This window comes from Pimelobacter sp. 30-1 (genome assembly GCF_018831735.1).
Classification (GTDB): domain Bacteria; phylum Actinomycetota; class Actinomycetes; order Propionibacteriales; family Nocardioidaceae; genus Nocardioides.
The window spans coordinates 840,838-895,442 of record NZ_NHTS01000003.1; the positions used below are offsets into that span (position 1 = coordinate 840,838).

Below are 54,605 nucleotides of genomic sequence, written 5' to 3' on the forward strand. Positions count from 1 at the left end.
GCCGAAGGCGCGGAACGGTCCGCCGTGCACGGCGAGGACGACCGGGAACGGACCGTCGCCCTCGGGACGCAGCACCCACCCGTGCACCGGGTAGCCGTCGGCGGCCGTGCCGCTCACCTCGTGCATCCGCGAGAGCGGTCCGGCGGCGGCGAGCGGTGCGCCGAACGACGTGAGACGGCGCGAGCCGTCGGGCGTGACGGCGTGGAGCTCGCCGGCCTCGGTGTCGCTCGCGACGGCGGCCACGACCAGCCCGTCGCGGACGTCGTACCCGAGGACGTGGGTGGGTCCGGCGACCACGTCGGCGACGGCGCCGTCCGGCGCCACCTGCACCAGGTCGACGGCCCCGCGCCTCCCGACCAGCGCCAGCACGCCCGTGCCGGTCACGGTGAGCGGCTGCGGGACCAGGTCCGTCGTGTCCGGGTCGGTCAGGCGGGTCGCCGGCGCCGGCTCGGCCCCGCCCAGCGCGGTGACCCAGAGCGAGGTCGGGTTGAAGTACGTCTCGTTGAGCTCCCCGCCGGTCTCGGTGCCGAGGAAGTAGACCTGGTCGCCGTCCGCGCTGAAGGCGGGATGGCTCGCGCGCAGGTCGGTCCGCGTCACCACGGTCGTCCGGCGCTCGCCCAGGTCCCGCACGAAGACGTCGCGCGCCGGCACCGTGTCACGGTCGGCGTGCCGAGCCGCGACGAACGCCAGCCGCGTGCCGTCCGGGCTCCACGCGGGGCCGTCGTGGTCGGCGGCCTCGGTGGTGTGCTGGGTGACCGCGCCGTCGGCGACGGCGACGGTGAAGACCTGCTTCGGACGGTCGAGCACGTAGCCGATGCCGTCCTCGCGGTAGCGCAGTCCGGTGATCCGGCGCGGCGGCTCGGAGGATGCCGTCTGCGCGATCGGCGCGACGTAGCGGCCCGGCTCGGGCACGCGCGCGACGTACGCGATCGCCGTCGAGTCCGGCGACCACTGCGGCGAGGAGACGCCGAGGGGATGGCTGGTGAGCACGCGGGGCGTGCCGCCGTCGTGCGGGAGGAGGTGGAGCTGGGGTCCCGAGCCCGGCACCGAGCGCGTGAACGCGAGCCAGCGGCCGTCGGGCGACCAGCGCGGCTCGCGATCGAGCTCGCCGGAGGTGATCCGGGAGGGCTCCGCGCCGTCGACAGGCACCCGCCACAGGTCCGCGAGGTAGCGGTCCGTCGCCAGGTCGGCCCGCTCGACCGAGACCACCGCGCAGTGCCCGTCCGGGGACAGGGTCGGCGAGCCGAGCACCTGGATCAACCCGAGGTCGGCTGCCTTCATCGTGCGACTCCCTTGCTTGCCATGTTGATAAACATGTTAGCGCAAGGGAGTCGGCGCCTCCCCGAGGTCCCAGAACAGTCCGGCCATGATGCCGAGCGCCTCCTTGGCCAGGCTCGCCAGCAGGTGCTCGTCGGGCGCGTGCTGCGAGCACCCCGGGTAGGAGTGCGGGACCCAGATCGTCGGGATGCCGAGGACGTCGGCGAAGCAGTCGTTGGGGAAGGTACCGCCGAGGTTCGGGAGGATCGTCGGCACCTTCCCGGTCGTCCGCTCCACCGACGCCCCCGCCCACCCGACCCACGGGTCGTCGTGGTCCAGGCGGGTCGCGGCGGTGATCTCGGGATCGACCTCGACCACCACCTGCTCGAACCCGTGCGCGTCGAGGTGCGCTCGGACCGTCGTACCGACCGCGGTGTGGTCGGTGCCCACGACGAACCGCAGCTGGCACCGCGCCGAGGCCGTGCCGGGGATGGCGTTCTGGGGCCCGGTCGCCGCGCCCGCCGACAGCCCCAGCACCTCGAGCGTGTTCCAGCCGTAGAGCTGCTCGGCAGCGCTCAGGCCGGGCTCGCCCCACTCCTCGATGGGCGGCGCCGAGGGCCCGCCGTCGATCTCGATCGTGCTCAGGATCGCCCGGACCGGGTCCGGGATCGCCGGCGGACGCAGTCCCTCCACGAGGATCCGGCCCCGCGCGTCGACCATCGTGGCGAGCGCGTTCGCCAGCAGGACCGCGGGATTGGAGAGCAGCCCGCCCCAGTTGCCCGAGTGGTAGCCGCGCGGACGCAGCGCCGCCCGCAGCGTGAACGACACCTCGCCGCGGGTGCCGAGCACGAGCGTCGGGCTGGTCTCCGCGACCCGGGTCCCGTCCGAGGCGATGAGCACGTCGGCGGCGAGCTCGTCGCCGGCCAGCGCCGTGCAGACCTCGCGCAGACCGGGCGAGCCGATCTCCTCCCCCATGTCCATCAGCACCGTGACGTTGAACCCCAGCCGTCCCTCCCGCACGCGCAGCACCTGCTCCAGCGCGGCGAGGTTGATCGCGTGCTGGCCCTTGTTGTCGCACGAGCCGCGGCCGTACCAGCGGTCGCCGTCCACCACGAGCCCCCAGGGCGACCACGGCGCGGTCCACCGCTCGGCGTCGCCCAGGACGACGTCGCCGTGGCCGTAGACGAGCACTGTGCGCAGCGCGGGGTCCTCGACCCGCCGCGCCACCAGGTACGGCGGCCGCTCCGCCACCGGGTTGTCCACGAGGCGCCACGTGAACCCGCAGCGCTCCAGGCCCGGCACGATCTCCTCGCGCAGGTAGTCGCGGTGCACGTCGCCGCGCTCGCCGGACTCGCTCTCGGTCGGGTAGGCGACCTTGCGCTCCAGCTCGCGCAGCAGCGCGCCCGACTCCAGGTGGTCCTCCGCGAGCTCGATCGCCCGCGCACGGGTCAGGGCACTCTCCACCCGTCCAGCCAAGCGCAGCCACGGTCGCGTGACCATCGCCGATTCCCGAAGCCCCCGTTGCCGATCCGAGAACTACTGTGTGCGCGTGCACCTCCTCAGCGACTCGCTCCGCTACTTCGTCGAGGTGGCGCGCACCGGTTCGATCGCGGAGGCCTCGGAGAGCCTGCACATCGCGGCCTCGGCGATCAGCCGGCACATCGCCCGGCTGGAGCAGGAGACCGGCACCCGGCTGTTCGACCGGCACCCCCGCGGGATGGTCCCGACCGAGGCCGGCCGGCTGCTGGCCGACCACGCCCGCCGCACGCTGCTCGAGGAGAGCGACCTGCTGGAGCGGATCCGCGACCTGCACGAGTCCGGCCGCGCCTTGATCACGGTGGCGTGCACCGAGGGCTTCGTCGAGGACTTCGTCCCGGCCGAGATCGCGCGCTTCCGCGAGCACTTCCCCGCCGCCCGCGTGCAGCTCACCGTGACCGACCCGGCCGCCGCCACCGAGGCCGTCGCGACCGGCACGGCGGACGTCGCCCTGACCTTCAGCCTGGCGCCGGCGTCCGGGGTCCACGTCGCGTTCTCGTCGGCCGAGCCGATCGTCGCCCTGGTCCCCGACGGCCACCCCCTCGGCGACCTCGACAGCATCTCGCTGGCCGACCTCCAGCAGCACCCGCTCGCCCTGATGGACGGGGGCAGCACCCTGCGCGAGCTCGTCGACATCTGCTGCGCCGCGGAGGGACTGCACCTGGAGCCCGTGCTGACCAGCAACTCGTCGGCCGCCCTCAACGCCCTGGCCCGGCGTACGGGAGCGGTGACGCTGACCGGGCTCCTCAGCGCGCGGCACCTGGTCGGGGACGGCTTCCGCACCGTCTCCCTGAGCAATCCCGAGCTGCGCCGCCGGACCCTGCAGGTGCAGACGATGGCGCGGCGTACCCTCCCACCGGCGGTCGACGCCTTCGTGCGCCAGGTCGTCGCCTCGCTCGGGACCTAGGCGGAGGACCGGGCCGCCCCGGGCGCTGACGCTCGAGGAGCCGGGTCGCGGTCGTCGATGGCCTGGCGGACCTCGCTGACGGCGGAGCGGACGGTGGTGCCGTAGGCGTCGTCGGGCAGGGCGGAGGTGTGCTGCTCGGCGCGGTCGATGTGCTCGGCCGCCGCCTCGAACGCGCCCAGGCGGCGGAGGTTGTCGGCGATGTTGAGGTACAGGCTCGGGTAGAACCCGGCCACGCGGAGGCCGGCGTGGTGCTGCTGGGCCCGTTCGTCGGTGAGCGCATCGGCTGCGTCGAGGGCGCGGACGTCCCACATGAGCGCCGATGCGGGATCGTCGTGGAGGTCCGCCAGGTAGTGAGCGAGCGTGCAGCGGTGGAACGGGTCGCCCGTGACCCCGATCTGTCGCCAGAGGGCGAGCAGCGCGCGCCGGGCCGGTTCGGGGTCGCCCTCGCGTCCGAGGAGGACGGCGTCGCCGATCGCCTCCATCGTCGGATCGGGCGTCGCGGCAGGGTCGGTCATGAGGGATCGGGCCGGCAGGGCATGACGAGCGCGGTGAGATCGCCGTCGTCCGCCGACCGGACCGTGGCGGGCAGGTCAGGACCGCGAAGATCGACCATCACGTCGGTGCCGAGCGCCTGGCTCAACGCGGGGTACAGCGTGGCCAGCTCGAACCAGACCGTCAGGTCGGGACCGGTCGCGGTGCCGTGCAGCGCCATGGCGGTCCCGGAGAGCAGGAGACTCGGCCGGCCGTCCGCGATCCGCAGTCCGATGGTCGCCGGCGCTTGCCCCAGCACCGCGAGGACCTGCTGCGCCTGGACGGTCACGCGATGGGTCACGGCGGGAAGGGACCCGATCAGGAGCCTGTGGTCAGGGAAGACCTCCGTCAGCACGCGGCACCGGGCCACGGCACCGTCAGCCGTGCGGAGAGCCAGCGTCCGTTCGCCCGCCTCCAAGGTCACGGTGGGACGTCGCCGGAGCCACGAGACGGCGCTCTGGAGGTCGTCCCCGGCCAGCGTTCCTGCCCACGAGACGGTCGACGGCCGGCTGGGCACCAGCGTCCGGGTGGCGAGGCGGTAGCGATCGGTCGCGGTCAGGGAGATCGCATCAGGACCTGCCTCCAGGTGGACGCCGGCCAGCACCGGGACCTCGGGGTCGCGCGTCGTGGTGGCCAGGACCTGATCGACGGCCGCCGCGAGGACCGGACCCGGCAGGGCGCACAGCGTGAGGGAGGCATCCTCACCGAGAGACGCCTTGAGCGTTGCCGCGGTCTGCTGGATCTCCTTGGCCTCCGCGGTGACCTGGCCTACCTGCTCGTCGATGAGCCGGGCAGCCTCCGCGGCACCAGCGGTGAAGAACCGGCCGATCGTGGACAGCGGCATCCCCATCTCGCGCAGCTGACGCAGCTGCGAGGCACGCACCAGCTGCGACTCGCCGTAGAACCGGTATCCCGTCACTGGGTCGACCTGCTCGGGACGCAGCAGGCCGGCGTCGTCGTAGAACCGCAACGCGCTCGCCGTCAGCCCGGCGAGCTTGGCGAACGCGCCGATCGACATCAACTCCGGGTCAGCCATCCCCACATCGTCCGGCCTCGACCAACTCGAAGGTCAAGCCGGCGGCGGCCGTCGACGACGTCTCGCCCCGCAACGGCGAGGACCCTAAGGTCACCCTCATGCTCATCGTCGTGTCGGGAACCCATGCGAGCGGCAAGAGCTCGCTGATCGGCGACTTCTCCGCCGCGCACCCGGACGTCGAGGTCTGGCCCGACCCGATCGAGGAGCTCGGCGAGTACCCCACCGATCCCGGTGCGGGCGTCTTCTTCCAGCAACTCCAGGTCGCGGCGGCACGCCTGCTCGCACCGGTCGACCACCCGGTGATCGCCGAGCGCGGCCCCCTCGACTTCCTGGCCTACCTCGAGGCCGCCGACCGGCTCGGCCGCCCCGTACCGTCGTCCGACCACCTCCGCCGGGGCGCCGAGCTCTGCGCCGCGGCGATGCGCCACGCCGACCTGCTGGTGCTGCTCCCCCTCGACCCGACCTCGCCGATCGACGTACCACCGGACGAGGACCCCGAGCTGCGCGAGGTCATGGACGAGGTCCTGCTCGAGCTGTCCGACGACACCGACCTGACCGGCGGCACGGAGGTCGTCGAGCTGACCGGGGAGGCCGCCGCCCGCCTCGCCGCACTGGAGCGCCTGACCGTCGCGTAGCCGACGACCGATGCCCACGATGCGAGCGCAAGCGCCGGCAGGCACCCGACCAGGTCGGCGCCAGCGCGCGCCGTCAGCACCGGTACGACGAACGGTGACCGCCGTGCGGTCGAGCGCCGAGTGCCCTTCGCGGTAGTGCGGCGCGAGCGGTGGCGCAGGGAGCCGCCCTCGACCGCCGTTCAGGCCTGCCCGTCGCTGATGGTCATCGAGACGACCTCGCCGCCGGCCACGTCGAACGCGAACCGGCTGGGACCGTTCGCATGGTTGCTGCGCCAGTCACCGATCACGACGACCTGTCCGGTGTCGGTCGTCGCCACCGACCAGATGGACAGCGTTCCGTGGGCACCGATCAGCTCCTTGCTGCTCCACCCGTCGATCGCCGTACGACCGCGGAACACACGACCCCAGTCGTCCACGAAGCCGTCCTCGGCGAAGCAGGCGAGGAACGCGTCCTCGTCATGCGCGTTCACCGCGTCGATCAGCGTGGCGACGGGCTCGGGCAGCTGCATGGTCATGGGTTCCTCCTGGTCCCGGAACATCCTCACCACTCCGACCCGCCAACATGCGCGCGATGACGGCCCTTCGGCCGATTGCCCTCCGTTCAGGGGTCAACGGGTGCCCGGCACGCCGTCCGGGACAACCAGGACGCCTGCCTCTGCCGCCCGGGTCGCCCGGCCGTGCATCGTCGGCCCCGACCAGGACGACGGCAGAAGAGGACGAGAAGCATGCAGGCACGACGGACGGCGGCGGCAGCCGCACTCACGGTGCTCGGCGCATCACTGGCGACGGTCGGGACGCACCCGGACGCGATCGCCGCCGCGGCCGCGGCCGCGCCACGGGCGGACCTCGTCGTCCCCGCGGTCGGCACCCCGCCGGCGAAGGTGCGCCCGGGCGGCCGCTTCGACCTCAGCACCACCGTGGCCAACAAGGGGCGCGCCGCGGCCAAGCCGAGCACGCTGCGCTTCTACCTCTCCCAGGACCGGAGCCGCAGCCGCAGCGACCTGGCTGCCGGCGGCAACGTCGCGGTGAAGAAGCTCAAGCCGCGCAAGAAGCAGACCATCAGCGGCCGGGTCGCCGTCCCCTTCGGAGCGGCCGACGGGAAGTACTGGGTGCTCGCCTGCGCCGACGCGACCAACCGGGTCAAGGAGTCCAACGAATCCAACAACTGCCAGGCCTCGAGGACGCAGGTCACCGTCGGCGCGGACCTCCACGCCGTCCTCACCGGCGACCTCACGTTCAGCGACACGGGCCAGCGCACCGACCCGGCGACCGGCCGGACCGAGACCTGGACGCACACGGCGACCGCCGAGATCTCGATGCGGATCGACGGCCCGCGCCAGAACCCGACGTTCGCCAGCACCCACAGCACCTACGCGCGGACGGGCTCGGTCGTGGGCCGCGAGGTGACGCCCTCGTGCGTCTACGACCGCGAGCGCAAGGAGGCCGGCAGCGGAACGCTGCGCTACACCGGCGACCGCTTCACCGACGACATCTTCGGTCACTTCACGCGCATCGACCTGAGCGGCGTACGGATCGGGCTGTTCATGCGCGCCGCCTGGACCGACACCAGCAAGCAGACCGGCCAGGGTCAGTTCCCCTGCGAGAACACGTCGCGGACCACCACCGGCACCGGGCTCGACGTGAGCGACATCGAGCTCAAGGAGGTCGCGCGAGACAGCCGCACGTCCACCTACCGCGTGGTGGGCTGGGTGGCCGAGCAGGGCACTCCGTCGGACTGGGACAAGGTCGAGGGGACGCTCACGCTGACCCTGCGCTGATCCGGCCGGGCCGGCATCGGCGACATCCCGTAGGGGCGCCTCCGCACGGAGGTGCCCCTACTGCCGTCAGACCAGCAGCGTCATCGGACGCTCGAGCGCCTCGACGAGCCGGGCCATCCACCGAGCGGCGAGAGCGCCGTCGATCGCCCTGTGGTCGACGGACAGCACCAGGCGCAGAACCGTGCGGATCTCGATCCGCTGGTCGTCGCCGGCCCTCTCCACGACGGCCTCAGGGCGCGCCGCGCCGACCGCGAGGATCGCGGAGTGCGGCGGGTTGATGATCGCGGAGAACTCCTCGACGCCGTACATGCCGAGGTTGGTCACCGTGATCGACCCGCCCTCGAGGTCGCGCTGCTGCAGCCGGCCCGCGTTGGCCTGCTCGACGTAGTCACCGACGCGACGCGCCAAGCTCGACAGGGACAGCTGGTCCACACCGCGCACCACCGGCGTCACCAGTCCTCGCTCGGACGCGACCGCCACGGCCACGTCGACGGACTCGTGCCGCACCATGCCTTCGTCGGACCACACGACGTTGGCCTCCGGAACCGCGCGATGGGTGACGGCGACGGCGCGGAGCACGAGGTCGTTGACCGACACCCGCACCTGCGAGTGCTCGTTGATCTGTGCCCGCAGCGCCAGGAGCTCGTCGACGCGGACGCTCCGGGTGACGTAGAAGTGGGGGATCTCCTGCTTCGCCCGCGTGAGCCGCTGGGCGATCGACCGGCGCAGGCGCGTGTGGGGCTCGAGCGAGGTCCCGGCGGCGACCTCGACCACATCGGCGGTGTCCGCGACCGCGGTCGCCGGCTCCGCCGTTGCCGCGACGGCACCTGCCGGAACCGCGTCGCGCTGGGCGATGAGGCGCTCGACGTCACGCTTGCGCACGCGCCCACGTGGCCCCGTCCCGGTCACGTCCGCGATGTCGAGACCGGCCTCCTGCAGGAGGCGTCGCGCCAGCGGGCTCGAGAAGCGGCGTACCGCGGGGGCGGCGGTCACCGGGTCCGAGGCGACGGAAGGGACAGGACCAGGATCGGGCACAGGGTCCGCGCTCAGGTTCGGCGGAGCCACGCCCACCTCGGCGAGCAGCGCATCCAGCTCCCTGCCGACATCGCTGCTGTCCCCGACCAGCATCAGCGGGGCGCCGACGCCGATCGTCTCGCCGACGGTCGCGAGCAGACCCACCACGACACCGTCGAACTCGGCCTCGACCTCGACCACCGCCTTGTCGGTCTCGGCCACCGCGATGACGTCACCACGGCTCACCTCGGCCCCGGCGGCGACACTCCACTCCGCCAGCTGCACCTCGGTCGCGCCAGCCGCCACCTCGGGCACCGACATCAACTGCACCATCTCGAACCCTCGTCTCCTCGTCGTGCCTTGGCTCGTCAGCCCGCTGCAATGTCGTTCAGGGCCGCGACCACCTCGTCGGTCCGCGCGATCGCCGCCCGCTCGAGCACCTTGCTGATGCTCGGCGAGGCCTCGGACCCGTGCACGCGGTGGACCGGTGCGTCGAGCCAGTCGAAGAGGCGGCGCTGGATCTCGTCCGCGAGCCATCCGCCGTAGGACGTCCCCGCGGCGCCCTGCTCGACGATCAGCACCTGGTTCGTCTTGCGCACGCTGGCCTCGATGGTGTCCCAGTCCAGAGAGGCGCGGTCGAGCCAGCGCAGGTCGATCAGGTCCGCCGAGATCCGGTCACCGACGACGTCCAGCGCATCGAGGCAGTGCCCCACCATGCTGAGGTAGCTGATGATCGTGAGGTCGTCGCCCGTGCGCCGCACGGCCGCCTTGCCCACCGGGAGGCGGTAGTCGAGGTCGTCGACCGGCCCCTGCCCGGAGGATGGGTAGAGGTCGACGTGCTCGAGGACGACGACCGGGTCGTCGCAAGCCAACGCTGTGTTCATCAGGCCGACGTAGTCGAAGGGGTTGGACGGTGCGACGATCCGCAGCCCGGGAGCCGTGGCGAGCACGCCCGCGGGATCCATCGAGTGCTGGGAGCCGTAGCCGGTGCCCGCCGCGAGCTTGCTGCGCAGCACGAACGGCACGGCCGCTTCGCCACCGAACATGTGACGCGCCTTGGCGACCTGGTTGAAGAGCTGGTCGGCGGCCACCCACATGAAGTCGGCGTACATGAACTCCACCACCGGGCGGACCCGGCCGTCGAGAGCCATGCCGCCGGCCAGACCGGCGAAGGCGTTCTCGCTGATGGGCGTGCCCAGCACGCGGTCCGGGAAGGCCGCCAGCGGAGCGCGTGTCGCGCCGTTGGTGCCTCCCTTGAGGCCGTCGACGTCCTCACCCATCACGACGACGGACGGGTCCATCTCCATCCGGCGCGCCATGACCTCACTGACGACGTCGATGAATCGGCGCTCGGCGAGCTCGCCGGAGAACGTCTCCTGCTCCTCGTACCGCGAGCCGGCCAGCTCACTCAGGTCGCCGCGGATCCCGACGTCGACGAACCCCGGGTCAGGCCACGCGCCGGCGATGATCCGCCGCTGTCCGGGCTTTCCGTCCGGGTCGGCCTCGAGGAACTGCTCACCGAGCTCGCGCAGGACGCCTTCGACCTCGTCGACCTGGGCGTCGAGCTCCTCCTGGGTCGCCAGCTCGCGTCGCAGGACCTCGCTCCGCAGCTGGGCGATCGGGTCGCGCTCGCGCCACACGGCTTCCTCCGCCTTGTCGCGGTAACCGAACGCGGAACCCGGGAAGGGGCCGTTCTGGTGGAAGTAGCGGTAGACCTCGGCCTCGATGATCGTCGGACCGTTGCCCGCACGCATGTGTTCCAGCGCCTCGGTCATCGCCACGTGCACGGCGAGGGGGTCCATTCCATCCACACGCCACGACGGGATGTTGAATCCGAGCCCGCGGGCGGACAGCCGAGGTTCGGCTGTCGCGGCATCGACGTGCGTGGAGACGGCGTAGAGGTTGTTCTCGATGAAGAAGCAGACGGGCAGCTTCCATGCCGCCGCGAGGTTGAAGGTCTCCAGGACCGAGCCGATGTTGACCGCGCCGTCACCGAAGTAGGTCACGCTCACCGCGTCAGTGCCGGCATTGCGCATCGCCCAGGCGAAGCCCGCCGCCTGGGGCACGCCGCCGCCGACGATGGCGTTGGTGCCCATCGCCCCGGCCTCGCGCCACTGCAGGTGCATCGAACCGCCGCGACCACGGCAGTAGCCGTCCGCGAGCCCACAGATCTCCGCCAGGGTGCGGCGCAGCACCTCCCGGACCTCACCGGTGACGCGCGGCACTCCGGTGCCGCCCGCGGGGAGCACGTGTCCGAAGGCCTTGGCCAGGAACTGGTGATGGCCCCGGTGCGAGCCGTTGATCATGTCGTCCGTGCGCAGCGGGAGGATCGAGCCGATCGCGCCGCCCTCCTGGCCGATGCTGGAGTGCGCGGGTCCGTGCACGAGGCCCTGGCCGGCGAGCTCCAGGACGTACTCCTCGAAGGTTCGCACCCACTGCATCCGACCGAGGAGGTCGAGGAGCACCTGCGGCTCGGCGGTGTCACGGTCTCGCCGGCCGAGCGTCACCTCGACCCACGGCGAGACCGGCTTGAGATTGACGTGCTTCGGCATCCGCTGGTTCTCCTCATCGCGAGTGGTCGAATGGATACATTAGAAGAGATCGATCTGCCTGTCTAGCGCACAAAGAATGCCTCCGCGCTCGCCATACCTCGCACTCAATGGATACATTGGATTCATGAATCCTCCTCCTGTGCTGACCGGGGTCCGACGCGCTGACCACGTCGGGCTGACCGTTCCGGACCTCGATCAGGCGCATGCCTTCCTCGTCGACGTGCTCGGAGCCACCTACCGCTACGCCCTCCCCCGGCGCGAGGGCAGCGGCGACTGGATGCGCACGCACCTGGGCGTCGACGCGACGGCTGCCATCGCGGAGATCCGCTTCTTCGAGCTCGGGGGGCTGATCCTCGAGGTGTTCGCCTGGGAGGCACCGGAGCAACGACGTACGCCGCCGCGCAACAGCGACGTCGGCGGGCACCACCTCGCGCTGTACGTCGACGACCTCGATCTCGCGGTCGACCAGCTGCGGGCTGCCGGGATCGAGGTCATGGGCGCACCGACGGCGAGCACGGGCGCCCACCTCGGGCAGCGGTGGGTCTACGTGCGAGCCCCGTGGGGTCTGCAGCTCGAGCTGGTCTCGTACCCGACCGGACGGGCGGTCGACGTCGAGCCCGCGCGCTACCGCGCCGACCTCGACCGACCGTAGGGTCACCTTCCGTGAGCACGCCCAGCCCGGTCGCCAGTCAACGCATCGCCGACGTCCTGGCCGAGCGGATCCTCGACGGCACGCTCGCCCCCGGGAGCCGGATCAAGCAGGACGAGCTCGCCGATGAGCTCGCGACGAGCCGGATCCCGGTGCGCGAGGCGCTGCGCATCCTCGAGACGCGCGGTCTGGTCACGCTTCGCGCCAACAGCGGCGCCTGGGTGATGTCGCTGAGCCTCGCCGACCTCGAGATGTCCTACGAGATCCGCGAGCGCATCGAGCCGTTGCTCCTGGCCGACAGCATCCCCCGGCTCACCGACCTGCACGTCGATCGCATGCGCTCCCTCCAGGAGGAGATCGCGGCGAACGACGACGTGGAGCGGTTCCTGGTCCTCGACCGCGCGTTCCACGAGACGTCGTACGCGGGCAGCGAGGCCACCCAGCTGGCCGGCATGGTGCGCGGGCTGTGGGACACCACGCAGCCCTACCGACGTGCGTTCGTCCGGCGCGCCGGAGCCCAGGAGTCGTGGGTGATCGCGGCCGAGCACGACCTGCTGCTCGACGCGGTCTCCCGGCGCGACGTCGACATCGCCACCCGGATGCTGACCGTCCACATCCGCCGCACCCGGTTGGCGCTGCTCGACCACCCCGAGGTGATCGAGCAGGGCCAGGCACCGACGACCGCGGGGTGAGCGAGGTCAGGACGTCGTCACGGCCGCCATCAGGCGCGGAAGGTGGTGCTGCCCGGGCTTCTCGGTGCCCGCCTCGATCTCCCGGGCGATCTCGCTCAGGACCGCGTTGGCCGGTGCGCGCTTGCCCTTCGCGGCCCGCTCCCGCACCACGAGGCCGTTGATCTCCTCGACCTCGCTGCGGCGGCCCTTGATCCAGTCCTGGTGGACCGTGGTGAGCGTGGTCGGGATCGCGTAGTGCTGGTAGACCGCGTCGATCAGCGCGTTGACGTACGCCTCAGCCCCGTCCTCGACGCCTCCGGTCAGCCCGAACATCGGCAGAGCGCGGTGACCCAGATCGATCGCCGCCTCGAGCGCCTCGACGCCCGCCTGCACCATGAAGGCACGCATGCCCGGCAGGTCGGCGGCCTCGACCATGGGGAGGTCGACCACACCCGCACTGACCAGCTCGGTCGCGTTGACGACCAGCTTCATCCACTTGGCGGACAGGATGTCGTCGACGACCTCCACGTTTCCGGCCGAGCGGAGGATCGCGGCGACCTCCTCGGCACGGTCCTGGGGACCACCGTCGAGCGCACCGAGGGCGAACCAGGCCGTCTCCTTCGGGGTGTCCCGGTTGACCACGCCGGGCTCGAACATGTTGGAGGCCATCTCGATGACGGCGCCCAGCGTCCGCTCGACCCCGACGATCGAGGCGATCTCGTCGGCCACCATGCCGTTCTGCAGTCCCACCACGAGGCCGTCCGGCGCCAGGCGCGGCTTGATCAGCTCCGTGGCCCAGCGCGCGTCGTACGCCTTGACGAGCATGAAGACGAGATCGAAGCTCTCCCGCATCTCTGCGACCTCGCACAGGTGGTGCGCCCGCACCTCGGTGACGGTGCGCTCGCCCTGGCACACGACGGTGAGCCCCTGCGCGCGGATTGCCTCGACATGTGCCGGCCACTGCTCGATGTAGGTCACGTCGTACCCGGCACGGACGAGGTCGGCCCCGATTCCCGCCCCGTTGGCCCCGGTGCCGAGGACGGCGATTCGTTCGATGGTCATCAGTTCTCCTCCAGCTCGGTGATGGTCCGGCGCTCCGGCGCCGGGAGTTCGGGGTGGCGGGTGACCTCGGCGATCGCCGCCCAGTCGAGGCTCTCCGCCCCCGGTCGCTCCAGCGCCGCGGCGAAGACGCCCTGGAGCGCGGGCAGCGACGGCAGCACCACGCCGCCGTCCTCGGCGACCTCGGCAGCCAGCCGGAGGTCCTTGGCTCCCAGAGGAACCGTGAACCCGGCCGGCCGGTAGGCGCGCTCGGCGATCAGCTGCCCGTACGTGCGGTGCACCACGCCGCCGAACAGCGTCGCGCCCAGCAGCTCGGCGAACAGGTCCGGCGCCACCTCGTGCGCCTCCACGAGCGCGATCGACTCCGCGAGCGCCTGGAGTGCATGGATGATCTGCAGGTTGACCGCGATCTTCACGACGTTGGCGACCTCGGGCCGCTCCGAGATCGGCCAGACCCGGGCACCGATCGTCTCGAGCAGTGGTCGAGCCCTCTCCAGCGCCTCGTTCCTGCCGCCGACGAGGATGTTCAGCCCTCCGGACGCAGCGACGGCCGGCCGGCCGAGTACGGGCGCCGCCAGGTAGTCCATGCCCGCGTCGGCGCAGCGCCGGCCCAGCTCCCGGCTGGCGCGCGGGCTCAAGGACGCCATGGAGACGTGCAGCCGGCCCGCTGGACCGTCGAGCGCGGCCGGCGAGAGGACCGCCTGGGCCGCCTCGTCGTCGGCGAGCATCGAGAAGGACACCGGTGCCTGGAGGGCAAGCGCGGCGTCGGCCGCGAGCTCCGCCCCCTGCTCGGCCAGCCGCACGCCCGCCGCGGGGCTGCGGTTCCACACCCGCACCCGGTGCCGCGCCGCGACGAGTCGCCCGGCCATGGCCGAACCCATCGACCCCAGCCCGAGAAACCCGACCGTTCCCGGGTCGTGGACGCTGCTCACGCCGGCGGACTTCCCCAGGGCGTGTTGCGGTGCGACTGCGAGTCCCGCAGCGTGCCGAGCTCGCCGCCGACGGTGTAGTACTTGCGCCCGGCGACGATGAGGTCCTCCGCCGGGAACTTCGTGATGACCTGGCACCCGTCGCGGGTGACGACCACCTCCTCCTCGATCCGCGCGGCCCCGATGCCGTCGGCGGAGGGCCAGTAGGTCTCCAGGGCGAACACCATGCCCTCCTCGAGCACCTCGGGGTGGTCGAGCGACACGAGGCGGGAGAAGATCGGCTTCTCCCAGATCGAGAGGCCGACGCCGTGCCCGTACTGCAGGGCGAACGCCGCCTCCTCGTCCGGGAACCCGAACTCCTGCGCCTTGGGCCAGACGCTCACGATGTCCGCCGTCGTCGCTCCAGGGCGCACGAGCGCGATGGCCCGGTCCATGTACTCCCGAGCGCGGGTGTAGGCATCGCGCTGCGCCCGGCTCGCCGAACCGACCGCGAAGGTCCGGTAGTAGCAGGTTCGGTAGCCGTTGAAGCTGTGCAGGATGTCGAAGAACGCCGGATCGCCGGGCCGGATGAGGCGGTCGGAGAAGACGTGGGGGTGCGGCGAGCACCGCTCGCCCGAGATCGCGTTGACGCCCTCGACGTACTCCGAGCCGAGGTCGTAGAGGGTCTTGGCGACCAGGCCGACACACTCGTTCTCCCGCACTCCCGGGCGCAGGAAGCGGTAGAGCTCCTCGTACGCGGCGTCGACCATCGACGCCGCGTGCGTGAGGAGCCCGATCTCGTCGTCGGTCTTGATCCGACGGGCCTCCAAGAAGATCTGCTGGCCGTCGACGACGTCGATGCCCTGCTGCTGGAGGGCGAACAGGATCGGCAGCTCGATCACGTCGACCCCGAGCGGCTGGTCCGCGACGCCGAACTTCTCGAGCTCGCGCTTGATCTTGCGGGCGACGTCCTCGGCCACGCCCGCGTCGGGCGTGAACGCCCCACGCAGCGTGGAGATGCCGGCGCGGGCACCGGACTCCAGACGCGGCCGGACCGCGCCGTGGTGAGGGGCGTGCGGGTCGGCGTCAGCCTCCGCCGTCGTCGTGTTCAACCACGGGTTGTACAACGCGTGGTGCTTGGCCGCGGATCCGAAGTCCCACGCGATCGGGTCGGTCTCCCTGGTCAGGAGGGAGAACCTGATCAGCTTGTCCATCGCCCACGTCCCGATGTGGGTCGCCGTCATGTAGCGGATGTTGGAGAAGTCGAAGGCGAGGATCGCGCCGCAGTCGGACTTCTCCAGCTGGGCCTTCAACCGAGCGAGCCGCTCGGTCCGCAGGCGGTCGAAGTCGATCCGGGCCTCCCAGTCGACGGCGTTGCTGCCGGTGGTGGCGGTGTTCGACATGAGTTCCTCCTCGGCCGGTCCGGCCTGTGGGTTGGGTGGGGTGGGTGGCGCGTCAGCGCGCGGCGAGCGCGACGGAGAACGGCATGGGCAGCTGGGCAGCCGTCCGCGACGCCGTCATCCGCGTGAGCCACCGCGCCTGGACGGCCTGGTGCAGCGGGTGCGTGAGGTACTCGCGGAGTCCGTCCTCGTCGCGGACAGCCGCTGCGACGACGAAGTCCGCGGTGCTCGGCGTGATGCCGAGGTTCGGTCCGCAGGAGTACTGCACGATCGCGTCGAGCTGGTCCGCCATCAGGTGGAGGTCGGCGCTCGCGCCGGCGATGTCCTCCGCCGTGACGTCGTCCGCCCAGGTGAAGAGTGCGAGGTGGAGGATCATGACTGCCCGCTCCGCATCCTCGCCCGGCGAGCCAGCATCGGCAGGACCGCCGCCACGATCACGAAGATCCCCTGGATCCAGTACTGCCAGGCGATGCTCCACGAGAGGAAGGCGAGCGCATTGGTGATGACCTGGAGCAGGAGCGCCGCCGCGGCGACGCTGACCGCGGACCCCGAGCCACCGAAGATGCTGACGCCGGCGATCACGATCACCGTGACCGACGCCAGGGTCAGTGCCTGACCGCTGTTCGCATCCCCGATGCCCGTCTGGGCGAACAGGGCGATACCTGCGCCTGCGCTCAAGGCACCGGACATCGCCATCGCGATCACCCGGGTGCGCAGGACGGGGACACCCATGCGGTTCGCCTTGACCGCGTCGGCGCCCACCGCCCGCAGCCCACGGCCGAGCGCGGTGTGCTGCAGGACCTGCGCCATGCCCGCAGTGACGAGCAGGCCGAGCACGAGCAGGACCGGGACGGTGGCGATCGTCGCCCCCAGAAGGTTGAGCACGTCCAGTCCGGCCGCACCACCGGGTTGGGGCCGCAGCACCTGCGCAAGACCCAGCACGGCAACCGACGAGACCAGCGTCGCGATGACCGCCGGCACCTGGAGGCGCGTGACGAGCAGACCGTTGACGGTACCGACGGCCGCGCCGGCGGCGATGGCCAGGACTGCGCCGATCGCCAGGGCACCCGCGCCACCGTCCGCGTGGAAGGAGACCACCACGCCTGAGAGCGCGACGACCGATCCGACGCTGAGGTCGATGCCGCCGGTGATGACGACGACCAGCTGCGCGAGGCCGACCAGCATCAGGACGGCGGAGGCGAGCAACAGCTGGCTGAGGTTGAGCGGTTGCAGGAAGGCGGCGTCCCGACTCGCGGTGGCGAGGGCGACGAGCCCGGTCAGGGCCAGCAGTGCCACCGGTTGGATCATCGCGCCGCGCCGGCGGCGCCGACCCGGCGCCTGGCCCCGCGCCGGCGCGCCCTGCGTGGCGACCGCCTCCTCGGCGGCCTCGGAGGTCGCATGATCGGCGAGCAGGGCGCCGCCGATGATGGCGCGTTCGGTGATCTCACCGGCCCGGAGGTCCGCCGCGACAGCTCCCCGGGAGAGGACGAGGACGCGATCGCACAGGCCTTCCAGCTCGACCGCGTCCGTCGACAGCACGACCACCGCGACGCCGGAGCTGGCCAGCTCACGCAGGCAGCTGTAGATCTCCACCCGCGCCCCGGCGTCGACACCCTGGGTCGGGTCCTCCACCAGCAGGACGCGTGGGTTCGCCAGCCTGGCTCGGGCCAGCAGCACCTTCTGCTGGCTGCCACCCGACAGCGAGACGACGGTGCTCTCGAGTGTCGCCGTCTTGACGGCGAAGTCGTCGATGGCCTCCCGGGTGAGCTCGTACTCGCGCGCACGACGGGTCCAGCCCACGGGCATCGCGTCGCCGAGCGCGGACGCCACCACGTTCTCCCGGATCGAGAGGTTGCCGAACATGGCGGTGCCCAGCCGATCACCGGGAAGCAGGACGACCCCCGACGCCGTGGCGGCGCGGTGGCTGCGGATCGACACCTCTGCGCCGTTCACCCGCACCACTCCCTGGACCGTGCCGCTGCCGCCGAGAGCGTGGAGCAGCTCTCGCTGCCCGTTTCCCTCGACACCGGCCAGCCCGAGGATCTGGCCGCGCGGCACCTCGAACGAGACGTCTCGGAAGCCGGGACCGGCGAGGCCCTGGACGGCGAGCACCGGGGTCCCGGGATCGGCGCTCGCCTTGTCCGGGAACGTGGTCTCGAGCGATCGCCCGATGATCATGGTGACGATCTCGTCGGCGGTGAACTCGGAGACGTCACCCCGGCCGACCACCCGGCCGTCCCGCAGCACCGTCAGGTCCTGCGCGATCGACATGACCTCCGGGATCCGGTGCGTGATGTAGGCGATCGCCGTCCCACGCCCCTGGAGCTCGGCGACCTTGTCGAACAGCCACGAGGTCTCCTCGGCACCCAGTGCCTCGGTCGGTTCGTCGAGGACCAGCACCTGCGGATCGCAGGCCAGGGCGGCCGCGATCTCGATCAGGTGGGCCTCTCGTTGGCTGAGGTCACCGACGACGGCCCCCGGGTCGATCGGGAGCCCGAGATCCGTGAAGAGACCGGCCAGCCACGCAGTCGCGTTGCCCCGGGCCGGCTTCTTGTCGGCGGGGAGCAGGGTGAGCACGGCATCGACGACCGTGAGCGTCGGAGCGAGGGCAGGGGTCTGGTACACGATGGCCAGGCCCTGGGCGCGCGCCTGCCCCGGCTGCAGGCGACGGTGCGTCTGACCGGCGAGGTCGATGGTTCCCTGGTCGGGAACCACCGAGCCGGCCGCGATGCCCACGAGGGTCGACTTGCCGGCGCCGTTCTCACCGAGGATGGCGTGCACGCGCCCCGGCAGCAGCTCGAGGCTGACGCCGTCGAGCGCGCGCACACCCGGATAGCTCTTGCCGATGCCGTCGAGGCGCAGGGCCGCCGACTGGTCGGTCGTCATGGCGGTCGTGGTCGTCGTCGTGGTCATCGGGCGATCACTTGAAGAGCGCGTCGAACTCGTCCGCGGTCAGCAGCGAGGACGGGGAGGCGTCGGAAGGCGCTCCGGACAAGCAGGCGTCCGTGGGGGCCACGCTGCCGTCGGTCGCGCCCGTGGAGTCCTCGAAGAGCGAGAGCTGGTAGATCGACGGCTCCGCGTCGTCCCGCTCGGCGAGCGCGCCGAGCGCCTTGCGCAGGGCGACACGTCCCACCCAGGTGCGGCTCGAGACGGTCGCGAGCTCGTAGCCGGGGTTCTTGGCCTTGAGGCCGGCGTACCCACAGCTGAGCGCGTTGTCGTCGGTGCTGGCGACCGGGGGGAGCTTCTTGCCGGCACTCTCGTAGGCCCGGATCACGCCGCCGGCCGCGGTGCCGTAGTCGACGATCACCGCATCGATGTCGTCGTAGCGCGAGAGCAGACCGGACATCGCCTGCTGCGCGACGGCCGGGTCCCAGTTGGTCACGACGGGCTCGTCGTTGAGGAGCTTGACCTGGGGGTTCGCCGCCAGGACCTCCTTGATGCCGGTGAGCTCCTGCGCCGTGACGCTCGCTCCAGCCGGCCCACCGAGGAAGACGACATTCCCGCCGTCATCGCCGAGGTTGTCCACCACCCACTGCGCCCAGACCTTGCCGCTGTTCGCCGGCTGCCAGTCGGTGTAGTCCAGGTAGTCCGCGCCCGGGCTGCCCGTCGGGTCCGATGCGAACGCCACGACCGTCGACCCGGACTTGGTGGCGCTGCGCAGCGCGGGGAGGTGTGCCTCTCCGGGGCCGGCGTCGGGGATGACCAGGATGATGTCGGTGCCCTTGGCCGCCATGCTGACGATCGCCTGGTTGGTCGCCTGCACGTCACCGCGACCAGCGGCGTAGTCGACCGAGGTGATCGCGTCACACTTGGCGGCCTCGCTCTCGATCTCGGCCTTGACCGTCTTCGACCAGGAGTTGGTCCCGAAGCCGTCGACGATCCCGACGCTCAGGTCCTTCCCGCCGCAGACGTCGGCGATGTCGGTGAACTCGTCGGTGGTCCCGACCTTGCCCACGGAGATGTCGGCCTTGCTCGTGGACGAGCCCGAGGACGAGGTGTCGTTCACCGAGGAGCAGGCACTGAGTCCCAGGACGGTGACCGCCGAGGCCGCGAGGAACGCTCGCGAGACGCGTCGGTCGGAGATGGTGAGGTGCATGACGCTTCCTTTGGTTGGGGCTCGGACACCGCGTCCGGGCAGGGCTGATCGCGGCGGCCGCCGGGCGGCGCCGTTGAAGGTGGAGGAGCTTTCGGGGAAGGCCGGCGCGGGAGCGCCTCGCCTCAGGTCCGGACGGGCTCGCCCCGTCTCGGCCGGAACAGCGCGATCAGACGGGCGGGAGACTGGCCCAGGCGGAGCTGGAGCACGATGCCCACACCGATGATCAGAGCCGTGACGACGTTCTGGACCGCGGTCAGCGAGGTGAACGTCTGGACGAGCTGGGCGAGCTGGGCGAGGAACACCGCCCCCAGGGCGGTTCCGACCAGGCTTCCGCGGCCACCGGTCAGCGCGGTGCCACCCAGGACGACCGCAGCGATCGACGGCAGGAGGTAGCTGTCGCCGGCCGTCAGGGTCGGCGAGCGCAGCAGCCCGGCGAGCATGACGCCCGCGGCGCCTGCCGCCAGCGCGGAGAACCAATAGGCCGCGACGCCGTACCCGAGACTGAGAAGACCGAGGACGTCGGCAGCACGCCGGCTCTCGCCGACCAGCTCGAACCGCCGCCCGGTACGGCTCAGCTTGAGCAGCACCTGCGCCGCGATCACCACCGCTGCGGCGATCCAGACCAGGACCGGGACACCGAGGAAGCGCCCCAGGGCGAAGTCGCTGAGTCGCGGGTCGGCCTGCGCCCCGAAGCCGCCCGAGACGACCTGGACGACGCCGATCAGCAGTGCGTTGGTCGCGATGGTGACCACCAGCGGCGGGAGCCTGAAGGCGGTCACGACCACTCCGCTCAGGAGCCCGAACAGCGAGGTTCCGAGGATCGCGACCACGACCGCGACCGGGAGTCCCCAGGACTGGTCGTTGCCGAACTTGGCGACGATGAGTGCGCCGAGCGTGACCGCGCCGGGCACCGAGAGATCGAGACCGCCCTGTTGGATGACCAGGGTCTGCCCCACCGCCACCAGAGTGGTGATCGCCGCGAACGGCAGCATCGAGTAGAGCGCGGTGCTGCTGATGCTTCCGGAAGCGACGAGGGGGCTGATCGCCAGGAGCACGGCCAGGGCGAGGAAGGCGCGGGTCGCGGGCCAGGCGAGCACCTGGCTCAGGCGCGCCACGTTGTCGGGGATCCGGGGCCGTGGCGCCGCAACCGGTACGGCGGACGACGGTGCGGTGGTCATCCGAGCTCCGGGTGCCAACCACCACCGAGGGATGCCTCGGGGTAGGCGCTGACGACGTGGTCCCGGGTGCGCTCGGCGAGCGCACGGACGGCGGCGACGTCGACGCCGACCAGGCGTCCGTCCTCCTTCACCCGGCGCCCGTCCACCCAGACGTCCTGGACCAGTCCGGGGTGGGCGTTGTAGACGACCGCACCGATCGGGTTGTTCATCGGCAGCATCGCCAGCGAGTCGCCGCGGAGCGCGACGATGTCGGCCGCCTTCCCGACCTCGATCGAGCCGGTGCGATCACCCAGACCGGCGGCGACGGCGCCGTCGCGGGTGGCGAACATCAGCACCTCGCTGCAGGTCAGGCCGATCCGCTCGATGACCTCGCCGGTCTCGACCGCCGGCGCGTTGTCGAGCGCACGCTGGACACCGATCGCCGAGCGCATGGTCCCGAACATGTCGCCGCCGTTGCTGCTGCACACGTCGATCGAGAAGCTCGGGCGCACCCCCGCCCGGATCAGGCGGCCCGTCGCCGGGAAGCCGTGTCCCATCTGCATCTCGACGTCAGGCGCGACCGAGGCCTTGCCTCCCGAGTCCGCGATCATGGCGAGCTCGTCGTCGCCGAGCGTGCAGCAGTGGACGTAGGTGGTCCGGTCGGACAGCAAGCCGTCGCGCTGCATCGCGCGGATCGGCCCCGACTTGCCCCAGTAGCCGTCGCCGACGTGCACCGTGACATCGAGGTCGAGCTCCTTCGCGAGCCCGAAGTCGTGCAGGTTGACCTCGGGCGTCGTGAACTGCGGCCCCCGGAGGGCCAGCGCCATCGTGACCAGGTCGCTCTCCGAGGTGAAGTGCTGGTTGCGCACACGGCGCGCGTCGTCCGGGTGCGGGACAGCGGACGGCAGTGGCGCTCCCCACTGCTGCGCGCCGCCGCCGTGGGCGAAGACCGCACGGAGCCCTGCGTCGCGCAGGGCCTGGATCGCCGCGTCGGCGTGCTCCGGGGTGAACAGGTTGTGGGACCAGTCGACGAGGGTCGTGATCCCCGAGTCGAGGGCCTCGAGCGCACCGAGGTAGTTGCCCGCGTAGGTGTCCTCGGCGCGGTAGTGGCGGCTCATCCCGGTGTGGAGGCCAGCCAGGTACTCGGTCAGGGACCAGTCCGAGGCGATGTTCCGGACGACGGACTGCCAGGTGTGACGGTGGGTGTCCACGAACCCGGGGAGCACCACCCGCCCGGCCAGGTCGACGACCTGCGCATCGCCGGCGGCGAGGTCGCGACCGATCGCCGTGATCCGTCCGTTCTCGACCAGGACATCGGTCCCGGTCAGCAGCTCACCCGCCACGCGCGAAGTGATCACGTCGCCCCCACGGAGGAGTGTGCGCACGCTCGTCATCCTCGAACCAGCCCTTCTGTCGTCGTGGCCTGCATCACGTCGGAACTGTATGTCCAGTCACACTGAACGTCAAGTGACGATTACGGGATGTTTATTCTGAGTGAACTTCTCCGCCGGAAGAGCCTGACCGCGGATGGACAGGAGTTCAGTGAACGGCACTGAACACCTACACTGAACAGGTCGCGGCACCCGGCCCAGCGACACCTGAGCACCAGGAGACGATCTCGGATGACGTCCGCGAACGGAGGCGCCGACACCCCGTCGGCCGACCTGCTGGGAAGCCGGGTCCGTGCCGCGCGCACCGCACGCGGCATGTCCTTGCGCGATCTCGCTCGGCGCGTCGGCGTCTCGCCGAGCTTCGTCTCCCAGCTGGAGAACAACAAGGTCAACGCGAGCGTCGGCACGCTCTACAAGCTCGTCAACGCGCTGGAGGTCTCCCTCGACGATCTGATGAGCCCGCTCCCCGACCCCTCGCCGGACCCCGGGCCCGCCCGGGTCGACCGAGCCCCCCGCACCAGTGTCGCGGACCTCGACGCCCTTCCGCCGATGGCCTGGGATCCCGAGGAGCCGGTCTGGCCCCGGGTGCAGCGCAACGTTCAGCGCGGCACGTCGCGCGCGCAGATCCGCTTCCCCGGCGTCACCTGGGAACGGCTCACCCGCGAGGCCGATCCGTTCGTCGACTTCCTCCACGTCACCTACGACGAGGGCAGCGCCAGCTGCCCGGAGGACGACATGATGCGGCACGGGGGCCGGGAATACGGGTTCGTGCTCGAGGGCCGCCTCGACGTCCAGGTCGGCTTCGAGACCCACACCCTCGAGCCCGGCGACTCCATCACCTTCGACGCGATGACACCGCACCGCCTCTCGAACCCCCACGAGAGCGTCTGTCGCGCCATCTGGTTCGTCGTCGCTCGGCGCAACGACGAGCGCTCGGCCGCCCTCGACGAGCCCTCCCCGCAGGTCACCCACCTCCCGGCCCTCCAGGACTGATCAGGCGTCCGCGGCACGCGCCGCGGACCGGCGCCGGCCCGCCTAGACTCGGCGCACCATGAGCACCTCGCCGACCCTCCGCCGCGGCGATCTCCTGCTGGCGGCGACGGTCTGGCTGCTCGGCGTCGCCACGCTGCTGGGCCACCCCGCCACGGCGCAAGACCGGTGGGTGGCGGTGGGGTTCGGGCTGGCGTGCAGCCTGCCGCTCACCGCCCGCCACCGGTACGCCGTACCGGCCGTGGTCGCGATCGGCCTGCTCGGCCTGGCCGGTCAGCTGGCGTCGATCCGCGAGCTGCTGGACGGGCCGTTCCTGCTGGCGTTCGCGGCGGCCGTCGGCACGGTCGGGGCGCGGGACCGGCCGTGGCGGGGCGCGGCCTGGTGCCTGGTCGCGGGTGCGCCCGCCTTCGCCGCGGCGGCGGCGTCGGGGACGGAGCAGCGCTCCGGCGACGTGGTCGCCACCGTCGGCTGGCTCGCCCTCGCGTACGCCGTCGGCCGGGCCGTCGGCTTCCGCCGGTCCCTGCTGCAGGCGCGGGCCGACGCCGCCCGCGCCGAGCAGCGCCAGGCGCTGGAGCGCCGGGTCGCCGACGAGCGGACGGCGATCGCCCGGGACCTGCACGACGTGATCGCGCAGTCGATCGAGGCGGTGTCCCTGCAGGCCACCGTCGGCCTGCACCTCTACGACAGCCGGCCGGACGCGGCCCGGGAGGCGCTGGAGCAGATCCGGACCGCGAGCGTCGGCACGTCCCGCGAGATCCGCGAGCTGCTGGGCCTGCTGCGCAGCACCGACGGCGAACCCACCCGGGTGGTCGGCCTCGACGACCTCGCGGCGCTCGTGGACGGCAGCGGGGTCGACGGGCCGCCGGCGACCCTCGTGGTCAGCGGCGAACCCGGCGACCACGACCCGCTGGCCGGGCTTACCCTCTTCCGCGTGACCCAGGAGGCGCTGACCAACGCACGCCGGCACGCCCGCGCCGACCACGTGCGCGTCGAGCTCGACTGGCAGCCGGAGCAGCTGACGCTCACCGTCACCGACGACGGCGCGGGGCCGCCGGTCGGCGGTCCGGTCGAGGGGTACGGCCTGCGGGGCATGCGCGAGCGGCTCGCGCTGGTCGGCGGCACCCTGGCCGTGGGCACCGGTCCCGAGGGCGGCCTCCGGCTGACCGCGAGCGTCCCCCGGGAGGACCGCGCATGATCACCGTGCTGATCGTCGACGACCACCAGCTGGCCCGGTCCGGGCTGCGCTCGTTGATCGAGGCCGAGCCCGGCCTCGCGGTCGCCGGGGAGGCCGGGGACGGGCCGGCCGCCGTACGGCTGGCGCGCGAGGTGCGGCCGGACGTCGTCCTGATGGACCTCAAGATGCCCGGCGGCGACGGCCTGGAGGCGACCAAGGCGATCGCCGGCGACCCCGCGCTGGCCGCGACCAGGATCATCGTGCTGACCAGCTACGACAGCGACCACTCGGTGCTCGCCGCCCTCCGGTACGGCGCCAGCGGCTACCTGCTCAAGGACTTCGAGGCGCCCGCCCTGCTCCAGGGCATCCGGACCGTCGCCGCCGGCGAGGCGCTGCTGGCGCCCACCATCGCCCGCCGGATCGCCGAGACCTGGACGCCGCCCGCCGTCCCCGCCCGGCCGGACCCGGCGCTGGCCGAGCTGACCGAGCGGGAGCGGGAGATCCTGGTCAAGGTCGCCGAGGGCCGCAGCAACGCCGAGCTCGCCGCCGACCTGCACATCACCCTCGCCACCGCGAAGACGCACGTCAGCCGGATCCTGACCAAGCTCGGCGCGCGGGACCGGGTGCAGCTGGTGATCATCGGCTACCAGTCCGGCCTGGTCGGCCCCGGCTGACCCGACCCGGACCCTGCTCAGTGAGCCGGGTCCTCCGCGCCGGTGTAGCCGGTCAGCGGCTCGCCGGCCAGGAAGCCCAGGATCGCCCGCAGGTACGCCGGACCGGCCTCCCCGGTGATGCCGTGCCCCGCGCCCGGGATGTAGACCATCGTCGCCCCGGCCAGCGTGTCCCGGTACTCGCGGGTGTCGATCCACGGCACGTAGTCGCACTCCGCGCGCAGCACCAGCGCCGGCGTCTGGACCTTGCGGAGCACCGGCCGCGGGTCGGCGATGGTCTCGAAGTCCGCATTGGTGAGCTGGTTCGTGTAGAAGCCCTGCGGGTTCTGGTGCACCTCCCCCTCGCCCGGCGGCCCACCCGGGCAGCCCCCGAGGTCGCGGCCGGTCACGGCGATCTCGTGCAGCCGGGCATCGGACTCGGCATCGCCGATGAGCCGGTGCGCCGCCTGAGGGTTGGTGCCCAGCAGGAGCGCCTGCAGGAGGAAGCGCGGAGCCGAGGTCAGCTCGTCGTACCGCTTCTTCTGGGCGCCGGTCAGCTTGCCCCAGGGCGAGACATCCGTGTCCGGATGGGCGTCCGGCCAGATCTCGCCGGGCGAGGTGAACGCCACCTTCGCCACCCGGTCGGGGTGCGCCGCCAGGTACTGCGCGGCCAGGGACCCGCCCCAGGACTGGCCGATCAGGATCACCTGGTCGGCGCCGACCTTCTCCCGCACCGCTTCGAGGTCGGCGACGTTGCGGGCCACCGTGTAGCCGGTGACGTCGTCCAGCCGCGTCGAGCGGCCCGCCCCGATCTGGTCGTAGCCGTAGACGTCGTAGCCGGCCGCGTTGAGCTCGGCCGTGCCGAACGGCAGGCCCTCGCCGGGGGTGCCCGGCCCGCCGTGCAGGAAGATCACCGGTGTCGGCTTGCGCTCGGCCGTCGTGGCCGGGCTGGCGACGTACGCGAGGCGGGTGCCGTCGTCCAGGCTCCAGAACCGGACGCCGGCCGGGACCGGTCCGCCGGTCATCTCGGGGAACGGCCGCAGGAACAGGAAGCCGAAGGCCACGCCGACCAGCGCCGTCCAGGCGACCCCGCCGACCAGCGCGGTCCGCCAGCCGCGGCGGCTGGCGCCGAGCGCCAGCCCACCGCGCACCACCAGCACGGTGACCCCGAGCAGGGTCACCGCACCGGCAGCGAGGAAGACCACCGGCAGCGGTACCGCCGCGGCCGCCAGCAGGATCGCGAGGCCGCCGGCCACCAGGGCGACGACCGCACCGAGCACGATCACGAGGACCGCGCCGGCACGGCGCAGCAGGGACGAGGTCGAGGGGTTCACGTCGAACGACGCTAGATGCCCGGCGGGCCGCGGTCGTCAGCCTGCGGGGCGGTCCTGCGTACATCCCGAGATGTACGGGACGCCCCTGCTCACCACCAGATCATCGGGGTGTCGTCGAGCAGCTCGACGCCGGAGTCGGTGACCAGGCCGGTCCGCTCGAACGTCGCCATGCCGACGCCGGCGTGGCGCAGGAAGATCTCGACGGTGACGGCCATGCCGACCTCGTAGGTGTCCACCAGGCCGGCGTACGAGCCGTGGGCGGGGATCGCCGGCGGGAGGTAGAAGTCCTTGCCGACACCGTGGCCGTACAGCTCCCAGTAGTCGCCCTCGGCCTCGTTGCCGGCCGCCGCCATCAGCTCGTCGCCCAGCAGGCCGACGTCCGCGCTGCTGACGCCGGGCCGGATCGCGTCGAGGAGGCGCTCCACCACGTCGTTGCCCGCCTCGAGGAGCGTGCGCTGGGCGGACGTGGGCTGGTTGCCCACGACGAGGGTGCGGCCCGGGTCAAGCCAGTAGCCGCCGTAGATCGGGCCGTAGACCCAACCCCGGGCGAGGTCACCGAGCGCCGGCGTCTCGTCCGAGTAGCCGTACATCGAGGAGCTCCAGAACACCCGCTCGGAGCGGGATCCGTGGGCCACGCCGATCCGCTGGAAACCCCCGCCCCCACGGACGATCGCGGCCGCCGCGGCGGCCGCGGCCTCCCGCTCGGACTGACCCGCGAGCAGGCCGCTCATGAGGGCGGTCAGCGCGCTGCTGGCGACCCGTCCGGCCTCGCGCATGACCTCGTGCTCGGCGGGCGACTTGATGCGGTGCGCGCGGTAGATGAGGTGGTCGTCGTGCTCGAAGGTGACGCCGGGCGCCGCCGCCGCGAGCTCGCGCCCGAAGAGGACCGGCAGGAAGTCGTCGGCGTTGTGGAGCACGGTCCCCTCGACGCCGAGGCGGGCCAGCTCGGCGCCCACCCCGCCCGGGAGGTTGTCGTGGGAGTGGATCGCGAGGGGCGCGATCTCGGCCTCGTCGATGAGCTCCACGGGCTCGGCGATGTGCAGCGTCGGCTCGTTGCGGTCGTGGAAGATCAGCGCGGCGAAGCCACGGCCGATCCCGGGCCACGTCGCGACCGACGGCTCCTGGCCCGAGGCGAGCGAGGCGTAGTTGCACAGCCAGTGCAGGTCGCCGGCGCGGTCGTAGCCGCCCGCTGAGCGCTGCCACACCACGGCGGTGCGGGCGCCCGAGGCCTCGATGCTGTCGTACAGCCGGTTCCAGCGGCCGTGGTACTCGTCCTTGTCGAAGAGCATGTGCTTCCTTCTCTAGCGGTGGAGGTCGGTGTGACGGTGCGCCGGCTCGCCGCCGACGTAGGTCGCCAGCACCGGGCAGGTGAGGAGCGCGCTCGGCGCGAGCTCCAGGGGGTCGTCGGCGAAGACGGTGAGGTCGGCCCGGGCTCCCGGCGCCAGGACGCCGAGCTCGGCGGACAGGCCGTCCGCGGCGGCCGCGTGCGTGGTGTAGCCCTCGAGCACCATCCGGGCGGTCAGGCGCTGCTCGGGGCCGACCGGCGCGGCGTCCGGAAGCTCGGCGGGACGGCGCTCCTGCGCGTCCGCCATGACCTGGCGCGGGTCGTAGTGGGCGATCGGCCAGTCGGAGCCGAGAGCGACGACCGCCCCGAGGTCGCGGAGGTCGCGGGTGCGCCACGCCTGGCGGGCCTGGTGCTCGGGCAGCCGTGCCGACCAGTTGTCGGAGCCGTCGGCGGTGACGTAGCGGGTGCAGTGGGTCGGCTGCATGCACGCCGCCGCACCGACCTCGGCGAAGCGCGGTAGCAGGTGGTCGGGGGCCGTCTCGATGTGCTCGATCCGGTGCACCAGCGTGGAGCCCGCGGGCCGCAGGCCGCCGATCACGTCGAGGGCGCGGCCGACCGCGGCGTCCCCGATGGCGTGGGTCGCGGTGGCGACGCCGTGGCGGTCGAAGAAGGCCAGCGCCGCGGCGTACCGGTCACGGTCGGGCCACAGGCTGACGTCCGACTGCCCCCACCGGTCCGGGCGCGAGAGCCAGGCGGTGCCGTGGTCGATGGTGCCGTCGAGGAAGATCTTGACCCCGCGGACCGCCCACCGCTCGCCCGATCGCTGCTGCAGGGCGAGCAGCTCGCGCCAGCCGTCCTCGTCGAGCTCCGGGCCGCACCACGGCGACAGCAGCAACCGCAGCGGCAGCGGGCCGCGCGCCTCGGCCGCCTCGAGGACCGCCAGCGCGTCCCCCTCGAGGTCCAGGGCGTGCACCGTCGTCAGCCCGGTCGCGGCCATGGCGGCGAGCAGGTCGTGCAGTCGCGCGGCCTCGTCGTGCACGCTCGGCTGGGGGATCGCCTCGTCGAGGTGGGCGAGCCCGGCCGGCTCCCGCACGACCCCGGTCAGCCCCTGGGCGTCGCGCCCGACGAGACCCGGACCGAGGACGTCGACGAGGTCGGCGGTCGCCGCGAGCTCGAGCGCGCGGGTGCTCGCGACCACCGCATGTCCGTCGAAGAACCGCACGATCGCGGGCCGGTCGCCGACGATCGCGTCGAGCCAGGCGCGGTGCGGGCCGGGGGCGGGCCAGGCGTCCGGCTTCAGGCCCCACGCCTGAACCCACGCGCCCGGTGCGGTGGCCTCCGCAGCGGCGGCGAGGCCGGCCTGCAGCTCCGCGGGCGACGAGGCGCCCGACAGGTCGTGCCCGGCCGTCATCCGCAGGCCCAGGATCGGGTGGCTGTGCGCATCCACGAGCCCCGGGGTGATCACCCCGGAACCGTGGTCGGTCACCACCGTGTCCGGACCGATCCACCCGCGCGCCTCGGCCCGGGACCCGACCGCCGTGATCCGGTCGCCCCGGATCGCGACCGCCTCAACCACCTCGTACGACGGACCGTCGGCCGTCATCGGGTGGACCCGGCGCGCGAGGACGACCTGGTCGGCGTACCTCATGGGGCGTCGCTCGCCGCGACGAGATCGGCGCGCACGGCGAGCTCCTCGAAGGCGCGACCGATCCGCTCCGCGTCGCCGGTGACCCAGTAGTCCAGGCACAGGCCGAGCAGGCCGCCGTGCAGGAGCGTCGCCTCCGTCAGGGCGCGCTCGGCGGGCACACCCCCGCGGCGGAGCCGCTCAACGAACAGGTCGATCCAGCCCACCCAGAACTGCGCGCCACCGCCGCGATCGGTCCTCTCCGGCTCGGTCGGCTGCCGCTCGAGCACCTGCCACTCCACGGAGATGCCGAGCAGCGTCGCCGCCCGCGGCTCGTCCAGCGTCCACGCCCAGAACGCGCGCATCGCGGCGCCGACGCCCGCCTCGATGTGCTCCTCGGCGACCGCCCGCATCTGGCGCTCGGCCTCGGAGACGACGGCAGCGACGAGCTCGTCGCGCGTACCGAACTGGTAGACGAGCACCGGCCCGCTGACCCCGCAGAACTCCGCCGCGCTCCGGATCCGGAGATCGCTGAGGCGATGGTCCTCGAGGTAGTCGATGATCTGCTGCAGGAGCTGGGGGCGCCGGGTGGGGTCCTCGGGTCGGGCCACGTCGTCGTCCTCTCTTCGGTGGGGTGGGTCGGTCGATCAGGTCGATGAGATCGATCAGGCAGGGACGTCAGGATCCTGGCCGACGCGCCGCAGGGCGTCGGGACGGAGCCGCGCGACGACGGCCACGCCGACGACGGTCACCACCACGAACCCGGCCAGCACCGTCAGGATGGTGGCGTTCTGCTCGGGTCCGCTCGCGGAGAGCAGCTCGAACTGGGTGAGCAGCTCGTAGCCGGCGACCGCGAGCAGGCCGATGGCGACGACCGCGCACACGATGCCCCGCACCCGGCCCGGGACGTCCGCCCGGCGGCCGAGGAACACCACCACGGCCACGCAGGTCAGCACCTGGAGCAGCAGGATCAGGACGACCGCGAGCGAGAGCAGCCAGACCGACATCTCGAAGTACGGGTCCCAGTCGAGCAGCGCCGCGATCGCCACGCCGACGAGCGAGACGACCGTCGCGAACGCTCCGGCCACCCACGGCGCACCGGTACGACGGCCGACGATCGCGAGTCGGCGCGGCAGGACGCCGTCCCGGGCCAGGGCGTGGAGGTAGCGGTTGCCGGCGTTGTGGAACGCGAGCTGCGCCGCGAGCAGGCTCGTGATGATCAGCCACTGCATGGTCGTCGCGGCCCAGCCGCCGACGTACTGGTCGGCGGCGACGAAGAACAGGTCGGCGCCGTGCTGCTCGGCCGCGCCCTGCACCTGATCGGTGCCGAAGGCCTGGACGATCGCCCAGGTCACGAGGATGTAGAACACCGCCATCGACCCGACGGCCAGCGCACCGGCCCGGCGGATGGTGCGGTCGGGGTCGCGCGCCTCGGAGCGGTACAGCGCGATGCCCTCGATGCCGAGGAAGCCGACGAACGTCAGGGCCAGTGCCGCGCCCATCCCGGGCGCGGTCGCCCGGTCGAGCCCGAAGGCATCGAGGCTGAGCCCGTTCGCGCCGCCGTCCAGCAGGACCGCGACCACGACGACCAGGATGATGGCCGTCTCCAGGATCAGCAGCACGCCCAGGAAGCGCGCGCCGAGGTCGATCCCGGCGGCGGCGATCGCGAAGACGGTCACGGTGGCGACCACCGCCACCACCGGCCACGGCACGCTCCCGTTCAGGAGGTCGTCGACGTGCGGCACCAGGTAGGTCGCGATCGCGCCGAGCGCGCCGACCAGCGCCAGGTTGTAGGCCACCACCGCGAACACCGCCGCGACGGTGCCGGTCGCCCGCCCCAGCCCCGCGCTCACGTAGGCGTAGAAGGCGCCGGAGCTCTTCACGTACGGCGTCATCGAGGTGAACGCGCCCAGGAAGGCCGCGAGCGCGAGCCCTCCGAGCACGAAGCTGGCGGCCGCGCCGGGCCCGCCGATGAGCAGGGCGAGCGGGCCGTACCCGGCCAGGTACCCCAGGGGAGCCGCCGCGGACACGATCAGGAACGCCACCGAGAACGTCCCCAACGCACCGCGCTTCAACGTCGTCGTACTGCTACTTCCGGTCCCCGAGTCCCGTTCCACCGCCACACCAGCCATTGCGGACCTCCGCTGCGAGTTAACTGAACAGGCGTTAAATTAACTCCTGAACCGTCGTCCGCGCTACCCCCGATTTCGGAGGTAGGGGAAGGATGACCCGACGAGAGGGGGAGGCCATGACCTCACCGACCCTGGTGCGCGACGCACGACCCGACGACGAAGCCGGGTTGGGCGTGCTGCTCGACGCCTACCGCCAGTTCTACGCGTGCGCGCCCGACGTGCCCCGGGCGCGCGCCTTCATCGCCGAGCGGCTGGACCGGCAGGACTCGGTGATCCTGGTCGCCGAGCGGGACGGCGACCTGGCCGGCTTCACCCAGCTCTACCCGACCCTCTGCACGGTCGAGGCCGCGCCCATCTACGTGCTCTACGACCTCTTCGTGGACCCCGGCAGCCGGGCGCACGGCGTCGGGCGGGCGCTGCTGCGCGCCGCGGCCGAGCGCGGGCGCCGGGACGGCGTCGTACGGATGGACCTGTCGACGGCGACGACCAACACCACCGCCCAGGCGCTCTACGCCTCAGAGGGCTGGCAGCGCGACGACGAGTTCCACCACTACTCGCTCACGCTGGCGTAGCGCACCCTCAGCCGGGACCCTCGCCGGCCGCGACGTGCTGCGCGAGGTACTGCTGGACGCCGATCCGGCTGATCGCGTCGAGCTGGCTCTCGAACCAGTCGGCGTGCTTCTCCTCGTCGCGGACCATCTCCTCGAACACCGCGGCCGTGCCGTGGTCCCCGAGCGCGTGGCACTCCTCGGCACCGGCGTTGAACTGGGCGACGGCGGCGCGCTCGCTGGCCAGCGCGAGCGTGAGCATCTCCTCGGCCGTCTCGCCGACCTGGATGGCGTGGAGCCGCTGGACGTTGGGGTGCCCGTCGAACATGAGGATGCGGTTGATCAGGTCGTCGGTATCGCGCATCTCGTCGATGGAGAGGTCATAGAACACCTTCCCGAGCTTGGACAGCCCCCAGTTGTCGAGCATCCGGGCATGCAGGAAGTACGTGTTGGTGACCGTCAGCTCGAAGGTCAGGGCCTCGTTGAGGAGATCGACGACGCGGGGATCGACAGGCTGCATGGCGTACCTCCGGCAGTGGGTTCGGTCCTGCCGCCGATGCTGGCACACACCCCCGGGAGTGAGGCCAGGCTCAGAACGCGATCAGCTGGCCGCGCCGTCGGCCTGGAGGTGCGCGCACGCGAGCTCGTGGTGGCGCTGCACCAGCGCCTTGACCGAGAAGATGCACGACCCGCAGTCCTGCGCCGCCCCGGTCGAGCGGCACACCGCACCGACCGTCCGGGCGCCGTCGGCCAGGGCAGCGTCGACGTCACGGTCCGTGACGACGCGGCACTGGCAGACGATCATGGAGCATAGGTTAGCCGAACCTAAGTCGATCGGCGATCCGCGGCTCCGCCACCAGCGCGCGCGAAGGGGCCACACCCGACGGGTGCGGCCCCTTCAGCGGTTTCTCCGGTGGGGTGGAGTCCTTGTCGCCTCAGCGTCCGTGCTGGACCCGGGCGCCGGTGTTCGGCGTACCGGGCAGGTTCTTCCGGGGCTGCTTCAGCTTGGGCGTCTTGACCTTCGCCTTGGACGGCAGGGACTCGACCGGGTTGCCGGCCGGCGTGGTGCCGGTGGCCTTGGCGACGTTGACGACCTTGCCGAGGACCAGGTCACGCTTGTGGACCGTGTAGGTGGCCTTGCAGGTGACGCTCGCACCCGGGGCGAGACCGGTCGACGGGAGCTTCGGGCACTTCGGGGTCAGGCTGCCCTTGCCGGTGAACTTCTGCTCGGCGATGGCGATCGTCTTCAGCGAGATGTTGCCGGTGTTGGTGACCTTGAAGGTGTACTTGATCTTCTGGCCGAGGCGGGCGACCTTCTTCGGCGTGCCCTTCTTGACCAGCTTGACGCCCGGCGCCGCCGGCGCGACGGTGGCCGCCGCGGAGTTGTTCGCCGGGTTGGCCCGGTCGGTGATGCTCACGGTGTTGAGCACCGGCGCGTTGCCGCTGAGGACCTGGCTGTAGACGAGGGTCAGGGTCTCGTTGTTGTCGAGGCCGCGGACGTCCTCGCCTACCGGACGCGAGCAGTCGAGGACGCCGTCGGCGGGGATCGCCGCGCCGATCGCGGTGTCACAGGTGAACGGCGCGCCGCTGCCGCTGGCCACGACGGACACGAGGGTGCCGCCGGCCGCCTTGGCGTCGGTAACGGTGACCGTGTCGTCGATGCCCATCAGGTCGGGACCGTGGTTGGTGACCTTGATGGTGTACGTGACCGGCGTGCCGGACTCGAACACCTCGGCCGCGGCCGTCTTGGTGACCGACAGGTCGTAGTCGCACGGCTCCCAGGCGATCTCGCCGGTGCCGTTGCGGCTCGGGGTGTTCTCCGCGAGCGAGCCACCGGTGGGCTGGTCGATGTAGACCGCGCCCTGGGCGTTGGCGAAGAAGCTGGAGCCACCGCCGCCACCGCCGCCGATGATCAGGCCGTTGGCGCCGTTCACGTCGCCGATGGTGGTCGCGCCACCGCCGCCGCCGTAGTAGCCGGCGCCACCGCCACCACCCTGGTCGGCACCGTTCGGGCCGCCACCGTTGCCGCCGTTGCGACCGACTCCGGGCGCACCGTTGTTGGCGGTGTCGGTCGCGTGGACCCCGCCGGCTCCGGGCGCGGTGGTGCCACCGCCGCCACCGGCACCCGGCGCGCCGGGCGTGTTGGCGACCGCGTCGTTGCCCGCGGCGCCTTCCTGGCCGGCCCAGGCGCCGGCACCCTCGATCACGCCGGCGTGACCGCCGCCGCCCGCGTCGGGGTTGTGACCACCACCGGAGCCACCACCGCCGCCGGCGAGCGCGATCGTCGTACCGTTGAGGACGAAGCTGGTGTAGCCACCGCCGCCACCACCGGTGTGACCACCGGGGCCGCCGTTGCCGCCGGCGTCATCGCCGGACGCACCGCCGACGCCGCCGCCGGAACCGCCGCGGCCGACCACGCCGGTCAGCACGTCGGTCGGGGCGAGCGGGATGCGGAACTGCACCCGGGCACCCTGGCCGCCGCCGACCTGCAGCGGGTCGTCGTCGGGCGCGTCCGGGTCGTCGTTGCCGCCGGAGACCGCGGTGCCGCCGTTGCCACCCTCGAGGGTGACCACGGCGGCGCAGGAGCCCGGCGCGGGGGACATCTCGAAGGCGCCGAGGCCCAGCACGGTCGGGGCGGGGTCGGCTGCGGGGTCGGCGTGGGAGGCCGGCGCGGTGCCGAGGATGCCGAGGGCGGAGGTCGCCGTGGCGAGCGCCGCGAGACCGGCAAGCCGGGCACGAGGGGAACGGGGGGTCGAAGCAAACATGTGCCAAACCCTCTCGGTCGCCTGACCCGATCGGGCGAACTTGAGCGTGACCGGGCCCGAATGACACCCGAGAAGGGGTCAGGAACTCCTGCTCGGTGCCCCGGCTCGGGGGTCGAGACCCCGCTCCCGATCCGCAGTAGTCTCGGCGCCATGCCCCCGCGCAGCGCCGAGTCCACGCGCCGCCGGCTGTTGGAGGCCGGGGTCGAGGCGCTCCAGGAGATCGATGCGGCCGCGCTCGTCGGGGCGATCGGCACCCGCGAGATCGCCCAGCGGGCGGGGGTCAGCCCGGCGACCCTCTTCCACCACTTCGGGTCGGTGGAGCAGTACGCCGCCGCACTGATCGACCGGATCTACGGCGTCGACGAGAAGTCCGCCGAGGAGGTCGCCGCCCGCACCGCGGCGACGTACGACCCGGCGACGAAGTCCGTCGCGACCGCCGACTACTACGCCCACGACTTCGCGCGGCTGCTCGACGACGCCGAGCACCGGCTCCGCGTCGGGCTCTGTGCCTTCGGGGGCGAGCAGGCGACGTCCGCCTACACCGCTCACGTCCGCACCCACGACGCCGTGGTCGTCGCGGCCATCACCGACTTCCTCGGCCGCTGGCAGCGGGAGATGTGCCCGCCCTTCTCGGTCGCCGAGTACGTCGGCGCCTACACCGGTCTGCTGAACGACGCGGTGTTCCGCAAGGCCGCCGACCCGACCTCATCCGTCGAGGGCTCCTTCGTGAAGCAAGCGTCCGCGATCTCGATGGCGATGGTGCGGGTGCCCGGCGACCCCCGCGACCTGGACGACCGGATGGCGGAGCTGCGGCTCGTCCGCCCGGCACCGCCCCAGGCCGGCCGCCGCGCCGAGCAGACCCGGGAGCTGGCGATGCACGCGGTGCGCGAGCAGCTCAAGCACACGTCGTACGACGAGCTGTCCGTCGCCACGATCGCCCGGCGGGCCCACCTGAGCCCGGCCACCGTCTACGCGCACTTCAAGGGCAAGGCCTCGATGGTGGTGGCGACGCTGCTCGCCGACGGCGCGGCGGCCGAGGCGCCCGCGTCGCTCGACGAGGTGGCGGACTTCCTGGCGGACCACCTCCCCTACCTCAAGCCCTACCTCGGGTCGCTCGCGACGTCCGAGCCGACGGCCGACGACCCGTTGCTCGCGGCGGTGACCGCGTGCGTCCGCGGCCACGCCGAGGACGCCGAAGGGCTGGCGCGCACGACGCTGCTGGTGCTGGTCTCGCGTCTGGTGTCGCACCCGGGCGAGGGAGCCGCGGGTGCCCTGCGGCACCTCCAGCAGGTCGGCGCGCTCGACCGTGGCGACCGCGGGGTCAGCGGACCCAGATCCGGTAGCGCTTGACGGCGGGCGTCCCTTCGGCGCCGGTGACGGTCAGGGTGAAGGCGAAGACGCCGGGCTTCTTCGGCCGGCCCGTGATGACGTACGACCGCCCGGACCTGCTCGGCCTGCCCTTCAGCCCGCGGGGCAGCTTGCCCTGGCGCGACCACCGGTAGGTGGTGCCGCCCGACGCGACGACCCGCTGCCGGTACCACCTGCCCACGTTGGCCGTCGACACCCAGGCGCTGCCGAGGACGATCTTCGGGGGCGTGACCGGCGGCGGGGTGGGCGGCACGACCGGCGCCGGCGCACCCAGCGCGATCGCGGCGAGCGTCAGCTGGTCGTTGGTGGCCAGCAGCGCGGGATGCACCGAACCCGGCGTGGCGCTCGGGTCGGCTGCTGCCGCACCCGAGCGCCCGGACGGGCTCGCCGGGAGCGGGAGCAGCCCGTCGAGGGCGTCCAGGACGGACGGGTCGAGGATCTCCGTGACGAGCCGGCTCGGGTCGGTGCCGGTCTCCCCGGCACCCGTCTTGGCCAGCTGGGTCCGGATCGCGTCCGTCAGGTCCTTGGAGCCGGTCAGTGCGCCGGGGAGGCCGGTGAGGTCGCGTGCGCGCAGGGCTCGGCTGGCGCCCAGCTGCAGGTAGCTGCTGAGCATCGCGTTCGCTCCGTCGAGGCGGACGAGGGCGTCGTGGAGCGGCCCGGAGGTCGTGTTCCCGGCGGTCTGCGAACCGCGCAGGAGCCCGCGGTAGAGGTCGCCCTGCAGCGTGACGAGGTTGTCGTCGATGGCGCCGCGGGCGGCCAGGGCTCCCTGGTCGAGGTTCGACCTGGTGGCTGCGAGCTTCGGATCCAGTCCGGCGATGGCCTGGTCCAGGGCGTCGCCGGCGTTGATGGTGCCGTGGTGAGCCTGGTAGTCGACGACCCCCGACGTGGCGGTGGTCGCGTCGCCCCAGCCGTTGCGCACGGCGGCGGTGGTGGCGAGGGCGGTGTACATCGACGCCCTCCGCGCGTCCGTGTGCAGTCTCAACCTCCCGTCCGGCTGCTCGATGAAGTCGGCGGTGTCCGAGTACTGCTGGACGGCGCCGGGAATCGCCGAGTAGCCGCCCCGGGGTAGGGCCACGGTCGTGTTGTACGCGCCCCCGACCGCTGCGGTCGCGGCCCCCCGGCGTACGACGCTCTGGACGTAGATCGGCGCGGTGGGGGCGTCCTTGGGTGAGAACGTCCACACGAACGCGATGTCGTCGTAGCGGTACTCCGCCTTCAGGTAACGGCCGGTCTGGAGGTTGAAGTCGCTCTTGAGCCAGTAGCTGTTGGAGCAGTTCGCGGGGCGCGCGATGGTCACGTTCAGCGCGATCCAGCCGTCGGTGTCGTCGTCGGCGCCGTACTGGCACGCGTCGACCTGGACCTTCTTGGCAGTGGTCCTGTAGCAGACGCTCAACGTGCCCAGCCCCATCCGGTGGGCCCACTGGAAGACCTGCGGCACACCGTGAGCGTTGGGGGTGAGCGTCGTCGGGCGGTCCATCGCGCCGAGCGTGCCGGCCGACTCACCAGCAGCGGCTCCGCACTGCGCGACCTTGTCGCGACCGGGCAGCGTGGACCACAGGGCGGAGAGGTCGGACTGGTCGCTCGAGCTGTTCACGAACGGGTCGAAGGTGGAGCTGCCGCTGGTCGTCAGTGGCGAGCTCGGGGTGGGCCTGCCTGCGCCGTCGAAGCCGGGGACGGTGCCGGTCAGCTGGCTGGTGGCCTCGGCGACCAACGCGTCGACGGGGGCGGTCTCCTCGGTCTGCGGCCGGCACGGCGGTGACGTCGCCGGGGTCACGGCGGCACTCGTGCGCTCGCAGACGAGGCGGTTCAGCAACGTGCTGCGTGTCCCGTCGGTGGTGTCCGGCGTCGCGATCGCCGCGGTCAGGTCCGCGAGCGGCGTGCCCTGCTGCTGGATGTCGCTGAGCCAGCGACGGTACCCGGCGGTGACGTAGCGCGGGTTCTCCAGCATCAGCTGTGCGTAGGCCCGGGACGCGAGGACGAAGTCGTCCATGTTGGCGAGCTGGGGCGCGTCTCCGGTGAGCCCGGAGAGCCGAGCGTTGCGCCACCCCCGCTTCGCCGGCACCTGGTCGAGGAAGTGGACGTTGCTCGCGATCCCGGTGCTCAGCTGGTTGGCGTCGTTCTGGAGGTCGAACGACGGGCGGTCGGTGTTCAGCTCCGGACTGTGCCGGGCCGTCACCGTGACGAACGTGTGCAGGTAGGCCGCCGCGCTGTTGAACTCGTTGAGGGGGAGCTTGCTGCCGTTGCGCTCCTCGTAGCCCAGCGCCGAGTTGATGGTCTGCCGCAGCGCGGAGTTGGTGCCGTTGCGCAGCGCTTCCAGGATGTTGTTCTGCACCGCGTCCAGGGATCCCTGCAGCCGGCTGAGGCCGTCGTACAGCTGGCCGATCTGGACGCGCGCCTGCTCGATGTCGATCACGGCGCGGTCGAGCTTCTGGGAGATGTCGTCCAGCTGGGCGGAGACGCGCGCGAGGGACTCGAACACCTGGGTGAACTGGCCGGTGACGTAGTTCTGGAAGTCGGCCATCTGCTGGGAGATGTTGTCCAGCTGGGTCATCACGAGGTCGTCGCCGGACGGCCCGAAGACGCCCGCCCACTCGAGCACCGCCGGCAGCAGCGTCATCACCACGCCGAGCGCATTGCCCGACAGCGCGGCGCGGCCGATGTCTCCCTTGGCGAAGTCGTTGAACGTCATCGCGAGCAGGGTCACCTGGATGGCGGTGGCACCGACCTGGTCGACGATGTCCTTGGCCGCGCTCGTGCTCCCGGTGAGGAAGCCCGTCTGCAGCACGAGGGTGGTCTGGCTCTGGCGCGCGTCCTCGACAGCCTGCTCGGAGACGGCCTCGTCCACCGGGGTCGTCCCGGTGCTGGCCGCGGCGACCTCGACGGTGGTGCGGAGGGAATCGCCCAGCTCGGCCATGGTGGCGCCGATGGTGTTCGGGGCGGGGTTGCTCGGCGTACCGGCGACGACGACACCGGTGGTGCTCAGGTTGCCGGCCTGGTCGCGTCGCGCCGCCCACGCCTGGACGTCCGGGTTGTCCACCAGCATCGGGGCCGTCGACAGGAGCGCGGCGGTGGTCGCCGAGATCGAGGCTCCCGTGACGCTCCCCCAGACCAGGTCCCTGGCCGAGGCGAACCGCGGGGACCTGTCGGCCAGCGTGGCGCTGTCGCGCAGGACCGCCGCCGGCGCGAAGGTCGTGGACGCCAGGAGGCGCGACTCCGTGTCCCCGTTGGTGCCCAGAGCGTTCTCGGCGTGGGTGCCCGCGGTGACGGTGGCGACCTGCTCCGCCGTCAGCCTGACCAGCTCGGTGGTGGCCCGCTGGAGGGTGGCCGCGAGCGGACCCCGGTCGGCCGTGGCCGCGCTCTGGAAGAGCACCATCGTCCGGGTGATCCGGGAGTCGAACGCCGGCCCCGTGACGGACCCGGCCGCCGCGACGAGCCCCCGGACGGCGTCAGCCGCGGCCGCAGGATCAGCCTGCGGGTCCAAGGCGTACACGTGCTGCAGCACCCGCTCGGCCAGGAGGTCCGCGGTGCTGCTCGGGTCGGAGAGCCGGGCGGCGTCCGCCGCCACGAACAGGTGGCGCCGGAACTCGGCCGCACTCACCGAGATGCGCACATCGGCGATCTGGCTGACCAACGGCGTCGGCGGGGTCTGGGCGTGGGCCGCCGGCACGGCCACGAACGGGAGCCCGACGAGGGAGGCCGCGACACCGAGGACGAGGGTCCGCAGCGCGACGGCAGCAAGGGTGAGGCGAGGACCGGTCGGTCGAGGCTGGGACATCAGGACTCCACGAGGACGCACGACGGTCCGCGGGGTGCGGACCGCCCTCATGGTGGGGCCGCCGACGGGTCGCTGGTGAGGGAAAGGGCGAGTGCCGTCGAACGGTGTAACCGCTCCACCTGACGAGCACCTCGGCCCACGCGGCACTCTGCCCGGCGGAACTGATCAAGTGGTCAACTCGTCGCCGGTTCCGGAGACGAAGAAGGGCCGCCCCCAGCGGGAAGCGGCCCTCGTCGTCGTGCTCTGCGCGCCTGTAGGGATTCGAACCCCAAACCTTCTGATCCGTAGTCAGATGCTCTATCCGTTGAGCTACAGGCGCTCGTCGCCGTGGCGACCGAATGAGAATAGCCGAGGCACCCCGCCGATGCCGAATCAGCGGCATCGGGCGGTGTGGAAGCATGGCGCCATGGCCGGCTACCGCCCCGAGGATCGGGAGCTCTTCGAGGAAGAGGCCATCGGCCTCTACGAGCTGATCCTGGCCGAGGGCGGGCTGGCCGCGGACGACGAGCGCCTCGCCGACGGTACGCCGCAGCGCCGGGCCTTCGACCTGCTCGTCGAGCTGGGTCTGCTCCAGCTCGACGGCACCCGGCAGACCTGGCGACCGCTCGAGCCGAGCAACGCCCAGGCGCGGGTGGTGACGCCGTTGGGCAACGAGGGGGCGCGGCTGCTGCAGGAGTCGGCGCACTGGGCGTCGGCGTTCACCCACCTCGCACAGAGCTGGCGCCGCTCGCCGGCGGCCAACGAGTCAGGGCCCTTCCTCTACCTGCATGGCGAGGCGATCAACCCCTACCTCACCACGCTCGTCACCGAGGCCCAGGAGGAGCTGCTCACCGCGCAGCCACAGGCCACCCGCAGCGCCAAGACCGTCGCCGAGGCGGCGGTGCGCGACGTGGCCGCGCTCAAGCGGGGGCTCACGATGCGCACGCTCTACCAGCACAGCGCCCGGCGCCACCCCGCCACCCACACGTACGTCGCCACGGTCACCGAGCACGGTGCGGAGGTGCGCACGCTCGACGAGTTCTTCAACCGGATGATCGTCGTCGACCGCCAGGTCGCGCTCATCCCGGCCGCCGACAGCCTGGCCACGGCGGTCGTCGTACGGGAGCCGGCGATCGTGGCCTACCTGGTCGACGTCTTCGAGCGGGCGTTCGCGCGCGGCCGGCCGTTCGCGAGCGGCGAGCAGCGGGTGCGCAAGGAGATCGCCTCGGAGCAGCGGGCGATGACGATCCGGATGCTCATCGAGGGGCACGCCGACGCGGTGAGCGCCAAGCGGCTGGGCGTCAGTCCGCGGACGTACGCCGGATACGTGGCCGAGCTCAAGGAGGAGTACGACGCGGAGACGCGTTTCCAGCTGGGTTACACGATGGCGAAGCTCGGTATCGCCGGCCAGGAGAACCAGGACACGGCGCAGGAGTGAGCAACCCCGGCCCGAGAACCGGGGCGACGACGTCGCAGCGCTCAGCGGTGCGAGGTCGGAATCACCCGCCAACCCCAACCGGTGTCCGCCTCGGCGGAGGTCGGGATGGAGACGACGCCGATGGTCGTGACCACGACGGCGAACGAGAAGGCGGCTGTCCTGCGGGCGAGCTTCTTCATCTGGGGCCCCTCACTGGGTAACGGGCCTGCACCCTCGAACAGGCCCTGAATTGCCGACCCCTACCCGCTCAGGGGCAAGCGCAAACCAGTCTGCCTCACCGCCCCAGCAGATGCGAGGAGGCGCCCCCGGACCGGCCGTCTCACGTTCGGCCGGTGCGGGACGTCTACCGGGTGAACCCCCACGGAAGGATCCACCCGCGTGTCCCTCGACCTGCCCCTGCTCGCCGGAACGCTGTCGACCGCGATGTTCGTGACCGCGGCGCTGCCGATGGTCGTCAAGGCCGCCCGGACCAAGGACATGGCCTCCTACAGCGCCGGCAACCTGGTCCTGAGCAACTCCGGCAACGCGCTGTACGCCGTCTACGTCTTCACCACGCCGCCCGGGCCGCTCTGGGCGCTGCACGCCTTCAACACCGCGGTCGGCCTGCTCATGCTGGCCGGCTGGCTCCGGTACGCCGCCCCGGCCCGCGCTCGATGGCCGATCATGGCGGGGACGTCCGGCGCTTCGGGCGCTTCGGGAAGGGGTGTGCGGTGAGGCAGCCGTTCGAGCAGGTCGTCGCCCAGCACGGGCCGACCGTGCTCCGCGTGTGCCGCGTCCTGCTCGGTCCGCACGACGCCGAGGACGCCTGGTCGGAGACCTTCGTCGCCGCCCTGCGCGCCTACCCCGGGCTCCCCGACGACGCCAACGTCGAGGCCTGGCTGGTGACCATCGCGCACCGCAAGGCGATCGACGTCCTGCGCGCCGCCCAGCGGCGTCCGCTGCCCGTCGACGAGGTCCCCGAGCGCGCGGGCGATCCCGGACCGCCGGCGCCGGACGACGACCTCTGGGCCGCGGTCCGCGCGCTCCCGCCCAAGCAACGCCAGGCCGTGGCGTACCACTACGTCGCCGGCCTCCCGTACGCCGAGATCGCCGCGATCCTCGGCGGTACCACCGACGCCGCCCGTCGCGCCGCGGCCGACGGCATCAAGAACCTCCGCACGACCTACCCGGGCCTGCTCACGGAAGGAGCCCGCTCATGAACGACCTCTCCCCCCTCGCATCGTCGCCCGACGACGCCGGCGTCCTCGCCCGGCTGCAGCAGCGACTGGCCGCGGACGCCGCGGCCGAGGGCCTGCTCGACCTCGCCTACACGACCGTCGACTCCCCCGTCGGCCCGCTGCTGCTCGCCGCCACCCCGCGCGGACTGGTCCGCGTCGCCTATGCCAGCGAGGACCACGACCAGGTCCTCGACACCCTCGCCCACCGGCTCTCGCCGCGGATCCTGCGCGCACCCGACCGCCTCGACCCCGTGGCCCGGGAGCTGGAGGAGTACTTCGCCGGGCGGCGCCGTACCTTCGACGTGGACCTCGACCTGTCGCTCTCGCACGGCTTCCGGAGCCTCGTGCAGCGCCACCTGCCCGAGATCGGGTACGGCGAGACGCGCAGCTACGGCGAGGTCGCCGCGCTCGTCGGCAACCCCAAGGCCGTGCGCGCCGTGGGCACCGCGTGCGCGACCAACCCGCTGCCGGTCGTCGTACCGTGCCACCGGGTGCTGCGCGCCGACGGCAGCCTCGGCGGCTACATCGGCGGCGCCGACGCGAAGACCACGCTGCTGCGCCTGGAGGCTGCAGCGTGAGCACCTGGGACGACCGCGTCGCCGGCGCCGACTGGGCCGCCGTCGCCGCCGACCTCGACCGCGACGGCGGCGCCCTGCTGCCCGAGCTGCTCACCCCGGCGGAGGCGGCGGGGATCCGGGGGCTGTACGAGCACGACGAGCTGTTCCGCAGCACGATCGACATGAGCCGGCACCGGTTCGGGTCGGGCGAGTACCGGTACCTGCGGACGCCGTACCCGGAGGCGGTGGAGCGCCTCAAGCAGGCCCTCTACCCCCGCCTGCTCCCCATCGCCCGCGACTGGTGGACCCGCCTGGGCCGCGAGGCCCCCTGGCCGGACTCACTCGACGCCTGGCTCGACCGCTGCCACGGCGCCGGGCAGACCCGGTCGACGTCGATCCTGCTGCGCTACCGCGAGGGCGACTGGAACGCCCTCCACCGCGACCTGTACGGCGACCTCGTGTTCCCGCTGCAGGTCGTGATCAACCTCGACCGCCCCGGCGTGGACCACACCGGCGGCGAGCTCCTGCTCGTCGAGCAGCGCCCCCGCGCCCAGTCCCGCGGCACCGCCACCCTGCTCCCCCAGGGGCACGGCTACGTCTTCACCACCCGCGACCGACCGGTGCGCTCGGCCCGGGGCTGGTCGGCGGCGCCGGTGCGGCACGGGGTGTCCGCCGTACGGTCGGGGGAGCGGCACACGCTCGCCCTGGTGTTTCACGACGCGGCCTGAGCCCGGGCCCTCTCCAGGAACCGTCCGTAGCGCCGGTCCGCGAGCGGCGGCGCCACCGAGCACGCGAGCACGAACGCCATGCCGGCGACGCAGAGGCCCTGGCCCGGGAGCGACCCCGGCACCAGGGTCGCGTTGACCAGTACCCATCCCAGCAGCGCCAGGGAGCCGTAGGGGTCGTACGAGCCGCGCGTCGTCCGCACCAGGTAGGCGATCGCGACCAGCACGGCGAAGCCGGCCGCGGACGCGACGTAGACATCACGCACGAACACCAGCGTCGCGGCCGCGGCGACGAGGTCCGCGGCGGCGACCGACCGGGCCACCCGGAGGAGCGTCCGCGCGTCGACCATGTCGACCACGGTAGGCGCACGACGGGCGTCGCGGGGCCGAACGAGAGGAACCCCCGCCGAGCTTTCGCCCGCCGGGGGTTCCTCTGTTCCAGCTGCTGCGGAGGCGGAGGGATTTGAACCCTCGATGGGGTTGTAGCCCCAAACCCGCTTAGCAGGCGGGCGCCATAGACCAGACTAGGCGACGCCTCCTCCACTGTCGGTCACAGACCGACCAGCGCAGCACAGGCTACAAGCACCCCGCGGGTGCCGCCCAATCGGACCCCGGGATCAGCGCGCGGCGCGCTCCAGGTGCGCCCGTACGACGCGCGCGAACTCGTCCTTGTCGGCGGCGACCAGCTGCACCGGGATCGTCGTGCTCCGGCCGTCGCGCAGGCGCAGCACCACGCACTCGATCCCGCTCGGGGACGCCGCGACGGCGTCCTCGACCTCGCTCCACCGGGCCTCGGTCGCGCCCGCCGCCCGGATCGCCCGGACCCGGTAGCCCGCGTCGGTCAGGCGCACCACGACCAGGCCCGAGCGCAGCCACCAGCCCAGCGCGATGAGGCCCAGCAGGCCCAGGCCCAGGACGGCGACCAGCAGGTCGGCGTTCAGGTCGAGGGTGGCGACCAGTCCGGTCACGACGAGGAGCAGCACCGCCAGCAGGATCAGGTAGGCCCCCACGAACCGCGCCATCACCGGCGGGGCCAGGCGGTAGTCGGTGACCCCGGGCGACTGCGTGCTGCTCATGCTGCGATTGAACAAGACCGGCGAGCAGGGGGCAAAGCGGCGCGGTCCTGCCGACCGTCCTAGACTCGCGAGGGTCCGGCGGCGCGTGCGCCGACGGGCGAGGAGGGGTGCCGGAGTGGCCGATCGGAACCGCCTTGAAAGCGGTCGTAGGGAGACCTACCGCGGGTTCGAATCCCGCCCCCTCTGCTGGCCGGATGCCCGCCGTCAGCGGCCGTAGGCCCAGTTGCGGACCAGGTGCACCGAGGGGTTCGCGCACCCCGTCGTCGCGTACGGCGCGAACTGCGCGTGCGTCTCACCGGGCAGGTAGACCCGGAAGCCCTGGACCTGCCGCGGCCGGCAGGTGGGCCTCGGGTAGTTGAGGGCGTCGGTGACCTGGACCCGGGCACGGACCTTCTGCCCGGGGGCCAGGGTCACGGTGCGTACCCGGGACGGCATCCGTACGGACGCCGCGCCGATCTGGGTGCCGTTCCCGTGGCCGACCAGCGACAGCCCGCCGTAGCCGTGCACGGTGCACGGGCGGGTCGAGGTGTTGGTGACGACGATCCGGCCGAAGAACGATCCGGCTGCGCCCTGCGTCGGGCGGAAGGCGACCTTGGTCTGCGCCGCGCGGCACGCCCCGACGGACGAGGCGGAGGCAGCGGAGGCAGCGGGAGAGGCCGGCGCGGCCTGGGCCGTGGCCGGCGTCAGGGCAGCGAGGGCGAGGACCGCCACGACGATGGCGGCGGACGAGCGTGGCTTCATTTCCGTACTCCTGTGCTGAGAGGCCCGTCGGAGCTCGGCGGCACGTCCCATTCGACACCCGCACCAGGACGAATGCCTGTGCGGAGCCTGAGATCAGGCGAAGAAACGGCGGAGCTCGATGAGCACGTCGCCCTCCTGGACGACGTCCCCCGCTTCTACCTTGACCGCGGTGACCACACCGGCGACCTCGGCCATGACCGGGATCTCCATCTTCATCGACTCCAGCAGCACCACGGTGTCGCCCACGGCGACGGAGGCGCCCTCGGTGACCTCGACGCGCAGCACGTTGGCCACCATCTCCGCGACCAGCTCTGACGTCGTCACTCGGGCCATGGGCACGACGCTAGGCGTTACCCCCGAGTACCTGAAAGCAGAGGTCAGAGGAGGGGTTCGAAGCGTCCCGGCTCCGGTCGTACGGCGGCCGCCTGCTCCGCGTCGCGGCTGCGCCGGCCGCGCGTCCCGGTGAGGGCGAGGTCGAGGCGGATGAGGAGCCAGCCGAGGAGGAGGCCGAGGACGAGGGAGTAGGCGACCGAGAGGCCGGCCTCGCGGACCGAGACGGCGGGGTTGGCGAGGGCGGTGGCGGCCGGGGAGGTGGCGGCGACGCCGAAGGCGCAGACCCACCAGCCCTGGCGGCGGCGGGCGCGCATGTGGCAGCCGTAGGCGAGCGCCGGTACACCGAGCACGGTGGCGATCGGGCGCGGGAAGGCGCCGAGGTGCTCGCGGCTCCAGCGCACCCAGGTGAGCAGCTCGTCGACGAGACCGGTGGAGCCGTAGCGGCGCAGCAGCTCGGCGTACAGCAGGGTCGCGGCGAGGACGACGCCGCCGATGGCGACGATGATCAGGCCGCGGCGGCCGATGCCGTGGAAGCCGGCGCCGAGGCGGTAGACGAGCACGATGGCGGCGGCGAAGGCGAGGCCCAGGCCGACGTACTCGAAGCGCTCCTTCTGGATGGCCGGCTCGAAGCCGATGGCCGCCATCGCACCGACCGCGCCGAAGAGCAGCGCGATGACGCACTCGCGGGCCGCACCGAGCAGGCCGGCGGCGGGGACGGTGATCATCACGCCGAGGACGGCGGCCGCGGCGGAGGTGCCGACGGCGGCGCCCGTGAGGAGCAGGTCGTTGTCGCTGAACACGGCGATCAGGCCGCAGATCAGGGCGAGCGGACCGAAGATGAAGGGCCGGCCGCCGGTACGGGCCGCGAGGCCCCAGGCGAACGCGGTGGCGATGGTGATCGACCCGGTCACGGCGAGCTGCTCGGGACCGACCGGCACCATCGCGCAGACCAGCGCGGCGGTGCCGAGGAGGATCAGCGTGAACCAGATCACCAGCGGTGCGCGCGACTCCCCGAACTCACCGAGGCGCTGCTCGAGGGGAGCACGAGAGGGAGCGCGGGACACGGAGAGCGAGCCTACATTCGGCGGTTGACCAGAGACGGATTGACCCGACGGGCCTCCTCCAGCACCGTGCGCTCCGCCACAGCCCGGAGCACCTCCGGCGTCTCCGGGTCCCCGGCCGAGGCCTCGGCGACCACCTCGCCGAACGGGTCGACCACCAGCGAGTGCCCGCAGTAGCGCGGGGCGGGCTGGCCGACCGCGGCGACGTACACGGTGTTCTCGATCGCCCGCGCGGTCACCAGCGTGCGCCAGTGGTGCACCTTGCGGGGACCCGCCACCCACGCCGCCGGTACGACGACCAGCTCGGCGCCGCGGTCGACCAGCGCCCGGGTGAGCTCGGGGAAGCGCAGGTCGTAGCAGGTCATCAGCCCGACCTTCCAGCCCCCGACCTCGACGACCACCGGCTCGATCGGGCCCGCGGTGAGCCGGTCGGACTCGCGGTAGCCGAACGAGTCGTACAGGTGCACCTTGCGGTACGACGCCGCGGCCGCCCCGCGCACCAGCAGCGTGTTGTAGGGCCGCGCCGGGTCCGGACCCTGCTCGAACATGCCCGCGACGAGCGTCGTCCCGCCGGCCGCCGCGGCGTCGTCGACCGCGCCCGCGAAGGCTCCGTCGAGCGGCTCCGCGAACGGGCTGACGTCCGAGCCGGCCTCGCCGAAGTCGCGGGCGAACGCCTCGGGGAAGACGACCAGCTCGGCGTCCCCGGCGTGCTCGGCGCTCAGCCGGGTGAGCGCGGCACGGTTGCCGGCCGGGTCGAGCCCGGCGGCGGCCTGGACGAGCGCGAGGCGCAGCGTGGGGGTCGTCACGGTGCCAGCCTAGAGATCACGCGGGGAGGGCTGTCGAGCGACGCGTCGTTCCCGTGCGTGCCTGGGTGCCGCCGACGAGGGAGGCGGGCCGGAGGCCCGACGACTGAGGAGAAGGTGCTCAGGGGCGTACGGGGGCGGCGCGCCGCCGGCACCGCCCTCCCCGCGTGGTCTCTGAGGTGTGGTTTTGGGAGGATCGGAGGCGTGGTGATCGAGATGGGGCTCTCCGGGTTCGCGGCCGTCGTGCTGGCGGGCGGTCAGGGCTCCCGCCTGGGAGGCACGGACAAGGCGTCGATCGAGATCGACGGCCGCACCCTGCTCGACCACGCGCTCGACGCGGTCATCGACGCGAGCGAGGTCGTCGTCGCCGGGCACCAGGTGCCGACCGAGCGGCCGGTGACGTTCGTGCGCGAGGAGCCGCGGTTCGGCGGACCGGCGGCCGGCCTGCTGACCGCGCGCGACGTGCTGCTGCGCCGGTTCCCGACGCTCGCGGTGCTCGCGGTCGACATGCCGCGGTTGACGGCCGGCACCTTCCGGCGCCTCCACGAGGCAGGGGTCGGCCACGACGGCGCGATCCTCACCGACGCCGACGGTCGCCGGCAGCTCGCCTTCGTCGTCGACACCGGGCGCCTGGACGCCGTCCGTCCCGATCACGAGGGGCAGCACGGGCTGTCGATCCGGGCGCTGCTGGCGCCGCTCGACCTGGTCGAGGTCGCGCCGATCAGCGACGAGGGCCGCGACATCGACACCTGGACCGACCTGCGCGACGCCGCGGGCGAGGCACCGCCCTGGCCGTAGCCCCTTGTCAGGTCCGGGCCCCTCGTATCACTCTGGTCGGGTGAACCTCCACGACTGGATCGATGAGTTGTGCGATGCCCTCGACGTCGAGGCCGAGGCTGACGAAGGCCTGCTGGTCGACCTCGCCGGGATCACGCGCGAGAACGTCCACCCCGCTGCCGGCTTCGTGACCGCCTTCCTGCTCGGCTTCGCCGCCGGGGAGCAGGGCGCCGATCCCGACCAGGTCGAACGCCTCGCCGCCAAGGCCCAGGCGCTCGCCGAGTCCTGGGACCGGCCGGCCGGCGCGGTCGAGGAGGAGGACGAGGACGTCGAGGTCGCCGAGCTCTCCGCGTCCGAGTACGACGAGGACGAGGCCGACTCCCTGGTCTAGCGCGACCGCATCGGCCGGGTGACAGACTGGCCGCCATGCGCGCCGTCACCCAGACCGCCCCCGGAGGCCCCGAGACCCTCGTCGTCAGCGAGCTCCCCGACCCGGTCCCGGGCCCCGGCGAGATCCTCCTCGACGTGGCGGCCACGGCCGTCAACCGGGCCGACCTGCTGCAGCGCCAGGGCTTCTACCCGCCGCCGCCGGGCGCGTCCGACGTGATCGGCCTGGAGTGCAGCGGCACGGTCGCCGCGCTCGGCGAGGGCGTCAGCGGCTGGGGCGTGGGCGACGCGGTGTGCGCGCTGCTCGCCGGCGGCGGCTACGCGAGCCGGGTCGTCGTACCGGCGGGGCAGGTGATGCCCGTCCCCGACGGCATCGACCTGGTCACCGCGGCGGCACTGCCCGAGGTGGCGTGCACGGTGTGGTCCAACGTCTTCATGGTCGCGGCCCTGCGCCCCGACGAGGTCTTCCTCGTGCACGGCGGGGGTGGCGGGATCGGTACGTTCGCGATCCAGCTCGCCGCGGCGTCCGGGGCGCGGGTGTTCACCACCGCCGGCAGCGCCGACAAGCTGGAGCGGTGCCGCGAGCTCGGCGCCGAGGTCGCGATCAACTACCGCGACGAGGACTTCGTCGAGGTGGTGCGGACGGCGACCGGCGGCGCGGGCGCCGATGTCGTGCTCGACAACATGGGCGCGAAGTACCTCGGCCGCAATGTCGACGTGCTCGCCGACGAGGGCCGCCTCGTCATCATCGGGATGCAGGGCGGCGCCAAGGCCGAGCTCAACATCGGGCAGCTGCTGTCCAAGCGCGGTGCGGTGATCGCGACGGCGCTGCGCTCGCGGCCGATCGAGAGCAAGGCCCGGATCTGCGCGTCCGTCGTCGAGCACGTGTGGCCGCTGGTCGCCGACGGCCAGGTCCAGCCGGTGGTCTCCGCCGTCCTCCCCCTGGACGAGGTCGCCGAGGCGCACCGGCTCATCGAGTCGGGCGAGGCCGTCGGGAAGGTCCTGCTCACCCCCTGAGCCCCGGGACGCTGAGCGGGCGGGCTCAGCCCGTCCGGGCGTCGTCGAGGCAGAGGATGTTGTCCTCGCTGTCCTTGAACCAGGCGGCGTGCCCCATGCCCTCCAGCCCGGCGATGTCGCCGTCCCAGGTGACGCCGGGCAGCTCGTAGTGCTCGAAGCTCAGCCCGCGGCTCCGCAGCTCCTCGACCACCGGACGGACGTCGTCGACGTGGAGCTGGGCGATGGTGTGCCCGGCCTTCCCGGCGTACTCGGTCTCGTAGAGGTGGAAGTCGGTGCCGCCGGTCCGGTAGCGCAGCCCTCCCGGGCTCTCCTCGACGGGCTCCAGGCCGAGCGTGTCGGCGTAGAACGCGCGCGCCCGGCCGAGGTCGGCCGCCGGGATGTTGGCGACGACCTGGCAGTCCTGCAGCAGCATCGCGGGCTCCTCAGGCCGTCTCGAACCAGGGGTGGTGCAGGTCGTGGAAGGTCGCGCCCTTCATGGCGTACTCCAGCTCCCGGCGTACGTCGGCCGGCGGCTCCATCTGCTCGCCCTCGCGCGCTGCGGCCTCCGAGGTGAACGCGATGGTCTCGACGAACGTGCCGTCGGGCTCGATCGCGAGCGTGCCGCCGAGGATGTCCGGACGCATCTCGTGGAGCATCGTGGTGTCGGCCATCATCGCCTTGAGCCGGCTGGGGTCGTCGACCTTGCCACGGATGATCTGGACGAAGCCGGCGTCGTCGGAGCCGCCGTCCAGGAACAGTGTGACGTCGTCGCAGTCGTGGAACTCCGGCGTACCGTCCAGGAGCGCGGTGAACCGCTCGGCCCACGCCCCCTGCTCGGGACGGTCGGAGTTGGCCATCGCCTCCTCGCGCGAGGCGAAGCGGACGACCGCCATCAGCTGGTCGTCGTCGGTGAAGCCGTAGGTACCGCCCAGCCAGCCGGTCGCCCCGGGGGCCAGGTCGCGCCGCCACTCGTCCAGCAGGGCGTGGACCTCGTCCTGCCGGGTGCAGGCGCACTGGATCATCTGGATGAACATCGTTGCCTCCTCAGGTCAGCCCCGCCCCCTCCGGCAACGTACGCCGGCCCGCCGGGCCCGGCATCACCCAACGAGGGGATCGGTCCACCCCAGCGCCGTCGCGGCTCGTTGGCTAGGTTGGGGTCATGACCGAGAACGCCTCCGGCAGCGAAGAGCAGATCGTCGTCATCGGGCCGGACGGCCAGCCGATCGGCACCGTCCCCGCCTCCGCGGTGGAGCAGGCCGCCGACCTGGACGACGACGAGGACGGCGAGCGCGCGCTGACCGACCTCGTCGAGCAGCCGGCCAAGGTGATGCGGATCGGCAGCATGATCCGCCAGCTCCTCGAGGAGGTGAAGGCGGCGCCCCTCGACGAGGCCAGCCGCAACCGCCTCGCCGCGATCCACCGCTCCTCCATCGCCGAGCTCGAGCAGGGCCTGGCCCCCGAGCTCGTCGAGGAGCTGGAGCGCCTCTCGCTGCCCTTCTCTGAGGACGTCACCCCCTCGGAGTCCGAGCTGCGCATCGCGCAGGCCCAGCTCGTGGGCTGGCTCGAGGGTCTGTTCCATGGCATCCAGACCGCGATCTACGCCCAGCAGATGGCCGCCCGGGCCCAGTTCGAGCAGATCCGCCGGGCGCTGCCGCAGGGCATGGGCATCCCGGGCGCCGCGGGCGGCGTCGTCCCCGGGGCGCCGGGTCAGCCGGGGCAGCCCGGTCAGCCGGGACCGGCGGACGAGACCGGTGACGAGGGCCGCTCGAGCGGGATGTACCTGTAGGGCCGGACGAGCGCAATGCCGCGGCCCCGCGTCGCCCGCACGAGTGCCGTCGCGGCGGCCGTGGTGCTGCTCGCGGCGCTCGTCGCCTGCAGCGACGACCGGGATCGCGGTCGCGGTGCGCCGCCGGACGCCGACCCGGACCTGATCGGAACGGCGAGCTCGGCGTGCGATCTGCCCGTGCTGGTCCGTGTCCCCGAGAGGTGGGCAGTCGAGGCCATGACCCCGGAGATGGTGGCGCGGGCCGACGACCCGAGGTTGACGAGCCCGGGCGGCTTCGCGCTGGTGTGCTCGCTCCTGGGGTCACCCGACGGGATCCTCGCGCCCGTCTTCCTCTTCGTCGCGCCGCCTGAGGTCGCGCGCGGCCGCACCGCCGAACAGCTGCTGCAACGGTTCGTGCGGGCCGCCTACGGCGAGGGGAAGATCGACATGCGGGAGGTCACGGTCGGTGCAGGCACGGGGGTCGAGGGCACCTTCACCACGTCCCGCGCCACGCCGAGCCCCGTGCAGCGGCGGGCTTTCGTCCTCCCGACGCCCACCGGCGTGGTCGTCGTGACCAACGGCGGCCTCGACCAGGAGTCGATCGACGAGGGGCTCGCGGACTACGCGTCCGTCCGCGACTCGATGGACCTGCCTGACTGATCCGCGCCGCTAGGCCCGGCGGCGTCCCAGCCGGGAGACCAGCACCAGCCCGAGCACGCCGATCAGCGCGATCGCGCCGCCCGAGGCGAGCACGCGGCCGAGCTCGGGCGGGTTGCCGGCGGGGTCGCTGGGCTCGCTGAAGGCGACCGGCTGCGGCGTCGGGCTCGGCGGCGCGGTCGGCTCGACCGAGGCGAGGAAGCGGCGCAGCGTGGCCGCGATCCGCGGGGTGACGCCCTTGGGCAGCAGCGCGGTGCCGGTGCAGGGGTCGGCGACGACCCGTCCGCCGCGGTCGTTGGTGAAGAAGAGGTACGCACGCGACTTCTCGACCGTCGGCGTGGCGTCGGCTGGCCAGTCGACGGTGACCAGGACCTGCTTGTCCTTGTCGATGTCGCCGCGGAACGGCCGCTCGACGGCGACCAGGTAGCCGACCCGCTGGGCATCGCCAGCGGTCGGCTGGACGGCGCGGACGGTGCCGGCGAAGACGTCGTCGGCGGGCAGCGCCCGGGCGTCGATCTCGGTCTCGTCGGTGAGGTCGAGCGCATCGCACATCGCCGGGTACGACGCCGCGCCGGCCGCCGCGGGCACGGCACCCGCGGCACCCGCGGCACCGGCCGGGGCCACCGGCGCGAGCGCGAGCAGCGTCGCCGGGACGACGAGCAGGGCCGGCGGCAGCAACCGGCGGACGGGGGAGGTCACCCCTCCATCCCACCAGATCCGGGAGCGGGGAACCAGCGACCGATCTCCAGCGCGGCGCCGTCGTCGTCGACCGAGGCGGTCACCGCGTCGGCGATCTCCTTGACCTCGTCGATCGCCTGACCCATCGCGACACCGCGTCCGGCCCACTGGAGCATCTCGATGTCGTTGCGCCCGTCGCCGATGGCGAGGACGTCGGCGCGGTCGATGCCGAGCTGCTGGGCGACGTACTCGAGGCCGGAGGCCTTGGAGACGCCGACCGGCGCCAGGTCGAGCCAGGCGGTCCAGCCCACGACGTAGTCGGTGCCGTGCAGGCCGAGGTTGGCGGCGAGCGCGACGAAGTCCTCGGCGGTGGCCTTGGGGTCGCGGATGATCACGCGGCTGACCGGCTCGGCGACCATGTCGGCGACGGCGGCCACGCTCGTCGTACCGCCGAGCTCGCCGTCGGGGAAGGGCGCGGAGACCCGGTAGCCGACGCCGCGCTCCTCGACCGCGACGAGGGCGTCGGGGTGCTGCTCCAGCACGGCGGCGACGGCCGCGCGGGCGTCGAAGGTGACCTCGTGGACCACCTCGGCCGGCGGGTAGCGCAGCACGACGGCACCGTTGGCGGCGACGATCCAGATCTTCTCGCCGTGCCCGTGCAGGTCGAGCTTGTCGGCGACCACGGTCATGTTGTGCGGCGCCCGGCCCGAGGACAGGACGACGTGCGCGCCCGCGTCGAGGACCCGCTGGACGGCGTCGTGCACCGCCGGGGTGACCTCCTCGTGGCTCATCCCGAGCCCGGCGACCCAGCGCAGCAGGGTGCCGTCGATGTCGAGCGCGACGAGGCGCGGCCGCCAGGGCCGCTCGTCAGGCACCGGCAGCCTCGGCGACGGGGGTGAGCACCTCGAGGCCGCCCAGGTAGGGCTGCAGCGCCTTGGGCACCCGGACCGAGCCGTCGGCCTGCTGGTGGGTCTCGAGGATCGCCACGATCGTCCGGGTGATGGCGGTGAGCGTCCCGTTGAGGGTCGCGATCGGCCCGGTCTTGTCGCCGAACCGGCCGCGGGTGTCGAGCCGCCGGGTCTGGAAGTCGGTGCAGTTCGAGGTCGAGGTCAGCTCGCGGTACTTGCCCTGGGTCGGGATCCACGCCTCGCAGTCGAACTTGCGGATCGCGCTCGCGCCGAGGTCGCCTGCCG

The 54,605-nt window shown here is 72.6% G+C and carries 56 protein-coding genes and 3 tRNA genes (2 of these 59 only partly in view); 21 read left to right on the forward strand and 38 right to left on the reverse strand.

From position 1 onward, the window contains the following. Together CCO04_RS09365 and CCO04_RS09370 are read right to left on the reverse strand one after the other, a co-directional pair. Positions 1–1,281, reverse strand: partial view of a S9 family peptidase gene (locus CCO04_RS09365; protein WP_215813806.1) — the 5' portion only. It extends 651 nt beyond the left edge of the window; only the first 1,281 of its 1,932 coding nucleotides appear in the window; the start codon lies at positions 1,279–1,281; the stop codon falls past the left edge of the window. Positions 1,282–1,317: 36 nt separating this feature from the next. Beyond that, positions 1,318–2,721: a M20 family metallopeptidase gene (locus CCO04_RS09370; protein ID WP_215813807.1), complete on the reverse strand. Its 1,404-nt coding sequence runs from the start codon at positions 2,719–2,721 to the stop codon at positions 1,318–1,320. A gap of 85 nt (positions 2,722–2,806) precedes the next feature. On the opposite strand from CCO04_RS09370, the gene CCO04_RS09375 reads away from it, so the two are divergent. Next, positions 2,807–3,700 (forward strand): LysR family transcriptional regulator, encoded by an 894-nt coding sequence (locus tag CCO04_RS09375; RefSeq protein ID WP_215813808.1) that lies wholly within the window; start codon positions 2,807–2,809, stop codon positions 3,698–3,700. On the opposite strand, the gene CCO04_RS09380 is transcribed toward CCO04_RS09375, so the two are convergent. Together CCO04_RS09380 and CCO04_RS09385 are read right to left on the reverse strand one after the other, a co-directional pair. Continuing rightward, positions 3,697–4,215 carry a hypothetical protein gene (locus CCO04_RS09380; protein WP_215813809.1) on the reverse strand — a complete coding sequence of 173 codons (519 nt, stop codon included), beginning with the start codon at positions 4,213–4,215 and terminating at the stop codon, positions 3,697–3,699. The two genes, CCO04_RS09375 and CCO04_RS09380, sit on opposite strands and share 4 nt — an antisense overlap. Continuing rightward, a complete protein-coding gene (locus CCO04_RS09385; protein WP_215813810.1) occupies positions 4,212–5,267 on the reverse strand; it encodes a MerR family transcriptional regulator in 1,056 nt (351 codons plus the stop codon). The genes CCO04_RS09380 and CCO04_RS09385 overlap by 4 nt, the downstream gene beginning before the upstream one ends. A 98-nt stretch (positions 5,268–5,365) precedes the next feature. Here CCO04_RS09385 and CCO04_RS09390 point away from each other — a divergent pair, with 98 nt between their 5' ends. Next, positions 5,366–5,902, forward strand: a complete 537-nt coding sequence (locus CCO04_RS09390; protein ID WP_215813811.1) for an AAA family ATPase — start codon at positions 5,366–5,368, stop codon at positions 5,900–5,902. A 179-nt stretch (positions 5,903–6,081) separates the two neighbouring features. Here CCO04_RS09390 and CCO04_RS09395 read toward each other — a convergent pair whose 3' ends face one another. Continuing rightward, on the reverse strand, positions 6,082–6,417 hold the full coding sequence (locus tag CCO04_RS09395; protein WP_215813812.1) for a nuclear transport factor 2 family protein: 336 nt from the start codon (positions 6,415–6,417) through the stop codon (positions 6,082–6,084). A 210-nt stretch (positions 6,418–6,627) separates the two neighbouring features. Here CCO04_RS09395 and CCO04_RS09400 point away from each other — a divergent pair, with 210 nt between their 5' ends. Continuing rightward, positions 6,628–7,680 carry a CARDB domain-containing protein gene (locus tag CCO04_RS09400; RefSeq protein ID WP_215813813.1) on the forward strand — a complete coding sequence of 351 codons (1,053 nt, stop codon included), beginning with the start codon at positions 6,628–6,630 and terminating at the stop codon, positions 7,678–7,680. Positions 7,681–7,746: 66 nt separating this feature from the next. Here CCO04_RS09400 and CCO04_RS09405 read toward each other — a convergent pair whose 3' ends face one another. Together CCO04_RS09405 and CCO04_RS09410 are read right to left on the reverse strand one after the other, a co-directional pair. Next, complete coding sequence (locus CCO04_RS09405) at positions 7,747–9,027, reverse strand: dihydrolipoamide acetyltransferase family protein (RefSeq protein ID WP_215813814.1); 1,281 nt, start codon at positions 9,025–9,027, stop codon at positions 7,747–7,749. A 35-nt stretch (positions 9,028–9,062) separates the two neighbouring features. After that, a complete protein-coding gene (locus CCO04_RS09410) occupies positions 9,063–11,246 on the reverse strand; it encodes a thiamine pyrophosphate-dependent enzyme (RefSeq protein ID WP_215813815.1) in 2,184 nt (727 codons plus the stop codon). A 124-nt stretch (positions 11,247–11,370) separates the two neighbouring features. On the opposite strand from CCO04_RS09410, the gene CCO04_RS09415 reads away from it, so the two are divergent. Beyond that, positions 11,371–11,898 carry a VOC family protein gene (locus CCO04_RS09415; RefSeq protein WP_215813816.1) on the forward strand — a complete coding sequence of 176 codons (528 nt, stop codon included), beginning with the start codon at positions 11,371–11,373 and terminating at the stop codon, positions 11,896–11,898. Between the two features lie 11 nt (positions 11,899–11,909). Continuing rightward, on the forward strand, positions 11,910–12,587 hold the full coding sequence (locus CCO04_RS09420) for a GntR family transcriptional regulator (protein WP_215813817.1): 678 nt from the start codon (positions 11,910–11,912) through the stop codon (positions 12,585–12,587). Positions 12,588–12,593: 6 nt separating this feature from the next. Here the strand turns inward: CCO04_RS09420 and CCO04_RS09425 are convergent, their stop codons facing one another. The 8 genes from CCO04_RS09425 to CCO04_RS09460 form a co-directional block, all read right to left on the reverse strand. Further along, the gene (locus CCO04_RS09425) at positions 12,594–13,628 is read right to left on the reverse strand and encodes a ketopantoate reductase family protein (RefSeq protein ID WP_215813818.1); all 1,035 of its coding nucleotides are present in this window, start codon (positions 13,626–13,628) and stop codon (positions 12,594–12,596) included. Next, the gene (locus CCO04_RS09430; RefSeq protein ID WP_308281170.1) at positions 13,628–14,557 is read right to left on the reverse strand and encodes an NAD(P)-dependent oxidoreductase; all 930 of its coding nucleotides are present in this window, start codon (positions 14,555–14,557) and stop codon (positions 13,628–13,630) included. Before CCO04_RS09430 ends, CCO04_RS09425 begins: the two co-directional genes overlap by 1 nt. Then, on the reverse strand, positions 14,554–15,936 hold the full coding sequence (locus CCO04_RS09435; RefSeq protein ID WP_215813820.1) for a Xaa-Pro peptidase family protein: 1,383 nt from the start codon (positions 15,934–15,936) through the stop codon (positions 14,554–14,556). The genes CCO04_RS09430 and CCO04_RS09435 overlap by 4 nt, the downstream gene beginning before the upstream one ends. 52 nt (positions 15,937–15,988) lie before the next feature. Beyond that, positions 15,989–16,309, reverse strand: a complete 321-nt coding sequence (locus CCO04_RS09440) for a Dabb family protein (protein WP_215813821.1) — start codon at positions 16,307–16,309, stop codon at positions 15,989–15,991. Further along, the gene (locus tag CCO04_RS09445) at positions 16,306–18,846 is read right to left on the reverse strand and encodes an ATP-binding cassette domain-containing protein (protein ID WP_215813822.1); all 2,541 of its coding nucleotides are present in this window, start codon (positions 18,844–18,846) and stop codon (positions 16,306–16,308) included. The genes CCO04_RS09440 and CCO04_RS09445 overlap by 4 nt, the downstream gene beginning before the upstream one ends. 7 nt (positions 18,847–18,853) lie before the next feature. Beyond that, positions 18,854–20,029 carry a substrate-binding domain-containing protein gene (locus CCO04_RS09450; protein ID WP_215813823.1) on the reverse strand — a complete coding sequence of 392 codons (1,176 nt, stop codon included), beginning with the start codon at positions 20,027–20,029 and terminating at the stop codon, positions 18,854–18,856. A 122-nt stretch (positions 20,030–20,151) separates the two neighbouring features. Then, complete coding sequence (locus CCO04_RS09455; protein WP_215813824.1) at positions 20,152–21,207, reverse strand: ABC transporter permease; 1,056 nt, start codon at positions 21,205–21,207, stop codon at positions 20,152–20,154. After that, a complete protein-coding gene (locus CCO04_RS09460) occupies positions 21,204–22,571 on the reverse strand; it encodes an amidohydrolase family protein (protein WP_215813825.1) in 1,368 nt (455 codons plus the stop codon). The genes CCO04_RS09455 and CCO04_RS09460 overlap by 4 nt, the downstream gene beginning before the upstream one ends. Positions 22,572–22,808: 237 nt before the next feature. On the opposite strand from CCO04_RS09460, the gene CCO04_RS09465 reads away from it, so the two are divergent. The 3 genes from CCO04_RS09465 to CCO04_RS09475 are packed head-to-tail and all read left to right on the forward strand — an operon-like array spanning position 22,809 to position 25,415. Beyond that, on the forward strand, positions 22,809–23,570 hold the full coding sequence (locus CCO04_RS09465) for a helix-turn-helix domain-containing protein (RefSeq protein ID WP_215813826.1): 762 nt from the start codon (positions 22,809–22,811) through the stop codon (positions 23,568–23,570). 58 nt (positions 23,571–23,628) lie between these two features. Then, entirely contained in the window at positions 23,629–24,762 is a 1,134-nt protein-coding gene (locus CCO04_RS09470) for a sensor histidine kinase (RefSeq protein ID WP_215813827.1), read from the forward strand. Then, positions 24,759–25,415 (forward strand): response regulator transcription factor, encoded by a 657-nt coding sequence (locus CCO04_RS09475; RefSeq protein ID WP_215813828.1) that lies wholly within the window; start codon positions 24,759–24,761, stop codon positions 25,413–25,415. Before CCO04_RS09470 ends, CCO04_RS09475 begins: the two co-directional genes overlap by 4 nt. 17 nt (positions 25,416–25,432) lie before the next feature. On the opposite strand, the gene CCO04_RS09480 is transcribed toward CCO04_RS09475, so the two are convergent. The 5 genes from CCO04_RS09480 to CCO04_RS09500 form a co-directional block, all read right to left on the reverse strand. Next, a complete protein-coding gene (locus CCO04_RS09480) occupies positions 25,433–26,725 on the reverse strand; it encodes an alpha/beta fold hydrolase (protein ID WP_215813829.1) in 1,293 nt (430 codons plus the stop codon). Positions 26,726–26,814: 89 nt separating this feature from the next. Beyond that, on the reverse strand, positions 26,815–28,014 hold the full coding sequence (locus tag CCO04_RS09485) for a Xaa-Pro peptidase family protein (RefSeq protein ID WP_215813830.1): 1,200 nt from the start codon (positions 28,012–28,014) through the stop codon (positions 26,815–26,817). A 12-nt stretch (positions 28,015–28,026) separates the two neighbouring features. Next, positions 28,027–29,658, reverse strand: a complete 1,632-nt coding sequence (locus tag CCO04_RS09490; RefSeq protein ID WP_215813831.1) for an amidohydrolase — start codon at positions 29,656–29,658, stop codon at positions 28,027–28,029. Further along, the gene (locus tag CCO04_RS09495) at positions 29,655–30,245 is read right to left on the reverse strand and encodes a TetR/AcrR family transcriptional regulator (protein WP_215813832.1); all 591 of its coding nucleotides are present in this window, start codon (positions 30,243–30,245) and stop codon (positions 29,655–29,657) included. Before CCO04_RS09495 ends, CCO04_RS09490 begins: the two co-directional genes overlap by 4 nt. Positions 30,246–30,299: 54 nt before the next feature. After that, a complete protein-coding gene (locus CCO04_RS09500) occupies positions 30,300–31,766 on the reverse strand; it encodes an APC family permease (protein ID WP_256448429.1) in 1,467 nt (488 codons plus the stop codon). A 116-nt stretch (positions 31,767–31,882) separates the two neighbouring features. On the opposite strand from CCO04_RS09500, the gene CCO04_RS09505 reads away from it, so the two are divergent. Further along, on the forward strand, positions 31,883–32,338 hold the full coding sequence (locus CCO04_RS09505) for a GNAT family N-acetyltransferase (protein ID WP_215813834.1): 456 nt from the start codon (positions 31,883–31,885) through the stop codon (positions 32,336–32,338). A 7-nt stretch (positions 32,339–32,345) separates the two neighbouring features. On the opposite strand, the gene bfr is transcribed toward CCO04_RS09505, so the two are convergent. From bfr to CCO04_RS09520, 3 genes are all read right to left on the reverse strand, one after another. Further along, entirely contained in the window at positions 32,346–32,834 is a 489-nt protein-coding gene (bfr, locus tag CCO04_RS09510; RefSeq protein WP_215813835.1) for a bacterioferritin, read from the reverse strand. Between the two features lie 81 nt (positions 32,835–32,915). Next, complete coding sequence (locus CCO04_RS09515) at positions 32,916–33,119, reverse strand: bacterioferritin-associated ferredoxin (RefSeq protein WP_215813836.1); 204 nt, start codon at positions 33,117–33,119, stop codon at positions 32,916–32,918. Positions 33,120–33,249: 130 nt separating this feature from the next. After that, complete coding sequence (locus CCO04_RS09520; protein WP_215813837.1) at positions 33,250–35,079, reverse strand: DUF11 domain-containing protein; 1,830 nt, start codon at positions 35,077–35,079, stop codon at positions 33,250–33,252. 150 nt (positions 35,080–35,229) lie between these two features. Between CCO04_RS09520 and CCO04_RS09525 the strand changes: the two genes are divergently transcribed. Continuing rightward, positions 35,230–36,429: a TetR/AcrR family transcriptional regulator gene (locus CCO04_RS09525; RefSeq protein WP_215813838.1), complete on the forward strand. Its 1,200-nt coding sequence runs from the start codon at positions 35,230–35,232 to the stop codon at positions 36,427–36,429. Here CCO04_RS09525 and CCO04_RS09530 read toward each other — a convergent pair. Together CCO04_RS09530 and CCO04_RS09535 are read right to left on the reverse strand one after the other, a co-directional pair. Further along, positions 36,401–40,222, reverse strand: a complete 3,822-nt coding sequence (locus CCO04_RS09530) for a hypothetical protein (RefSeq protein WP_215813839.1) — start codon at positions 40,220–40,222, stop codon at positions 36,401–36,403. The two genes, CCO04_RS09525 and CCO04_RS09530, sit on opposite strands and share 29 nt — an antisense overlap. 246 nt (positions 40,223–40,468) lie before the next feature. After that, positions 40,469–40,541: transfer RNA gene (locus CCO04_RS09535), tRNA-Arg, on the reverse strand. An 87-nt stretch (positions 40,542–40,628) separates the two neighbouring features. On the opposite strand from CCO04_RS09535, the gene CCO04_RS09540 reads away from it, so the two are divergent. After that, positions 40,629–41,639 carry a LuxR family transcriptional regulator gene (locus CCO04_RS09540; RefSeq protein ID WP_215813840.1) on the forward strand — a complete coding sequence of 337 codons (1,011 nt, stop codon included), beginning with the start codon at positions 40,629–40,631 and terminating at the stop codon, positions 41,637–41,639. Between the two features lie 41 nt (positions 41,640–41,680). Here CCO04_RS09540 and CCO04_RS09545 read toward each other — a convergent pair whose 3' ends face one another. Then, entirely contained in the window at positions 41,681–41,818 is a 138-nt protein-coding gene (locus CCO04_RS09545) for a hypothetical protein (protein ID WP_215813841.1), read from the reverse strand. Positions 41,819–42,017: 199 nt separating this feature from the next. Between CCO04_RS09545 and CCO04_RS09550 the strand changes: the two genes are divergently transcribed. From CCO04_RS09550 to CCO04_RS09565, 4 genes are read left to right on the forward strand one after another with little or no spacing between them, the layout of a single operon-like run. After that, positions 42,018–42,353, forward strand: coding sequence for a hypothetical protein (locus CCO04_RS09550; RefSeq protein ID WP_215813842.1), 336 nt, complete (start codon positions 42,018–42,020; stop codon positions 42,351–42,353). After that, positions 42,350–42,838, forward strand: a complete 489-nt coding sequence (locus tag CCO04_RS09555; RefSeq protein WP_257753422.1) for an RNA polymerase sigma factor — start codon at positions 42,350–42,352, stop codon at positions 42,836–42,838. Before CCO04_RS09550 ends, CCO04_RS09555 begins: the two co-directional genes overlap by 4 nt. Next, positions 42,835–43,434 (forward strand): methylated-DNA--[protein]-cysteine S-methyltransferase, encoded by a 600-nt coding sequence (locus tag CCO04_RS09560; protein ID WP_215813844.1) that lies wholly within the window; start codon positions 42,835–42,837, stop codon positions 43,432–43,434. Before CCO04_RS09555 ends, CCO04_RS09560 begins: the two co-directional genes overlap by 4 nt. Further along, positions 43,431–44,141, forward strand: a complete 711-nt coding sequence (locus CCO04_RS09565) for a 2OG-Fe(II) oxygenase (RefSeq protein WP_215813845.1) — start codon at positions 43,431–43,433, stop codon at positions 44,139–44,141. Before CCO04_RS09560 ends, CCO04_RS09565 begins: the two co-directional genes overlap by 4 nt. Here CCO04_RS09565 and CCO04_RS09570 read toward each other — a convergent pair. The 3 genes from CCO04_RS09570 to CCO04_RS09580 form a co-directional block, all read right to left on the reverse strand. Then, entirely contained in the window at positions 44,126–44,488 is a 363-nt protein-coding gene (locus CCO04_RS09570; protein WP_215813846.1) for a hypothetical protein, read from the reverse strand. The two genes, CCO04_RS09565 and CCO04_RS09570, sit on opposite strands and share 16 nt — an antisense overlap. Before the next feature lie 98 nt (positions 44,489–44,586). Further along, positions 44,587–44,677: transfer RNA gene (locus CCO04_RS09575), tRNA-Ser, on the reverse strand. 78 nt (positions 44,678–44,755) lie between these two features. After that, positions 44,756–45,214 carry a hypothetical protein gene (locus tag CCO04_RS09580; protein WP_215813847.1) on the reverse strand — a complete coding sequence of 153 codons (459 nt, stop codon included), beginning with the start codon at positions 45,212–45,214 and terminating at the stop codon, positions 44,756–44,758. A gap of 101 nt (positions 45,215–45,315) precedes the next feature. Here CCO04_RS09580 and CCO04_RS09585 point away from each other — a divergent pair. Beyond that, positions 45,316–45,400, forward strand: a tRNA-Ser gene (locus CCO04_RS09585). A gap of 18 nt (positions 45,401–45,418) precedes the next feature. Here CCO04_RS09585 and CCO04_RS09590 read toward each other — a convergent pair. The 4 genes from CCO04_RS09590 to CCO04_RS09605 all read right to left on the reverse strand — a co-directional run bounded on the left by CCO04_RS09590 (position 45,419) and on the right by CCO04_RS09605 (position 48,155). Continuing rightward, complete coding sequence (locus tag CCO04_RS09590) at positions 45,419–45,955, reverse strand: DUF4232 domain-containing protein (RefSeq protein WP_215813848.1); 537 nt, start codon at positions 45,953–45,955, stop codon at positions 45,419–45,421. Positions 45,956–46,048: 93 nt separating this feature from the next. After that, positions 46,049–46,288: a biotin/lipoyl-binding carrier protein gene (locus CCO04_RS09595; protein ID WP_215813849.1), complete on the reverse strand. Its 240-nt coding sequence runs from the start codon at positions 46,286–46,288 to the stop codon at positions 46,049–46,051. A 44-nt stretch (positions 46,289–46,332) separates the two neighbouring features. Further along, on the reverse strand, positions 46,333–47,352 hold the full coding sequence (locus tag CCO04_RS09600) for a hypothetical protein (protein WP_215813850.1): 1,020 nt from the start codon (positions 47,350–47,352) through the stop codon (positions 46,333–46,335). 11 nt (positions 47,353–47,363) lie between these two features. Further along, positions 47,364–48,155: a carbon-nitrogen hydrolase family protein gene (locus CCO04_RS09605; protein ID WP_308281171.1), complete on the reverse strand. Its 792-nt coding sequence runs from the start codon at positions 48,153–48,155 to the stop codon at positions 47,364–47,366. 201 nt (positions 48,156–48,356) lie between these two features. Between CCO04_RS09605 and CCO04_RS09610 the strand changes: the two genes are divergently transcribed. From CCO04_RS09610 to CCO04_RS09620, 3 genes are read left to right on the forward strand one after another with little or no spacing between them, the layout of a single operon-like run. Continuing rightward, entirely contained in the window at positions 48,357–48,950 is a 594-nt protein-coding gene (locus CCO04_RS09610) for a molybdenum cofactor guanylyltransferase (protein ID WP_215813851.1), read from the forward strand. Positions 48,951–48,990: 40 nt separating this feature from the next. Beyond that, positions 48,991–49,320 (forward strand): DUF6457 domain-containing protein, encoded by a 330-nt coding sequence (locus CCO04_RS09615; protein WP_215813852.1) that lies wholly within the window; start codon positions 48,991–48,993, stop codon positions 49,318–49,320. A gap of 35 nt (positions 49,321–49,355) precedes the next feature. Then, complete coding sequence (locus CCO04_RS09620; RefSeq protein WP_215813853.1) at positions 49,356–50,333, forward strand: NAD(P)H-quinone oxidoreductase; 978 nt, start codon at positions 49,356–49,358, stop codon at positions 50,331–50,333. Positions 50,334–50,358: 25 nt separating this feature from the next. Here CCO04_RS09620 and CCO04_RS09625 read toward each other — a convergent pair whose 3' ends face one another. Both CCO04_RS09625 and CCO04_RS09630 read right to left on the reverse strand, forming a co-directional pair. Beyond that, entirely contained in the window at positions 50,359–50,745 is a 387-nt protein-coding gene (locus CCO04_RS09625; protein WP_215813854.1) for a VOC family protein, read from the reverse strand. Between the two features lie 10 nt (positions 50,746–50,755). Continuing rightward, complete coding sequence (locus CCO04_RS09630) at positions 50,756–51,346, reverse strand: hypothetical protein (protein ID WP_215813855.1); 591 nt, start codon at positions 51,344–51,346, stop codon at positions 50,756–50,758. Between the two features lie 125 nt (positions 51,347–51,471). Between CCO04_RS09630 and CCO04_RS09635 the strand changes: the two genes are divergently transcribed. Next, positions 51,472–52,098, forward strand: a complete 627-nt coding sequence (locus CCO04_RS09635; RefSeq protein ID WP_215813856.1) for a bacterial proteasome activator family protein — start codon at positions 51,472–51,474, stop codon at positions 52,096–52,098. A 15-nt stretch (positions 52,099–52,113) separates the two neighbouring features. Then, positions 52,114–52,737 (forward strand): lipoprotein, encoded by a 624-nt coding sequence (locus tag CCO04_RS09640; protein ID WP_215813857.1) that lies wholly within the window; start codon positions 52,114–52,116, stop codon positions 52,735–52,737. A gap of 9 nt (positions 52,738–52,746) precedes the next feature. On the opposite strand, the gene CCO04_RS09645 is transcribed toward CCO04_RS09640, so the two are convergent. The 3 genes in view from CCO04_RS09645 to serS are tightly spaced (each overlapping or abutting the next) and all read right to left on the reverse strand, a layout consistent with a single transcriptional unit that may run on beyond the window. Then, positions 52,747–53,433 carry a hypothetical protein gene (locus CCO04_RS09645; RefSeq protein WP_215813858.1) on the reverse strand — a complete coding sequence of 229 codons (687 nt, stop codon included), beginning with the start codon at positions 53,431–53,433 and terminating at the stop codon, positions 52,747–52,749. Then, complete coding sequence (locus CCO04_RS09650; protein WP_215813859.1) at positions 53,430–54,287, reverse strand: HAD family hydrolase; 858 nt, start codon at positions 54,285–54,287, stop codon at positions 53,430–53,432. Before CCO04_RS09650 ends, CCO04_RS09645 begins: the two co-directional genes overlap by 4 nt. Further along, positions 54,280–54,605, reverse strand: partial view of a serine--tRNA ligase gene (gene serS / locus CCO04_RS09655; protein WP_215813860.1) — the final stretch only. Its footprint extends 967 nt past the window's final position; the window shows 326 of its 1,293 coding nt (coding positions 968–1,293); its start codon lies off the right edge, out of view; its stop codon occupies positions 54,280–54,282. Before serS ends, CCO04_RS09650 begins: the two co-directional genes overlap by 8 nt.

What these genes read in the sequence shown, in the direction of transcription:
- CCO04_RS09380 (WP_215813809.1), bottom strand. Translation starts at nt 4,215, where the DNA reads ATGACCGACCCTGCCGCGACGCCCGATCCGACGATGGAGGCGATCGGC.
- CCO04_RS09385 (WP_215813810.1), bottom strand. Translation starts at nt 5,267, where the DNA reads ATGGCTGACCCGGAGTTGATGTCGATCGGCGCGTTCGCCAAGCTCGCC.
- CCO04_RS09390 (WP_215813811.1), top strand. Translation starts at nt 5,366, where the DNA reads ATGCTCATCGTCGTGTCGGGAACCCATGCGAGCGGCAAGAGCTCGCTG.
- CCO04_RS09395 (WP_215813812.1), bottom strand. Translation starts at nt 6,417, where the DNA reads ATGACCATGCAGCTGCCCGAGCCCGTCGCCACGCTGATCGACGCGGTG.
- CCO04_RS09400 (WP_215813813.1), top strand. Translation starts at nt 6,628, where the DNA reads ATGCAGGCACGACGGACGGCGGCGGCAGCCGCACTCACGGTGCTCGGC.
- CCO04_RS09405 (WP_215813814.1), bottom strand. Translation starts at nt 9,027, where the DNA reads ATGGTGCAGTTGATGTCGGTGCCCGAGGTGGCGGCTGGCGCGACCGAG.
- CCO04_RS09410 (WP_215813815.1), bottom strand. Translation starts at nt 11,246, where the DNA reads ATGCCGAAGCACGTCAATCTCAAGCCGGTCTCGCCGTGGGTCGAGGTG.
- CCO04_RS09415 (WP_215813816.1), top strand. Translation starts at nt 11,371, where the DNA reads ATGAATCCTCCTCCTGTGCTGACCGGGGTCCGACGCGCTGACCACGTC.
- CCO04_RS09425 (WP_215813818.1), bottom strand. Translation starts at nt 13,628, where the DNA reads ATGACCATCGAACGAATCGCCGTCCTCGGCACCGGGGCCAACGGGGCG.
- CCO04_RS09435 (WP_215813820.1), bottom strand. Translation starts at nt 15,936, where the DNA reads ATGTCGAACACCGCCACCACCGGCAGCAACGCCGTCGACTGGGAGGCC.
- CCO04_RS09440 (WP_215813821.1), bottom strand. Translation starts at nt 16,309, where the DNA reads ATGATCCTCCACCTCGCACTCTTCACCTGGGCGGACGACGTCACGGCG.
- CCO04_RS09445 (WP_215813822.1), bottom strand. Translation starts at nt 18,846, where the DNA reads ATGACCACGACGACGACCACGACCGCCATGACGACCGACCAGTCGGCG.
- CCO04_RS09450 (WP_215813823.1), bottom strand. Translation starts at nt 20,029, where the DNA reads ATGCACCTCACCATCTCCGACCGACGCGTCTCGCGAGCGTTCCTCGCG.
- CCO04_RS09455 (WP_215813824.1), bottom strand. Translation starts at nt 21,207, where the DNA reads ATGACCACCGCACCGTCGTCCGCCGTACCGGTTGCGGCGCCACGGCCC.
- CCO04_RS09465 (WP_215813826.1), top strand. Translation starts at nt 22,809, where the DNA reads ATGACGTCCGCGAACGGAGGCGCCGACACCCCGTCGGCCGACCTGCTG.
- CCO04_RS09470 (WP_215813827.1), top strand. Translation starts at nt 23,629, where the DNA reads ATGAGCACCTCGCCGACCCTCCGCCGCGGCGATCTCCTGCTGGCGGCG.
- CCO04_RS09475 (WP_215813828.1), top strand. Translation starts at nt 24,759, where the DNA reads ATGATCACCGTGCTGATCGTCGACGACCACCAGCTGGCCCGGTCCGGG.
- CCO04_RS09485 (WP_215813830.1), bottom strand. Translation starts at nt 28,014, where the DNA reads ATGCTCTTCGACAAGGACGAGTACCACGGCCGCTGGAACCGGCTGTAC.
- CCO04_RS09490 (WP_215813831.1), bottom strand. Translation starts at nt 29,658, where the DNA reads ATGAGGTACGCCGACCAGGTCGTCCTCGCGCGCCGGGTCCACCCGATG.
- CCO04_RS09500 (WP_256448429.1), bottom strand. Translation starts at nt 31,766, where the DNA reads ATGGCTGGTGTGGCGGTGGAACGGGACTCGGGGACCGGAAGTAGCAGT.
- CCO04_RS09505 (WP_215813834.1), top strand. Translation starts at nt 31,883, where the DNA reads ATGACCTCACCGACCCTGGTGCGCGACGCACGACCCGACGACGAAGCC.
- bfr (WP_215813835.1), bottom strand. Translation starts at nt 32,834, where the DNA reads ATGCAGCCTGTCGATCCCCGCGTCGTCGATCTCCTCAACGAGGCCCTG.
- CCO04_RS09515 (WP_215813836.1), bottom strand. Translation starts at nt 33,119, where the DNA reads ATGATCGTCTGCCAGTGCCGCGTCGTCACGGACCGTGACGTCGACGCT.
- CCO04_RS09520 (WP_215813837.1), bottom strand. Translation starts at nt 35,079, where the DNA reads ATGTTTGCTTCGACCCCCCGTTCCCCTCGTGCCCGGCTTGCCGGTCTC.
- CCO04_RS09525 (WP_215813838.1), top strand. Translation starts at nt 35,230, where the DNA reads ATGCCCCCGCGCAGCGCCGAGTCCACGCGCCGCCGGCTGTTGGAGGCC.
- CCO04_RS09530 (WP_215813839.1), bottom strand. Translation starts at nt 40,222, where the DNA reads ATGTCCCAGCCTCGACCGACCGGTCCTCGCCTCACCCTTGCTGCCGTC.
- CCO04_RS09540 (WP_215813840.1), top strand. Translation starts at nt 40,629, where the DNA reads ATGGCCGGCTACCGCCCCGAGGATCGGGAGCTCTTCGAGGAAGAGGCC.
- CCO04_RS09545 (WP_215813841.1), bottom strand. Translation starts at nt 41,818, where the DNA reads ATGAAGAAGCTCGCCCGCAGGACAGCCGCCTTCTCGTTCGCCGTCGTG.
- CCO04_RS09560 (WP_215813844.1), top strand. Translation starts at nt 42,835, where the DNA reads ATGAACGACCTCTCCCCCCTCGCATCGTCGCCCGACGACGCCGGCGTC.
- CCO04_RS09570 (WP_215813846.1), bottom strand. Translation starts at nt 44,488, where the DNA reads ATGGTCGACGCGCGGACGCTCCTCCGGGTGGCCCGGTCGGTCGCCGCC.
- CCO04_RS09580 (WP_215813847.1), bottom strand. Translation starts at nt 45,214, where the DNA reads ATGAGCAGCACGCAGTCGCCCGGGGTCACCGACTACCGCCTGGCCCCG.
- CCO04_RS09590 (WP_215813848.1), bottom strand. Translation starts at nt 45,955, where the DNA reads ATGAAGCCACGCTCGTCCGCCGCCATCGTCGTGGCGGTCCTCGCCCTC.
- CCO04_RS09595 (WP_215813849.1), bottom strand. Translation starts at nt 46,288, where the DNA reads ATGGCCCGAGTGACGACGTCAGAGCTGGTCGCGGAGATGGTGGCCAAC.
- CCO04_RS09620 (WP_215813853.1), top strand. Translation starts at nt 49,356, where the DNA reads ATGCGCGCCGTCACCCAGACCGCCCCCGGAGGCCCCGAGACCCTCGTC.
- CCO04_RS09625 (WP_215813854.1), bottom strand. Translation starts at nt 50,745, where the DNA reads ATGCTGCTGCAGGACTGCCAGGTCGTCGCCAACATCCCGGCGGCCGAC.
- CCO04_RS09630 (WP_215813855.1), bottom strand. Translation starts at nt 51,346, where the DNA reads ATGTTCATCCAGATGATCCAGTGCGCCTGCACCCGGCAGGACGAGGTC.
- CCO04_RS09635 (WP_215813856.1), top strand. Translation starts at nt 51,472, where the DNA reads ATGACCGAGAACGCCTCCGGCAGCGAAGAGCAGATCGTCGTCATCGGG.
- CCO04_RS09640 (WP_215813857.1), top strand. Translation starts at nt 52,114, where the DNA reads ATGCCGCGGCCCCGCGTCGCCCGCACGAGTGCCGTCGCGGCGGCCGTG.